Raw genomic sequence first — 57,671 nt, 5'->3', positions numbered from 1 at the left:
CTACTGCAAGGAAGCAATGTAAAATTCATCGGTACAGCAACAATAGGTTTTGACCATATAGACACAGAGTACTGCAAACAGGCAGGTATTACATGGAGAAACTGCCCGGGATGCAATGCTGGTGCCGTAGAACAATATGTTCATGCCGTATTGGAACTTTTACACAAAACCAGAGGATATAAACTGCAGGATAAATGCATAGGTATCATCGGAGTAGGCCATGTAGGATCAAGAATATTGGCGTTAGCCAATAGGCTTGGGATAAAAATCCTTCTGAATGACCCACCAAGGCATGATAATGGAGAGAAGGGATTCGTCAGCCTTAGCACAATAGCTCGCGAATGCGATATCATAACTTTCCATACGCCGCTCATTAAGGACGGCATATACAAAACTTACCATCTTGCAGATGAGTCATTTTTCAATAGCTTAAAAAAGAAACCTGTAATCATAAACACTTCAAGAGGTGAAGTGATTGAAACAGGCGCTATCCTTAATGCAATACGAAACGACAAAATAGCCGAAGCAGTTATTGACGTATGGGAAAACGAACCTGACATCAATATTGAACTACTGAATAAGGTATTCATTGGAACACCACACATAGCTGGATATTCTGCCAATGGGAAATTCAATGCCACACAAATGACATTTGAGTTTTTATGCAGTTTCTTCAACATAAATATTGATTCAAGAATAAATTTACCTGAAGAATTGGTTTCGGGAACAAACTCCAGCGACAGTGATATACTTTCAAACTATAACCCTTTAATAGATTATAAATCATTACTTACACATCCAGAAGATTTCGAAAAGATAAGAGGAAACTATAAGTTAAGGAAAGAGTAAAAAACAGAAATAATCACATATTTAAAGGATAAATCATGCACAAATACTAAATATTTGTGCAAAAAAGTGCATTTATTTCCTTGAATATTTGGTGAAAAGAAGAAATATTTATTCCTTTGCAGCAAATATTAATAATAAATCGATTTTATAAACTTTAAAAATTAGAATTATGTCTGAAATTGCATCAAAAGTACAGAAAATTATCGTTGATAAATTAGGTGTAGAAGAATCAGAAGTAGTGCCAACTGCAAGCTTTACAAATGACTTGGGTGCTGACTCTTTGGATACAGTAGAATTGATTATGGAATTTGAAAAAGAATTCGGTATCTCTATTCCAGATGATCAGGCAGAAAAGATCCAGACTGTAGGTGACGCTATCTCTTACATCGAATCAAACAAATAATCAACCTCAATTTATGGAATTAAAGAGAGTAGTAGTAACAGGTCTTGGCGCATTGACACCATTGGGTAACACAGTTCCGGAATTCTGGAACAATCTTCTCAATGGAGTGAGTGGGGCAGGACCTATTACTCACTTTGATGCTTCAAAGTTTAAAACACAGTTTGCTTGTGAAGTAAAGAACTTCAACGCAGCAGACTATATCGACCGTAAAGAAGCCCGCAAAATGGACCTTTACACTCAATATGCAGTAGCCGCAGCCAAAGAAGCCGTTAGTGATGCTGCAATTGACGTCGAAAAAGAAGATTTGAACAAAATTGGTGTAATTTTAGGTGTCGGTATCGGCGGTATCCGTACTTTTGAAGAAGAAGTAGGCGGATATGAACAAACTAAAGATACTATAGGCCCTAAATTCAGTCCATTCTTTATACCTAAAATGATTGCCGATATTGCATCAGGACAAATTTCAATCCAGTACGGCTTTCATGGACCTAACTTCACGACAACATCGGCATGTGCGTCATCATCAAACGCAATAGCAGATGCTTTCAACTATCTTCGTCTTGGCAAGGCTAACATCATCGTTACAGGTGGAGCTGAAGCTGCTATCTTCGCAGCAGGTGTAGGCGGTTTCAACGCAATGCACGCGCTTTCAACACGCAACGACGACCCAACTCGTGCATCACGTCCGTTCAGTGCAAGCCGTGACGGTTTCGTTATGGGAGAAGGCGCAGGCATATTGGTTCTTGAGGAACTTGAACATGCAAAGGCTCGTGGAGCAAAAATTTACGCAGAATTGGCAGGTGTAGGTGCATCTGGAGACGCTTATCATCTAACAGCTTCTCACCCTGAAGGTCTTGGAGCTAAACTTGTAATGATGAACGCCCTGGAAGATGCGAACATGCAGCCTGAAGATATCGACTACATCAACGTACACGGTACATCAACACCGGTAGGAGACGTTTCTGAGGTTAAAGCTATAAAAGAAGTATTCGGCGAACACGCTTATAAGCTTAACATCAGTTCTACCAAATCCATGACAGGTCACCTACTTGGCGCAACAGGCGGTGTAGAAGCAATTGTAAGCGTATTATCTGTTAAGAATGATATTGTACCTCCAACAATCAACCATGAAGAAGGAGACGATGATGAAAACATCGATTACAACCTTAACTTCACATTCAACAAGGCTCAACAGCGTACAGTACGTGCAGCATTGAGCAATACCTTTGGTTTTGGTGGCCACAATGCATGTGTAATCGTTAAAAAATACACTGAATAAACTGTGTCAATAGAAAATATTACAGATAGAATAAGACTCTTTTTCCGTAAGGAGAAAGAGCCTTATTTTCGTTTTTATAAGATATTGGGATTCTATCCTCATAATATCGAAATATACCAACAAGCGCTACTGCACAAATCTTCTTCAGTAAAGACTCAGGGCAGATTGGTCAACAACGAAAGACTTGAGTTTCTGGGAGATGCCATACTTGACGCAGTAGTAGCCGATATCGTATATAAGAAATTTGAAGGGAAAAGAGAAGGTTTCCTCACTAATACAAGGTCAAAAATTGTACAAAGGGAAACTTTGAACAATATTGCGATAAAAATCGGATTAGACAAGCTCATAAAGTATTCGTCAAAACAATCGTCGCATAACAGCTATATGAGTGGAAATGCTTTCGAAGCGCTTGTAGGAGCTATTTATTTGGACCGTGGATACAAAGCTTGCATGAAATTCATGGAAGAACGTATTATAGGCCAATACATCAACCTTGACAAAATCTCACGCAAAGAAGTCAACTTCAAATCCAAACTTATTGAATGGAGTCAAAAGAATAAATTCGAAATAGAGTTCCGACTGATCGGTCAGTCATTGGACGAAAGCCAGAACCCTGTTTTTGAGACTCAAATTTTAGTTGAAAATATTGCCGGAGGCAGTGGTAAGGGATACTCCAAAAAGGAGTCACAGCAGGAAGCAGCGCACACTACAATGACAATGATAAAAAAAGATTCTGTTTTCATTGACGCTATATTTGCAGCAAAGAATGAAAGAGAAAACGCTTATAATAACATCATCTCTGAAAAAAATATCGCACAAACAGGAACTATAGCTGAAGAAGAAGAATATAAATTCGATTCAATGGCTGAAAAATTCGATGACGAAGAAAAGATTATTTCCGAAGCAGAAGAAGCCGCTTTCAAGGAAGCTGAGGAAAAATAAAATAAGACAGGGCATATATACACATAAAAAAGCGTGAATTACTCGTTTGGTCAAAACTCGTAAATTCACGCTTTTTAATTTTATCTATGCAAATGATTGATTATTCAGCACGCAAAGTAAAACGTTTGAAATCAACTATAGTCAATTCAGGATCAGCAGCCTTAAGGACATCAGATACAGTCTTCTTAGGATCCATAATGCTTTCCTGGTTCAATAGACAAACTTCTTTCAAGAATTTGCCAAGACGACCTTTAGCAATATTTTCAATCATAGCCTGTGGCAAGTTGGCAGCCTTTTCAGCAGCAACAGTTTCTTTGATTTCTTTAGCCTTAGCTACATCTTCAGCTGTAATCCATCCCTTAGCCATGTTGCTTTCCATGTGCTCTTCGCTATCCACGTGTGCAGGGTTGATACCGGCTTTCTTCAAAGCAGCTTCAACAGCCTTCTGTACTTGTTCAGCTTTAGTTTTTTCAACAGCAACCTTTATTTCTTCTTCTTTTACAGACTCTGGTACTCCAGCTTCATCAATTGCGATTGGGTTCATAGCGGCAATCTGCATACAGATTTCGTTTGCGACCTGCTCATCACAAGCCTTGTTGAAAGAAACTATAGTACAAAGCTGGTTTTTATGCATGTGGTTGTAAACCGCTGTACAAGCACCTGTAACGAAGAAATAGCCATCCAATTCAGTCTTTTCACCAGTTACACCGCTACGTTCAACGATAGCATCACCAATTGTACCATTACCCATTGGAAGAGCCTTTATTTCATCAATGTTCTGACATTTGTTGGCGATTGCAGCATCAAGAATAGTCTGAGTCAAAGCAACGAAATCAGCGTTTTTAGCAACGAAGTCTGTTTCACACTTCAAAGCTATCATCGCAGCGTAATCACCGGTTGATTTAGCCAAAACGCAACCTTCAGAAGTCTCGCGGTCAGAACGTTTTGCAGCTACTGCCTGTCCTTTTTTACGAATAATTTCCATTGCCTTGTCGAAATCGCCTTCAGCATCGTTCAAAGCATTTTTACAGTCCATCATACCAGCTCCAGTCATTTTACGAAGCTTGGTAATATCTGCCATACTTACAGCCATAATAATTTCTTTTTATTAAGAGTTAATAATAAATATCGTTATAAAACAAAATTGAGAATTGAGAACTGAGAATCTGAGCATATATGTTCCATTCTCAATTTTCAATTCTCAATTTTATATATAATAGTTTCAAGAATTAAGCTTCATCCTCTTTGCTTACGAAAGCAGCAGCTTTAGCAGCATTTATAGCATCTTCTTCTGCTTTATCCATGCGAGCTCTTGCAGCTTTTTTCTTAGGTGCTTTAGGAGCAGCAGCTTCACCAGCAGCATCCATATCTACTTTTTCAGCTTTTCTTTCTTCCAAACCTTCAGCCATTGCAGCACAACAAGCATCAAGAATTACTTCTACTGATTTAGTTGCATCGTCGTTTGCTGGGATTACGTAATCAACATTTGAAGGATCAGAGTTTGTATCAACAATTGCAAATACAGGAATACCAAGACGATTAGCTTCACGTACAGCAATATTTTCTTTCAATACATCGATTACGAACAATGCAGATGGAAGACGAGTCAAGTCAGCGATAGAACCAAGGTTCTTTTCAAGTTTAGCACGCTGACGAGAGATTTGAAGGATTTCTCTCTTAGACAAGTTAGAATAAGTACCATCGTTAGTAAGTTTATCGATAGTAGCCATCTTCTTAACAGCCTTACGGATAGTTGGGAAGTTAGTCAACATACCACCTGGCCAACGTTCGATAACGTATGGCATATTTACAGAAGCAGCTTTCTCAGCTACTACCTGTTTAGCTTGTTTTTTAGTAGCAACAAACAGGACTTTCTTTCCTGATTTTGCAATCTGCTTCAAAGCTTCAGCAGCTTCTTCAACTTTTACAACGGTTTTGTTAAGGTCGATGATATGGATACCGTTGCGTTCCATAAAAATATAAGGAGCCATTGCTGGATTCCACTTTCTCTTTAAATGTCCGAAGTGGCAGCCTGCTTCCAATAATGTATCAAAATTTACTCTTGACATTGTTCTTTAATTTTAATCGTTTACTTTCTTTTTTGTTTGATTTTTAACCAACTGTCTGGTAGTTTCTCCGCAAACAATTGTAGGGAAAATCCTGACAGTTTAGATACTAAACGCTTTTACATTTAAGTTTTTGAGTTTCTAAGTTCTTGAGTTTAGTCTGAAGTTTCGCAAACCGATTACTAGCAATAAACTTACAAACTTAAAAACTAACAAACTCAATCGCTTAACGTTTACTGAACTGGAATCTTCTACGTGCTTTAGGACGTCCTGGTTTTTTACGTTCAACAGAACGAGAATCACGAGTCATAAATCCTTCTACACGAAGAGCTTTCTTATCTTCCGGATTGATTTTAACAAGTGCACGAGCGATAGCCAAGCGCAAAGCCTGTGACTGTCCTGTGAAACCACCACCACACAAGTTAACTTTTATATCATATTTTTCAGCCACCTGAAGAAGATTAAGAGGCTGTTTAACTACATACTGCAGAATAGTTGATGGAAAGTACTCTGCAAGGTCTCTCTTGTTAATAGTAATCTTTCCTGTACCTTCGCTGACGAAAACACGAGCAATAGCGCTTTTACGTCTGCCTAATGCATTTACTACTTCCATTCTTTATTATTTAAGTGTGTTAATATCAATAACTTTTGGAGTCTGAGCTTCATGTTTGTGTTCAGAACCTTCATAAACATACAAGTTGCCGAGCAATTTAGCTCCAAGACGATTCTTAGGAAGCATGCCTTTTACAACTTTCTTCATTAATTTTTCAGCGCCGTTAGGTTTAGCCATCAAGCGAGCCGGAGTGATTTCGCGCTGTCCACCAGGATAACCTGTATAGCTCAAATACACTTTGTCATTCCACTTATTACCTGTAAATTTAACTTTGTCTGCATTGATGATGATTACGTTATCACCGCAGTCCACATGAGGAGTAAAGTTTGGTTTGTACTTTCCTCTCAACAGTTTCGCAACTTTAGCACCGAGACGTCCTACGACCTGGTCGGTAGCATCAACTACAACCCATTCTTTAGTTGCAGTTTCTTTGTTTGCAGAAATGGTCTTGTAACTTAAAGTATCCACTCTTAAATCTTTTTTAAAATGTTAACTACTAAAAAACGAATCCATCACACTTCATCCATCCCGGACAAAGAAGAATTAAAGTGCTCTGAATCTTAAATTTATCACTATTTGATAATAATCGGCTTGCAAAGGTACAACTTTTCCCGAAACAGACAAAGTTTTTTTGTTTTTTTCTTATATAATGAACTGATACTATGTAAAAAAGGCTGCCATTACAATGAATGGCAGCCTTATCAGAAATTTTTCATAGCAATAAATTATCCATCATTTATTCCATAATGATAGACTCATCTTATAATATTTTCAGGATATTCATCTGGCATAGTTACTCTCTTCCATGTTTCATAGCACCATGAATCAATTCTGTTGCCATTAACATCTTCTTTTAGAAAGAACTTAACAACCATAATATCATCACCTTGCAATTCAAATTCCATGACATTCTTTTTACCGTCCAGCTGTGGAAGATGAATGTTTCTTTCAACTATCTCTGTATATGATTTTTCAGATGTCATTTCCCATTTACCTTCACCGATAATGATGGCTCCATTTGGCATCATTACCATATTAGTAAAACGTCCATCATCTGTTAGGATTTTAAATGAATTACTGGTTTTAAGTTCACCTGCAACATCAGGCGAATTAGAACGATAAAAACACATCTGCCATATACCATTAAGACCTAATGGGGCTTTTTCGGCTGACTGCGCCAACGCACTACCAGAAGCTATAAGCAACAATAATGCAAGAAATATAAAATTGCGCATTCTCATAACACTATATATTTAAGTTTATTAATAGGTTTCTACAAATATACAGAATAAAATATAAAATCCATAGAATAGTTCATTTTTTTTTCATAAAAATATCAGAAATAGGCAAGAACAACAAAAAAGCTGCTCGAAAATAGTTAATTCCCGAACAGCTTTAATATAATAATGAAGATGAATTTATCTAAAATCAGAATTCAGCATTTCTTGGAGTACGTGGGAAAGGTATGACATCACGTATATTAGACATACCTGTAACAAACAGCAACAGGCGTTCAAATCCCAAGCCAAATCCTGAGTGAGGACATGAACCGTATTTACGCGTGTCAAGATACCACCACATATCTTTCATTGGAATTCCCAATTCCTGAATACGTGTCAATAATTTGTCATAGTCCGCTTCACGTTCAGAACCTCCGATTATTTCACCAATCTTAGGGAACAACACATCCATTGCACGTACTGTCTTTCCGTCTTCATTCTGTTTCATATAGAAAGCCTTGATTTCCTTTGGATAGTCTGTAAGGATAACCGGTTTGTTAAAATGTTCTTCTACAAGATAACGTTCGTGCTCTGAAGCCAAGTCGGCACCCCAAAATACAGGGAACTCAAACTTATGTCCTTTTGCTACAGCATCTTCAAGAATCTTGATACCATCGGTGTAAGGCAAACGAACGAAGCTGTCTTTCAATACACTCTGCAGGCGTTCTATCAAACCCTTGTCAAACATATCGTTAAGGAACTTAACATCGTCATAGCAGTTGTCCAAAGCCCACTGTACACAATATTTGATAAATTCCTCAGCAAGGTCCATATTGTCATATATATCATTGAAAGCGACTTCCGGCTCAATCATCCAGAACTCAGCCAAGTGACGTGGAGTATTTGAATTTTCAGCACGGAAAGTAGGACCGAATGTATAGATGGCTCCTAAAGCAGTAGCTGCCAATTCTCCTTCAAGCTGTCCTGATACAGTCAGACTTGCCTGTTTCCCAAAGAAATCGTTATCATATATGATAGAGCCATTTTCGTCCTTCTTCAAATCATACAGGTTCATTGTTGTAACCTGGAACATCTGTCCGGCACCTTCACAGTCTGACGCAGTGATAAGTGGAGTATGGAAATAGAAGAATCCACGGTCATGGAAAAACTTATGAATTGCAATAGCCATATTATGACGAATACGGAACACAGCTCCGAATGTATTTGTACGTGGACGCAAATGAGCTATCTCACGAAGGAACTCCATAGAGTGACCTTTTTTCTGAAGCGGATAAGTATTGTCACATACGCCCAAAACCTCTATTTCGCGAGCCTGAATTTCAGCAGCCTGTCCTGCACCCACAGATTCTACCAATTCACCGTTTACGCTGATACATGCACCAGTAGTAATCTGCTTAAGCATTTCCTCATCGAAGTTAGCCAAATCAACAACCACCTGTACATTATTTATAGTAGAACCGTCATTCAAGGCGATAAAGTTTACCTGTTTGCTACCGCGGCGGGTACGAACCCAACCCTTTACATTGACCATACTACCGAAATCGCGTGATTTCAGCACGTCAACAATCTTTGTTCTACGAATCATTTCCATCATTTAATAATTTATATTATTCAAAAGACCCCATACGGAGCATATTCACTTCATTTTCTGTCAAGAATCTCCAGTCGCCACGACGCAATCCCTTCTTAGTAAGTCCGGCAAAATAAACTCTATCAAGTTTAATAACCTTATATCCAAGATGTTCAAATATACGACGTACGATACGGTTCTTTCCAGAGTGTATTTCTATTCCCACTTGTGACTTATCAGTATCCGATGCATAACTTACAGCATCAGCATGGATTTCTCCATCCTCCAAAGTAATACCCTGAACAATCTGATCCAAGTCTGCCTTAGTTACATTCTTGTCGCAATATACATGATAAATCTTCTTCTTAAGATATTTAGGATGAGTAAGTTTTGAAGCCATCTCACCATCGTTTGTAAGCAATAGCACGCCAGTAGTATTACGGTCAAGTCTTCCTACAGGATAAATACGCTCTTTGCACGCATTCTTTACATAATCCATTACAGTCTTACGTTCCTGAGGATCGTCCGAAGTAGTCACACAATCCTTTGGCTTGTTTAGCAGCAAATATACCTTTCTCTCGATATTCACCGGCTGATCATGGAACTTAACCTCGTCGTTACGATGTACCTTAGTACCAAGTTCAGTTACAATTTCCCCATTTACAGAAACCACTCCGGCAGTGATAAACTCATCAGCCTCACGGCGTGAGCAAATGCCGGCATTAGCCAGATACTTGTTCAGACGGATTGGCTCATTAGGATCTGTAAGAATATCCTTATATTCAATCTGCTTCTTCATGCTATATTTAGCATTCGGATTATAGTCAGTTGTACGCGGACGGAAACCGCCTTGACGATTATTTCCATAGCCTCCACCCTGCTGACGATATCCTCCCTGTTGTCCCTGACGAGGACGGAACGAGCGTTGTTCTCCACCGTCATTGTTAAATCTTGGAGTAAACTGACGCTGCTGACGATCACCGCCATTGTTATTGAAACGCGGTGAGCCGTATGAACGTTCTCCTCCTTCATTATTACCATAAGGACGATTGCCGTAAGAACGTTGTTGACGACCATAATTATTATTACCATAGCCACCACGCTGCTGGCGTTCGCCACCATTATTATTAAATCGAGGGTTGAAAGAAGAACGGTTCTGACGTTCGCCACCATCAAATCCATTGTTCGAACGACGTCCATAATTACCACCCTCATAACGATTGTTTCTGTTATAACCTTCTCTGTTGTTGTAAGATTTTCTACCATCGCGGCCAGACTGGTTTTCACCATTTTGTCTGAATTCTCTTTCTGTCATAATAATAAAATCAAAAAAATTAATACTCATACCCTCTCGGGCAAAATGTCTCTATTAAGTCTAATAATTAAATACCAGTATAATTATGTGGAGTGATAGCACGAAGTTCTTTCTTCAGTTCTTCGCTCACATCCAAAGTTTCAATGAATTTTTTTATAGAAGCCTCGTTAATAGCCTGATTTGTACGTGTCAGAGCCTTGAGAGCTTCGTAAGGATTAGGATATGCCTCACGACGAAGAATAGTCTGAATAGCCTCAGCCACTACACTCCAGCAATTGTCCAAATCCTCATAAATTTTATGCTCATTCAGCAACAGCTTGCCAAGTCCTTTAAGTGAACTCTGAATAGCAATAATAGTATGACCAAAAGGAACACCAATATTACGCAATACTGTTGAGTCAGTCAAGTCACGCTGTAATCTTGAAACAGGAAGTTTAGACGACAAATGTTCGAAGATAGCATTAGCCATGCCCAAGTTACCTTCAGCATTTTCAAAGTCGATAGGATTTACCTTATGAGGCATCGCGCTCGAACCAACCTCTCCAGCTTTAATTTTCTGCTTGAAATACTCCATAGAGATATACTGCCAGAAGTCACGGTTCATATCAATCATAATAGTATTGATACGCTTCATTGCATCGAATATTGCTCCCAAATTGTCATAATTTGAAATCTGAGTAGTATATTCCTCACGCTCCAATCCTAATTTTTCTGCAACAAACTTGTTTCCGAATGCTTTCCAGTCAAATTCAGGATAAGCCACATGATGAGCATTATAATTGCCGGTAGCTCCACCGAATTTGGCAGTAATGGCACAAGCCTTCAAGATATCCAACTGACGACGCAATCTATATACAAACACCATTATCTCTTTACCCAATCTTGTAGGAGAGGCAGGCTGTCCGTGAGTCTTTGCAAGCATAGGAATATCCTTCCATTCCTCAGCATATGCGGCAAGCTGGTCAATAAGTTTCTGTATTTGCGGATAATATTCCTTCTCCAGAGCCTCTTTTATAGACAAAGGCACAGAAGTATTATTGATATCCTGCGAAGTCAATCCGAAATGGATGAACTCTTTATATTTTTCCAATCCCCCAAGCTTGTCGAACTGTTCCTTGATGAAATATTCTACGGCTTTAACGTCATGGTTTGTTACGCTTTCGATTTCCTTGATACGCTGAGCGTCAGCTTCAGAGAAATTACGATAAATATCACGTAAAGATTCAAAACGCGCATGATCGAAACATTTCAACTGTGGCAAAGGAAGTTCACACAAAGTAATAAAATACTCTATTTCCACCTGCACACGATACTTAATCAATGCGTACTCAGAAAAATATTCAGCCAAAGCTCCCGCCTTGGTTCTATATCTGCCGTCGATAGGAGAAACAGCAGTGAGTAAGTCAAGCTCCAACATTGTTTTTCAGTTTTTCTAAATTAATGATCATTAAAACTCCGCAAAAGTAATGCTTTTTCCCGACTTAACCGTCCTAATAATGAAAAGTTTAGTAATTATTTCACAAATATTCTGTTTTTCAAACAGCCTAATACCTCAAAAATTATGGCATTGCAATTTGCATAAGCTAAAATATCATAAAAACATAATAATACGGAGAGCACAGAATGATAACCTTCAGAAATAAAGAGTAACTTTGCACCCCGAAAAGAAACAAACATAATATCATAAAAAATGGAACTACCTAATGACCCGATGATGCTTTTCAGTCTCATCAACATGAAACTAAGAGACTTCTATAGTTCGCTTGACTCCCTTTGCGACGATTTGAGCCTTAACAAAGACGAAATTGTATCACGTCTAAAAGACGCAGGCTTCGAATATAACGAGGAGCTCAACAAATTCTGGTAATTTTTATTGCGATTAATATAAGCAAACAATAAATAAACGCTTGCCAAACACTAATCACCTTCAGTGTTCAGCAAGCGTTTAAATTATACTAAAAATAAAACCAACTATTGTTCTGTCAACACATCAATATCCAGGATTCTGCTGTTTGGCTATAACAGGATTTGCATTAGTCTCACTCACCGGAATAGGGAGGATAGCTCTGAAATAAGTTCTGTCAAACTTTCTTGAATCCTCATTTAAGGCATAATGCCATCCCATATTATCCTGACTTTCATAACGTACAATTGTTTCATTATTACGCATAGCATCAAAGAAACGGTGCCCTTCGCCTACCAATTCTTTACGACGCTCTGTTAATACTTTTTCTAAAGTTATACTGTTATTGTCCACCACCTTTGCAGCACTAACATCAATAGAGCGGGCCTTTATTATTTCATTCAGATACAAAACAGCTTCATTCACTGCTCCTCCACCTAACTTCATGGCAGCTTCAGCTGCATTCAGATACACTTCCGAAAGTCTGAGTATCGGAAGATTCTGCAAGCGTGGATCAGACTGCTGTCCACTTGGAAATTTATTAATAAATACAGGTTCATCACCATATATCTTATAGAGTTCTGTAGGATTACCATTACCGTCCTTTTTATTCTTTAACGGCAAAACAACATTAATTCTCACATCATTTTTGTCGGCCTTCAGCATATCCACAAACGACTTGGTGCAGATAGCGTCAGCATATCCGTCCTCATTATACAAATAGCCAATTCCCTCACGGTCTGCCCAGTCGTCTGAACCATTATTTACAATTTCGAACAATATCTCGCCAGTATGCTTTGCATTCATCTTATCCCACGCATCAGCATATTCATCTGCAGTCCATAATTTATAAGGAGAATTCATAATCACATTCTTGGCTGTTGATAAAGCAAGCTCATTATCACCTTTATAAAGATACACACGAGTCAGTAAAGCCTCGGCGGCCCACTGGTCAATAAAACCCTGCTTCTCTCCCACCTTTACAGATTTATACAAGAATCCGGAGTTTACAGCATCTGTCAGGTCTTTTATAACCTTTTCATAAACATTAGCCACAGTCTCCCTACCCATCTGCGCATCAGTATTCAATGCAGTATCCACAAACGGTACACCAAGCGAAGCGCCATTGTCAACTGTATAAGGATTTCCGTAAATTCTCACAAGATCAAAATGTACCAAAGCTCTAACGACCTTAGCCTGAGCATAAATATCGTTTATCTGACTTTGATACTTATCAGCATCCATGATTTTTTTATTTTCCACAGCCTCAATAATTCTATTGGCACGACGTATTACGTTATACGGTACATTCCAAATTGCCGGAGCATCATCTGCTGTATATCTCATTTCATAACACGAAGAAGTACGCATTCCCTGATTTCTTGCCTGCATATCATCACCACGCACGTCACCATAATAGAACATTCTTGCAGCATAATACTCCCTATATGTTGAATTACCCTGCAAACCATCATACATCCCATACATAGCAGTCTTGGCATCATTATAGTTCGTTATAGCCTGTGCTGTAGGTATCCCATTAGCCGGAGCCTGATCCAACCAGTTGTTTACACACGATGACAATCCTAAGACTGTAACCGAAAACACAAACGACTTATATATTTTAGTTATCATATTTACTTCTCATTATTAAAATTAAAAACCTATTTCCATACCGAAAGTAACCGTTCTCAAAGCCGGAGTTTCAAAAGTGCATATACCGTTTACAGGAGTTTCCGGATCCACATACAGTTTTTTCGATTTCCATGTAAGCAGATTGTTTGCTGCAACGTAAGCTCTCATTTTGCCAAGTCCCAGTTTGCTACTCAAATTTGTAGGCATAGTGAAACCGACAGTCAAATTCTTAACTCGCAAGTGGTCTGTTGGCATCAGCAAACGAGATGAAGCTATATTCTTGTTTCCGAAAGCGAATTGCGGAAGTTTTGCATTATCGCCTGGTTTCTGCCATGTATCCTCAATTTTATAATAAGCTGGAACATTACCTACATAATTATAAGTACCACCATTCGACTGTAACCATGAAGCATTATCATAAGCATTACCGCCTATTGAGTAAGTCAAAGTCATGTTAAAGTCTATAAATTTCCAACTTACAAAGTTAGTTAGACCTCCCTGTACTTTAGGTTCAACAGCCCCTACAATAGTTTTGTTAGCTTCTGCAGAATTAGTTGTAGTCTCACGACTACCATTTCCACCATTTATATAATACATTTCCTTACCTGTTTGCGAATCTACCCCTGCATATTCGTACGCATAAATCGAATAATAAGGTTCGCCCACTCTATGGATAAGTACACCTCTTATCATTTCATTTTGTTCGCCGTCCAACTTCTGCAAAGTATTCCTGTTATGGCTAACATTAAATGTAGTAGTCCACATCCAGTCCTTTTTCTGAATATTAGTCGATTTCAGTTCCACTTCTATACCACGGTTTCTCATCTCACCAACATTCATCAAAGTATTGGCAGAGCCACTTCCATCTATGATACCCACCACACCAGATATAGCCTTATTCATAAGCAGATCCTTAGTATCACGGTTATACCACTCTATTGTCATCGACAGTTTGTTACACAATGTAATATCCAAACCTATATTTGTGGCATAATTCTTTTCCCATTTCATATTCGGATTATCCACTCTCATTTCTGCAGAACCACCGTTACCCATATAATTATATCCGAATCCAAAAACACCTAAATATCCATAATAGTCAGTAGGCTGAGTTCCGTTCACACCATACGAAGCACGTAATTTAACGTCAGTCAATACATTCCTCGCAGCCTCCATAAACGATTCGGCAGACAATCTCCACGAACCAGATACTGACCAAAAATCCCCCCAACGGCTCGCACGCGACAATCGCGAGCTCCCATCGCGTCGATAGCTGGCACTGAAATAATACTTACCGGCAAAATCATAATTCAGACGTCCTAAGAATGAAGTCATTCTATATCTGCTTGCCGAACTTGAAGCCCTTGTGTCCCCGGCATTCACTATTTCAGGCAAATACGATGGATACGAATTACCATTGGCATACACATATTCATAGCCATAATCCTCTGTCTCAAAGCCCAACAAAGCATCAAGATTATGTTTCTCAGCTATTGTCATATTATATGTAAGCTGAGTCTGAGTATTCAGCTTAGCCATATTTGTCATAACCCTTTGCATTACACCATTCGACGAGCGTCCGTCATTTGTACGCGGGTCCCACCATACGCGTTCATTGTTTTGATTGAAATCATAGCTCAATACCTCCTTCAGATTCAGATTATCCCAGATATTCCATGTAGTCCCCAGCGACCCCATAAATCTATTCACTACACTTAGGTTATAATTATAAGTCTCCGTCTGAACAGGATTCGCACCATTTAATGCAGGGAAAACAGTACTGAAAGATCCATCCTCATTATAAGGGAAAGTAGAAGGAGAAGCAGTCATTGCATAACACATTATAGGACTTGCAAAGCTTGTACCCTCATTATTTACATTCTGAGTTGAATTCGTAAACATTGCACTTGCATCCAGCGATACTCTATCCGCTTTATGATTTACATTCACCCTACCGGTAAATCTCTCATATCCGGAAACATTTGTGATACCATCCTGTTTTGTATAAGCGAAAGAAGTATAGAAACGTGTCTTTTCCGAACCGCCCTGTGCGCTGACTTCATAATTCTGATGGACACCATTTCTGAAAAGAACATCTTTCCAGTCAGTATAGCCCGACCAGGGTTCAGCAGCATATCCGTCAATTTTACTATCAGCATAAGCAACAGCCTCATCCATAGACCTACCGTTATTCAGCATATAGTTTTTAAGCCCCAAGTAAAGAATTTCCCGTCTCTCATATCCGTTAAGTATAGGACGATAATCAATAGCCATATCCGACATACCCCAGTCAGCCTTAACATTAAACTGAGTTTTTCCAGCAGAGCCACGCTTTGTAGTTATGATAATCACACCATTTGCAGCGCGCGAGCCATACAGCGATGCAGCCGCGGCATCCTTTATTACAGTCATAGACTCAATATCATTACTGTTCAAGGTAGCCAACAGGCTGTTACCAGAATTAGCGTATGAAAATTCACTTACATTACCGTTAAGCATCGGCACACCATCTATCACATAAAGAGGTTCATTACTTGCATTAATTGACCCCATACCACGGATACGCACAGAAGCCACAGCTCCAGGTTGTCCTGAAGTAGGAGTAATCTGAACGCCAGATACCGAGCCAGCCAATCTGTCTTGAACACTAATCGAAGGTACATCCTTCAATTTTTCAGTAGATACACTCGATGCAGAGCCTGTAAACGATGATTTCTTGAAATTTCCATAACCCGTCACTACCACTTCATCAAGGAGCTCAGTATCCGGACGCAACACAACATTCAAAGTTGGGGCCACTGCAATCTCTTCAGATTTCATACCAATAAACGAAACGATAAGTGTTTTTGCATTTTCAGGAACATTCGGAATATTAAAATTTCCGTCAATGTCAGTCACAGTACCTACAGTAGTACCTTTTACTAATACAGATGCACCCACAACAGGCAAACCATCCTCACTTGAAGTAACAGTACCAGTCACTTTCAAGGTTTGAGCATTCACCATACCTACCCATACGACGAGGCAGGAGATTAATAGCATCAATTTCCTTCTCATAAAATCTCTCTTGAATAAAAAAATTAATAATAGTTTAGTTTCTCCAGTTAGTCACAAAATATGTATTTTTTCTGAATATATTTTCATTCATCATGTCATAGACCCCAATTCTTAGTTTTTTGACACAACATTTGACGTTTTTCTTCTAAAAAAACATTTTAAGGCTATAAGATAGCATTTCTTTTACAAATCACACAGATTTACATCCGTATTTGTTATAAACATAAAACATTCTCTAATCAAGATTTCATTTTGAACCATTTCCGAAGAAATAATAACATTTTTAATCACTTTATTAAGTGTATTGCTTACACAAATTCAAGAAATAAGAAAGTAATAATATCAAATTATCACGACAAAATATTATATAAATGAAAGGAAAATGTATAAATACCAATGCCTAACAAAAATAAGACAATCTCATTCTTAAACTAAGTTCGATATGTAATTTTAGTTGTTTACATATAAAAAATTAGCTATGATTCGGAGTATATCCAAATCACAGCTAATTTTATAATCAATCTGAAATATTTATTCAAATTACTTGAACAACAACTTAGCAAAACGATATAGGCTTTCTCTCCACACCGGCCATGTATGCCCACCAGGAGTTTCAAAATAAGTGTATTTGATACCTATTTTATCAAAACGACCAAGCATGTTCTGACAATTCATATAAGCGATATCTTCCTTACCACCCATTGATATCCAGAACTGCTTAAAGCTTTCATTATATTTGTCCTTATCGTTACTTAACATTGTATAATACTTCTCAGTATCACCAAACATTCTGTTAGGATTGTTGCTGAACCATCCTGAGCTGAATACTCCTACATAAGAGAATATATCTGGATTTTCTATCACTGTATTCAATGTCTGTATTCCTCCCATAGACAATCCAGCCAAAGCGCGACTATCTTTCTCCTTTTTCACACGGTATGTATTCTCCACCAAAGGAATACATTCATCGAGCAACGCCCTTGTAAAATTCCTTGTATTACCATCCATCATCACTATTATCATCGGCAGAGCTTCTCCTTTTGCTATAAGATTATCCAAAATGATATCTGTAAGTCCCTGCTGAGACCATCCTCGTTCATCCTCACCACCACCATGCTGTAAGTACAACACTGGATATTCTGCATCATTCTTATCATAAGTCGGAGGAGTATATACATATATACGTCTCCATCCGTTCTCTATTTTTGAGAAATATCTTTTCATTCGGATATCACCATGAGGAACATCCGACAATGTGAAACGGTCATCACCATCAGCGTATGGTATGTCTATGCCGCTCATCATACGGCTGCAACCATAAAATGTTTCACTGCTCGGATCATTCACCGAAACACCATCTACAATCAGCGAATAATAGTGGAACCCAGGTCCCAACGAATCTGTTATACATTCCCATTCGCCATTGGCATTTTTCTTCATTTCATATTTCTTTCCCAAATCCAATTGCACTGAATTTGCTTCCGGAGCCTTAACTTTAAACATTGCACGATGGTCTGACGTAACACGCGGATACTCTGAACTACGGATAGACCACATTGAACGTTCACCCTCAAGCGACGTATTTTGAGCTAATGCAGTAAGTGTAAAACTCAAAAACAAAGATGGTAAAAATAACTTCTTCATACTAAATATGTATTGTTTGTATTATAGTTTATAATCAATAATCTCTGAAATTCCATTTCGAATTATCGCTGTTCATATCAAACTTACCCAACGACGGAGTACTGTCGCCTACAGAGACCAATACAAGTTCTTCATCACAGCCCGGTATATGTTTAGGCATAATTCTATATGTTCCGTCAATCAACTGTTCTATACGCCACAGCTGTTCTGGAGAGCCTGTAAATTCAGGGACAGTAACAACTTCCGCACCTTCAGCGGCAGACAGTGCACGGTTTGTTCCCTCAATAACTATCTTATAATATGGAGCGCCAAGATAACCTCCGGCATCAGGAACTGCTGTTATAGTCCATTTCTGGTGAGGTCGGAACATATAATCACCTATTCTCACATCAATATTTCCTTTTGGCCATGTGTCAATAACATCATCAAGAGTTTGAGGCTTCAAAGGCACTACCGGCTCTTCAACTTTCTCCCAAAAACGATATCTTGGAGCATCCATTCTGATAAAATCGACAGCCAGCTCCAATGCATATCCTCTACGCTCAGACTCAATCTCATAAGTACCTTCCTTAAATAAATCTCCTGCAACAGGCCATCCGTTACGCCATAGCAAAGGATATATAGCCAACACGCTACGACCTCCACGTTTAAAATCAGCTTCGAAATGGCAAGACATTTTTTCAACGCCTTCAGTTTCGATGTAACGTCCGAAATGACCGGCACCAGTCATACCATTTCTTGCCGCAATCACCATCTTACCACCACCTTCGAGCATTTTTCTACCCATATTGTCAACATAAGGACCGGTAACTTTACGAGATCTTCCGACAACTATATTATATGTAGAATTCGGACCGTCACAACATGTTCCATGTGTTCCCAGCAGATAATACCATCCATCACGGTACAACAAATCTGTTGCTTCACAATCTATAGCAATATTAATCGGTTCATTACCTTCAACACGTTTTCCTGTTTCAGGGTCGAGTTCAACCAGACGAATAAATCCAAAATACGTACCGTATGAAAGCCATAGACGACCATCAGTAGGGTCTAATAACAAACCGGCATCAATAGCGTCACAATCTTCGTCTTCCTCAGATGATGCAACAACTATAGGATCTGTGAACTTAAAATCAGGAGATGTAGGATCCAATGTTTTATTCCACATTGTTAGCACCTGACCACTATGACCGCCACCAAGTCCACCACCTGTAGAACTGTATGCCACCAGATATCTATCTCCTATCTTTATAGCATCAGGAGCCGCACCTCTTCCCGGACGTACAGCACCGCTGTTCCATGTCCATCCGTCTTCTGATATAAGTCCACCGCCACCTGTACCGAAAGTATAATACTTGCCATCACATTCCATAATGGTAGAAGGGTCATGGATATATGGTTCTCCAACTTGAGCTGACAGATTTGTTGATAAACCTGAAAGCATCAAAGAACAAACACCTAATAATATATTATCTTTCTTCATAATCATTTAAAACTTATTGTAATATCTTTTACTGGTTCACCGTTTTCATAAACAAAACGCAAACAGAAATCACTCATACCCGGTCCATTTATCACTGCACCTCTCACAACATTCTTACCTTTCTTTAAAGTCAGACGACGTGACATACAATCATCCTTAACCATTCTTCTGTCACCAGACAAAATGACCGCCTCTTCACCATTCAGCCACCACATGGATGCAGAATTGGAGCCAACAGCCATCCTGACATTTTCAATATCCTCAGCACATTCAATGACGGTTACTGCCCAGAATATTACACCATAGACCTGCTTGTCAAGGTTAGAGGCGAAGCGAAACAACTTGACATTGAAAAGCTTGCTGTCAAGAGCATGCCATTTCAATTTCTGGTCTCCTACCTTAACTTTATCTCCGTCAGAAGGTATTTTTGTAAACTGTGTAGGAAAATATTCGGTAGCAAAGACCTCACGGATATAGCTGTCTGTAAAAACAGTATTGCTTCTGTTTGGTTTGTTTATCGGTTCAAGAAGCAACCAGCGACGAATAAAGCCGTCCGAATCTGGAGTCATCACACCTTTTGATGGTGGAGAAAAATAATTCGAAAAGTCTGTTGAAGAAATATCGCTCTGACTATAAATATTTGGAACAATACTCAACAAACATGAAAACAGAAAAATCTTAAATTTATTATAATTCATTACCTTTTATTTTAAAAAAACGCTATACAATTCATAGTTTGTAATTCACAAAAAAGGATGTGTCCATCAAAACACATCCTTTTTATATAATTATTCACCAATTATTTACCGCTTGGATTCTGAATTAAATTAGGATTAATTGATGTAGCAGCAAAAGGATAAGCGAAATATTCATGTTTACCTTTTACAAATCCAGTAGTACCTTTATTCGGATTAGAATATTCTACGTATAAACGATGTTTAGACTCACCTTTAGTAAAGAATGCGTCATAAGTTGTTGGAATATTTTTACCATTGTTCACAACGCCATCAGTGTCACCCCATCTTACCATATCCGGGAATCTTACACCTTCGAGCCACATTTCATAGCTCTTCTCATTCTTAACTTCATCCAATGTAAGTTCTGTAGATATATGAGCCGAACCAGCACGTCTTTGGATTTGTTGCAGATACTGAAGACCGTCAGGATCATTAGTATGAGCACAAGCTTCAGCATACATCAAAAGAACTTCTGCATAACGGAAAATTGTCAGGTTCTTGAATCCGTACCATCCTTTTTCATTATCCTCAGCCCAAGGAACAAACTTATTGGCAAAATAGCCTGCGAAACCATAAAGGCCTGATGGGTCTTTAATACCAATCTGATCTGATGTTTCAAGCTGTTCACGTGTTAGGTTCTTACCTTTTGTTCCGTTCCATTCCATTTCATAAAGAAATTCATCGCCTGTCAAGAAAGTTGCTTTACGACGAGGTGAATCACCGTCGTTAGCCAACATACGTTCTGCAAAATCCGCACGGATTGAATGTCCTCCCCATCCGGCTGTGCCGATAAATGACGGCATTGAAGCTAATTTATCAGTACGCCAGTTCCAGAACTGTATCCACATCCAAGAAGTACGCTGAATCTTATTATCCCAATCGCCAACGTTAGCATTTTCAAGTGCGTTTGCCTGGAAAATCATTTCTTCACATAAGTCACCAGATGTATGGAAAAGATTTGCCCAACGTTCTGTAGGAACAAGTTCATATTTCTGCGAATTGATAACTTGTTTAAGATTAGTCTTTGCATTTTCATAATCTCCCATAAACAAGCGAGCTTTACCGGCAAGCGTATAAGCAAAACCTTTTGTAACTTTTGAAGCGCCAACTTTGTCTGTAGGACTTGTACGTTCTTCCAAATCATTTACAGCTGCTTCAGCCTCTTCAGCACACCATTTCAAAAGAGCATCATGACCGCCTTCATAATTAGCTGGTTTAGCATCAGCAGGAAGAATATGGTCAACCAACGGTGGACAATCCCAACCAATAGCAAGCATAAAATGAGACCAAGCACGAAGAACACGAGCTTCTGCACATACACGTTTCTTTACGTCCGAATTTGGTTCAATATTATCAAGGACAAGATTAGCATCATAAATAACTCCATACAGACCCCAATAAGCATTTTTGATTACTTCGTTTTGTGAATCATAACGGAATTCGTTGATTTGTGCACCAAAATCATTATCACCATACATATTACCAGCCGCAAGCATATCATCACCTGGTTCGTTAAACAATACCGGCAAGGCAACATAAATACCCTCATTACCAGCTATATTCATAACAAACGACTGGTAAAGATTATTCAATGCATTTTGTGCATCTTCGTCTGTCTGATAAAAACTTTCAAACGGAATTACTCCTTTCTGTTCAATATTCAGACGGTCAGCACAGCCACTGAAAAGAAACGCAACACCTAAAAGTGGATATATAATTTTTTTCATAATGTACATCATTTATTATTTTTTCAAAAAGAATATTTCATTTAAAATGAGAAGCTTGCTCCGAATGAACATTTCTTCATAGTAGGATAAGTTCCTATATCAAAACCGGCACCACCATTCTTTGATGTTGTGGCTGTTTCAGGGTCCATTCCAGGGTACTTAGAGAATGTGAAGAAGTCATCCAAAGATACAAAGAAACGAAGATCTTTTATTGCTACTTTCTTAGTAATACTTCTTGGCAAAGTATAACCTAACTGCAACTGTTTAATCTTGAAATATGCTCCATTGAACATTGACGCGCTTGAGCTCCAGAAATAACGGTCATGAGCGACATTTTCTACAGCAGGCATTGAAGCATCCTTGTTTTCAGGAGTCCATGCATTATCCATATAATATTTCAAAGAGTTACGCATCGGAGTATCCGCACGATACAAAATGTTGAATATCTTATTTCCCGCAACACCTGTACCAAAAGCGGTAAAGTCAATACCTTTGTACTGAAGATTAAGTGTTATACCATAAGTAAACTTAGGAATTGCACTACCTATGTCTGTCATATCTTCCTCACTCAGTTCTGAAGAAGAAACAATCTCACCTTCATGATTTCGGAATAAAGCGGCACCGGTCTCTCTGTCAACACCTGCATAATCGTATGCGCGGAAATACCATATAGGATGTCCCTCTTCAAAGGCTGTACATACCATATTGTTAGTACCGTCAACACCACCTGTATTACTTGTAATACGTGTGATATCATCGTATAGATAAGTAACTTTATTGCTTAATGTAGAGAAATTTGCGTTGATATCATAACTGAAATCACCTATATTATCTCTCCAAGCGACTTCAAACTCAAAACCTTTGTTATTGATTTCTCCGGCATTAACAGTAGTTGTACCAGTATAAACTTCAGGTGTAGGATTTATAGCAACCAAAAGGTCTTTTGTATCCTTATTATAGTAATCCAAACTTACAGTCAAACGATCATTCAAGAAGCGCATATCAAGACCTAAGTCAAGCTGCTCAGATGTTTCCCATCTCAGATTTGGATTAGCAAGTCCATTTGGATATGATCCATACACTTGATCCGGATTATCACCATACTGATACCATGAACCGTTATAATTGATAGGAGAAGTATATGGATAATTTGTCAGCACGCTGATATTACCGTTTCGTCCCCATGATGCACGGAACTTCAAGAATGAAAGAGCATCTGTATTAATATTGTCTTTAATGAAGCTTTCATTACTGATTGTCCATCCTACAGCAAGAGAAGGGAATTTACCCCAACGTTTGTCTGCAGGAAGCTTAGATGTATCAAATGCATCAGCACGATAGTTGAATTGAAGGCTGTATCTGTTGTCGTAAGTATAGAGCAAACGTCCGAAATATGAAAGACTGGCTGTTTCTCCTGGTAAGTTACCAATACTCTTGGTTGTTGTTGAAGCAGAGTTCACATAGTTCAAGTAATGGAAATTAGGAGCATCTCCCGCCAAGATTTTACTACCTCCTGTTCCTGTAGCAGATGCAGTAACATCATCAGTATGATATTCTGTGAATGACATACCAATCATGGCGCCAATATTATGTTTTTCAAAGATTGTCTTATTATAATTGGCAAAATTTTCCCACTGATAATAATAGTTATTATAAGCTGAAGCAGAAATAGAATAATCAGTAGCTTTTGCCTGACCATTCATATAATACGGTTCAGAATAATCGTGATTGTTTGTCTGGGCAATGCGGTATGAGAAACGGGATGTCATTACAAATCCGTCAAAAGGAGTAAGATCCAAATAAGCTGTTCCACGAACTGTAAGACCGGCACTTGTAGCATTACAACGATCAAGCTGTAGTAATGGGTTACCATTATCATCCATTTGGAACTTAGAAGTTGCATAATACTTACCGTTAGGAGCAACTTTTATCAAATCAGGATTCTGTGCGTACTGTTCTTTCATATCCGTTGTAAAATCATCTACACTATCCCAATATACTGGAGTCAGCGGGTCAAGAAGAAGTGCAGGGGCAAGCATTGAGCCATAAGCTCCCTGATGTGTAATATTACGTGTCTTCCATCTTTCAATAGAAGTGTTGGTTCCAACCTTGATCCATTTATACAGCTTGTAATCAGCATTAATTTGACCGGTTAGACGACTGTAAGTATCTTTTTTGCCACGTACGATACCATCATTGTTGATATAATTCAAAGAAGTAAAGAAACTTCCTTTATCATTACCATCCTGGAAAGTAATGGAGTGTTGAGTTGCCCAACTGTTTCCAAATACTTCATTAATCCAATCTGTTTCAGCAGGATTATCATAATCAACTCCGTAAGCTTCGCAAAGAGTTTTCATATCATATCCGGACATTTCCTTATATTTAATCCAATCTTTTGCGCCAAAGATTTCAGGAGTTTTTGCCAAGCTTTGATTTATGGCCTTAAATGAGTATGTAACCTTTGGGCGTGAGCTTGAACCTGTTTTAGTAGTAATAAGAACAACACCATTACCAGCCTGAGCACCATAAATAGCTGCTGAAGCCGCATCTTTAAGGACTTCCATAGATTCAATCATTGAAGGGTCCAAATATTGAATATTATCAACTTTCAAACCATCAACAATCAACAGCGGGCCAAGTTGGTCAGAGTTTGAAGAATAACCACGAATACGGATTGCGGCACCAGCACCAGGGGCTCCTGACGTATTCAAAATCTGCACACCTGCAGCTTTACCTTGAAGTGCCGCACCGGCATCAACAGTAGCAAGATTTTTAATATCATCAGCACCTACGGAAGCGATAGCACCGGTTACGTCACTCTTTTTCTGAACGCCATAACCTACAACTACAACTTCTTCAAGCACTTCAGTATCTTCTTCCATACGAATATTTATCACTTCACGCCCATTGACTTTAATACGCTGGGTCTTATAGCCAATAAAAGAGACAACAAGTGTAGCATCATTGTTTTGTACCTGAATTGAGTAGTTTCCATCCAAGTCCGTCGTACAACCATTCGATGTACCGTCTTCCAAAATAGCCACACCAATCATTGGTTCAGAATTGTCGCCTGAGACAACACTACCTTTTACAAGGGTCTGTGCATTTGCAGCCGCAAAAAAGAACGCCACAAAAGACAACAACATCAAAATTCTTGTTTTCATAAGCATTATTCTGTAAATTAACAAATAAGGTTTGATTTATTAGATTTTTAGATTAAGGGACATACAATATAATAATGTATTGTATTTTTTCATTAGTAAGATTAACCTTTATTCAAAGATTATTAATAACTTAATTTATCATCCTGTGTCAGTCATATTATCCATAAGCATTCTAATTTTAAGATTACACATTAATTAACTCGGTTTTTCATTTTCACAAAATTAGGGAAAATAAAGATTTATACAATATAATAACAATACAAAAATTATCAGCTACGTTACATTCTACAACACAAATGTAACAACTATTGCCATGCATGTTACATAAAGTTTAATTAATTATAAAAACAAGAAAACTATTAACAAATTATCTCATTAAAAGCACATCATTATTTTTCAGAAAAAACACATAAAAAAACATATAATAATCAATAAGCATAATTACCCACAAAATAGAATCATTTACTGATACTTCTTTACCTTTTATTTTCTTACGAATTATAATTTAACGAAGCTAAACTTAAAATACATTATCAAAACAATAATACTTCAAAAGATTATAAATAATCATCATCATATTATAGCCTATTAAAAGATTGACCTTCACAATAAATTTATTACTTTTGCGAATAAATAAATTTTCAGTGTTTACAAAATGGCACAAAACTCACGTCAAATACAATCGCAGGCACAACAGCAGGTACAGACTCTTTCACCACAACAGGTGTTACTGGTAAAACTACTGGAATTACCTACAGTGGAATTGGAAGAACGCGTACATGCAGAAATTCTGGACAATCCGGCTTTGGAAGAAGGAAGAGATCCTTCTGAAATTGATGAGGACCAGGCAAACGAATATCCAACTGACCCTGATGCCGACCCTGAGACGAACTATAATGAAGATGTCTCATTAGGCGACTACCGTACAGAAGACGACATACCAGACTACAAACTACAGGAAAACAATCGTTCAATGGGTGAGACACCTGAAGAAATTCCTTTGTCGGACAACGTATCTTTCTACGAAACTCTAAAGGAGCAGCTTGACATGCAGGAGCTGAATGAAGAGCAGAAGATACTTGGAGAGTACATCATCGGTTCACTGGACGATGACGGACTGTTAAGGAAGACCACAGAAGCTTTAATGGACGAACTGGCTATTTATCAGGGAATATACACCACTGAAGAGGAACTGGAACATATTATATCGGTAATACAGGATTTCGATCCTGCAGGTATAGGAGCCAGAAATCTTCAGGAATGTCTTCTAATTCAGATTAAAAGGAAAGAGGATTCTCCACTGAAGAAAATTGAGTACGACATTATAGACCAGTACTGCGACGAATTCACAAAAAAAAATAAGGACAAGATTATACAAAAGCTTGATATAACGGAAGATGAATACAATGCAGCCGTGGCCGAACTTGTTAAATTAAATCCGCGTCCAGGAAGTTCAATGGGTGAGGCTATGGGTAAAAACCTGCATCATATAATACCTGACTTTATTGTAGAAACAGAAGATGACGGTAACATAATATTGAGTCTCAACAACAGGAATGTCCCGGAGCTGAGACTTAGCCGTACTTTCACCGACATGTTGGAAGAACAGACTAAGAATAAGGCCAACCAGTCGAAAGAAGCCAAGGACGCATTCATGTTCCTTAAACAGAAAGTTGATGCAGCACAAGGTTTTATCAACGCCATAAAACAAAGACAAAACACGATGCTTAGCACAATGCAGGCTATAATAGACCTGCAACGTCCGTTCTTTACGGAAGGAGATGAAACTTTATTGAAGCCAATGATACTTAAGGATGTGGCTGAAAGGGCAAAACTGGACATATCTACAGTATCAAGGGTAAGCAACAGCAAGTATGTACAGACAAATTTCGGAATTTTCCCGCTTAAATACTTTTTCAATGATGGTTACACTACCGAGAATGGTGAAGAACTGTCAGTTAGAGAAATAAAACGGATACTGAAGGAAATGGTTGACAACGAAGACAGGCAAAAACCACTTACTGACGACGAACTTGCCGACGCATTGAAAGATAAGGGCTACCCTATAGCACGCCGTACAGTAGCAAAATACCGTACACAGTTGAATATTCCAGTAGCAAGACTAAGAAGATAGAAAAAAAATGGAAGTAAACAATATTCCCAACGAACTGACATACCACGAACCGGTACGCCTTACAGAAGAGGAAAGAAGAAATCCACTCTATATAGTATCATATATAGTTTCGGCTATATTTTCTCCTTTCATGGTTCCTTTTGTGGCATTTCTGATGATATTTCTATTTACATATCTCAGCGTAATGCCACTCTCGTATAAAATATCCATCCTTGGACTGGTATATTGTTTCACCATACTGTTCCCTATGTTGGGAATATATATTTTCCAGAAAATCAATGGTTGGGGAATCAGAGAACTTGGTCACAGAGAAAACAGATTTGTTCCATACGGGCTCACAATACTTAGCTACGTTGGCGGTCTGATTACAATGTACAGAATACATACGCCAAGATACATGAGTGGTATTATATTAGCCGTGCTTATATGTATGGTACTATGTACGATAGTAAATCTCAAGCTGAAGATAAGCACACATGCGGCAAGCAGCGGACTGATGGTCGGTGGACTGATTTCATACAGTTTTCTTTTTCAGTTTAATCCTGTATGGTGGCTTGCCGGTTTTATTCTGCTTGCAGGAATGCTGTGTACAGCCCGTATTATAATGCGTCAACATACATTAACGGAGGTTTTCGGAGGATTTGTCCTCGGATTATTTTGCGGTGTCACGGGAATTTTGTTTATTTGAAAAGATAATATTTAACCTTGTAAATTTTAAAACCATGAATTTTCCAACAAATGTAAAGTACACAAACGAACACGAATGGATTCGTTTAGAGGGCGATGAGGCATACGTAGGTATAACGGACTATGCACAGACACAACTTGGTGACATCGTTTTCGTTGATGTTACGACAGAAGGCGAAACTCTCGAAAAAGGAGATACATTCGGCAGTATAGAAGTTGTAAAGACTGTTTCAGATTTATTCTTACCTGTAGGAGGAGAAATCCTCGAAGTTAACCAGGCTCTTGAAGATAATCCGGAACTCGTAAACAAGGACCCTTACGGTGAAGGATGGATAATTAAAATCAAACCGACTGATGTTTCTGAATTTGACGATTTACTCGACGCGGAAGCATACAAACAATTGGTAAATGAATAAAACAATATCTAAACGGCATTTAAACAGCATTTAAATGCCGTTTAGACATTATCAGAAATATACTGATGTGATGCGGAAAGACCAAAAACAAACAAATATTAACTATAAGTAAAAAAGAATGAAACCAATAGTAAGTATCATTATGGGTAGCACATCCGACCTTCCGGTTATGGAAAAGGCTGCCAAACTGCTTGACGAGATGCAGGTTCCTTTCGAAATCAACGCTCTTTCAGCCCACCGCACCCCTGCAGAAGTTGAGGCATTTGCAAAAGGTGCCGCCGAGAGAGGATTGAAAGTCATAATCGCTGCTGCCGGTATGGCTGCAGCACTGCCAGGAGTAATAGCCGCAAACACTACACTTCCTGTAATCGGAGTTCCTATCAAGGGGTCAGTACTCGACGGTGTTGATGCACTGTACTCTATAATACAGATGCCTCCAGGCATACCTGTAGCTACAGTTGCCATCAACGGAGCCATGAACGCAGCAATATTAGCCGTACAGATGATCGCACTGTCCGACGAAGAACTTGCAAAGAAATTCGCCGCATATAAGGAAGGGCTCAAAAACAAAATCGTTAAAGCCAACGAAGAACTGAAAGAAGTTAAATACGCTTACAAGACTAATTAAATGGATTACTTCAACTATTCACGCCGTAAGGCAAACGAAGTATATGTTGGCGCCACTCCTATGGGTGGCGCTAATCCTATACGCATACAGAGCATGACCAACACCGTCACAATGGATACGGAAGCATGCGTAGAACAGGCGAAACGTATCATTGATGCCGGTGGTGAATACGTACGTCTGACAACTCAAGGTGTACGTGAAGCCGAAAATCTGAAAAACATCAATATCGGACTGCGCTCGCAAGGATATGACACGCCACTCGTAGCCGATGTACACTTCAATCCAAACGTTGCTGATGTGGCAGCGCTTTATGCCGAGAAAGTACGCATAAATCCGGGAAACTATGTTGATCCTGCCCGCACATTCAAAAGTCTGGAATATACAGACGAGGAATATGCTCAGGAGATACAGAAAATACGCGAACGCTTTGTGAGATTCCTGAATATCTGCAAGGAGAATCACACAGCAATACGCATCGGAGTGAACCACGGTTCTTTGTCGGACCGTATCATGTCACGCTATGGCGATACTCCTGCCGGCATGGTGGAATCATGTATGGAATTCCTGCGTATCTGCGTAGAAGAGGATTTCACCGATGTAGTCATCTCCATAAAAGCCTCGAACACTGTCGTAATGGTGAAAACAGTAAGATTGCTTGCTGAGCAGATGGAAAAAGAGGGTATGGCATTTCCGTTACATCTCGGTGTCACAGAAGCCGGCGATGGTGAAGACGGACGCATCAAGTCGGCATTAGGCATAGGCGCACTACTTGCCGACGGTCTGGGAGATACAATTCGTGTTTCATTGAGCGAAGCCCCTGAAGCCGAAATACCTGTGGCACGAAAATTAGTGGATTATATCCTGAAACGCGAAAATCATCCATATATTCCCGGAGCTGAAGCCGATGATTTCTGTTATACAAATCCTTCACGACGCAAGACCCAGGCAGTAAGAAATATTGGAGGCGACAATCTTCCTGTAGTACTTTCCGCACGCCTGAACGGCAATATGGAAGTAAGCGAACAGTTTAAACCTGACTATATATACTGCGGACAGACATTGCCTGAAAACAGAAGAAAAGATATCGGTTATATAATAGACGCGAATGTATGGAATGGAGAAGAAGGTACTTATCCGGCATTCAGCACCCAGCAGATTATTGGTCTGCATCAGATAAAATCGGACATAAAATTTCTGTTTACCACATACATGGGACTTAACGAAGAAGTCACAGCATGTCTGCGTCTGCATCCGGAAGTTGTATTGATAGCGCAGAGTAACCATCCAAACCGTCTTGGCGAATATCGTGGTCTGGCTCATCAGCTTACAAGACAGGGGCTAAACAATCCTGTCATCTTCTTCCAGATATACCAAGAGAGCTCTATTGAGGACTTGCAGATTAAATCTGCCGCCGACATGGGCGCGTTAATCTTCGATGGCCTGACAGACGGCATCCTGCTATATAACAATTCTACGGCAATAGCCGATACAAAACTGGACGAAACAGCTTTCGGTATTCTGCAGGCAGGCAGAGTACGCACATCGAAGACAGAATATATTTCTTGTCCAGGTTGCGGAAGAACGCTCTACGACCTTGAATCAACCATAGCACGTATCAAAGCCGCGACTTCACATCTGAAAGGACTTAAGATAGGTATCATGGGATGTATAGTAAACGGTCCCGGCGAAATGGCCGATGCCGATTATGGTTATGTAGGTGCCGGTAGAGGCAAAATCAGTCTTTACAAACGTAAGGAATGCATAGAAAAGAACATTCCGGAAGAACAGGCTGTAGAAAAACTTATAGAACTGATTAAGGCTAACGGAGATTTTCACGAATAACATATTATATCGCCATATTACAGAATGGGAAGTGGATAAGAAAGTCCTCTTCCCTTTTTTTATTTTAACGACATACAAAAATCACTTTAAATCATTTGTGTAACATAAACGAAAGCATTTGTAACATCATAATTCAAAAGATAGTGAGAAACTTCTTTTCTTTGTAAACGTTTATGACACCGATAACAATTAATGAAAATATAAAACCTGAAAATTATGAATCGAAAAACATCAATCGCCCTAACAGCAGGATTAATATCATCAATGTTCAGTTTATACGGACAAAATCCCATAATACAAACTTGTTACACCCCCGACCCCGCACCTTATGTGCATGGCGACACTCTTTATCTCTTTACTGACCACGATGAAGACGATGCGCAATATTTCAAGATGAAGGACTGGTTACTTTTCACCACTACCGATATGGTGAACTGGACATTCCGTGGAGTTCCGATGTCAACAGCGACATTCAAATGGGCAAAACAGGGAGACAACGCCTGGGCCGCACAGGCAATAGAAAGAGACGGGAAATGGTACTGGTACGTAGCAGCTGAAGATACCACAAAACATTTGCACGGAATAGGCGTAGGTGTTGCCGACCGTCCTGAAGGTCCATACAAGGATGCGATAGGCAAACCTCTTGTACCTGGTGATTTCGGATTTATTGATCCTTCTGTATTTATTGACGATGACGGACAGGCATATCTGTTTTGGGGTAACAACGGATTATGGTATGCCAAGTTAGGCCGTGACATGATATCTCTGGAAAGCGAAATTATGAAGGTTGACACAGACAGTGAGTCAGCCTTCGGGCCACACGTATTAAAGCATGACTGGCAGCTTAACAAAGACATTATGAAAACCGGATACGAAGAAGGTCCCTGGGTATATAAGCGTGGAGACACATATTATATAGAATATGCTGCCGGAGGAGTGCCGGAACACATGGCATATTCTACAGCCAAAAGCATAAACGGTCCGTGGACATATCGTGGACGAGTAATGGACGAGGCGCACGGCAGCTTCACAATTCATGGAGGTTCTGTAGAATTCAAAGGACGTAACTTCATGTTCTACCATAATGGCGCGCTTCCTAATGGTGGAGGTTTCCGCCGTTCGTCATGTGTAGAGGAATTTACTTTTAATGCCGATGGAAGTATCCCACACATTCCGTTCACAAAAGAAGGTGTCAAGAAACCGGTTATGAACCTTAATCCTTACGAACGCGTTGAAGCAGAAACCATGGCCAACAGCTACGGACTCAAAACAGACAGACAAGCTGGTAAAGACCACTGGCTTACACGTATTTACAACGGTTCATGGCAGACTTTGCGCAGCGTAGATTTCGGTAACGGAGCAAACTCAATAACAGTTTGCGTACGCGGCAAGTCAGGCGGAACAATGGAATTCAGAGTCGGCGACAAAGTAATAGCCACAATCAACGTTTCGTCAAACAAAGAATGGCATAACATATCGGCCCCTGTTGAAAAAATCAATGGAGTCCACGATCTGACAATACTATATAGGGGAGACGATGAAGAACTGTTTGAGTTCGACTGGTGGAAAATGAACAAATAAGTTATGTAATAGTTATATTTTTAATGCCATACTTAATCAGGGATGAGAATCCCCAATTAAAGTATGGCATTTTTTATGTTCTAAAATCAAAAGACATTATTTACAGCACAATCAGGCTGAACGAATAAGCAGGCAATTCATATTCGAAGTCAGGAGACACTACAATATCCTTTGTCTGAGGCAGAGCCTTTGTATCATCATAATCACCAGTCAGAAGATGAAGCTTGGCGTTAAGCGACGTTTGTTCTCCGAAAATACTTTCCGCGTTAGCAATATCCAGTTTCCCTTTTACCGGATGATTCAGAAGGTTGACCATCTTGATATATACCTTTCCGGTTTTTGAGTCACGGACAGTACTTACGGCAAGTCTTTCGCGCACGCCTTTACGTCCCTCGTTTACTGTCAACGAGCTGTTTATATATTCGTCGCCACAATAGTTACTGCAAAGTTTCTGTACATAATAGCCAACGGTGAGTTTAATCTCATTATTGTTGAAATATATCATGTCAGGACTCCAGTTTATATGTCCTTCCTTTGCAAGAAGCGGTGCATACGAACTCATTTCAACTATATCTCCGTTGCGCTCCATATTGCAGATATGCATTGCCTCACAAAGCGCGGTCTCTATATTGTTAGGCCGTCCGGGAGCATGAGCCGCATATTCACCCAAATATACTTTCGAGCCATTACGGTCATATTGGTCATAATAATTCTGATGGTAAATAAACCATCCCGGACTCTGATAATAATGCTCGTCAATCATATCGATATCATTATCCTTTGCCAGACGCCAGCCAGCTTCGTAGTCGCTACCTTCACACCACGGACCGGCAGTTCCACATACTATGATATCAGGATATTTCTCTTTCACGGCCTTTATTATCATCAGATAGCGTTCCGCAAAAGTATTCGAAACAAGGTCCTCGTTACCGATTCCGATATATTTAAGATTGAAAGGCGCCGGATGTCCCTGCTCAGCGCGTCGTCTGCCCCATTCCGTAGTCTTGGCGTCACCGTTGGCCCATTCTATAAGGTCTAACACATCCTGTACGTATTCAGGCATTTTCTCCATAGGGATACCCCCCTGCTGTCCTGCGCCACAATCGCTTGAATTCTGACAGCTCACACCGGCCGCCAATACAGGAAGAGGCTCACAACCTATATCTTCACAGAATTGGAAATATTCATAATATCCCAATCCTTTAGTCTGATGATAGTTCCATATATTGCGTTGCGGCATGCGGCTCTCCAACGGGCCTATAGTCTCTTTCCAATAATAAATGTTATGCAATCCGTCGCCATGAGCCACACATCCACCAGGAAAACGCATAAACTTAGGTTTCAAATCAGCCAGCACCTGGGCCAAGTCTGCACGCATTCCGTTCTCACGTCCTTTGAATGTATTTTCCGGAAAAAGTGATATCATGTCAATAGCCACCTTCCCTTCGGATTTAGGAATTATCCTGATAACAGCCTTGTCGGCATCTGCTTCGGCCTTGAAAGTTACTTTCAGCTTTTTCCATTCTTTATTCGAAGAAGAAACTTTTGTGCTTGCAACTACTTTCCCATCCTGTTCAAGTGCTACATCAAACTTACCGGCATTGCCTTCAATCTGACGTACAAACATCGAGAATATATATTTCTCACCTTTACGGACTGGTATTCCGTCGAATCCTTCGTTAACCAATGAAAACTCTACCGGCTTTTTAATATCGAGCAAGGCATAATGAGGGTTATTCTTATGAATCGGATTATTTTCTTCTATACTCCATTCTCCGCCATTACCCTGCGCCTTCCATGCATATTGTGAGTTCCAGTCTTTTTTGGCACCTTTAGTGTCGGCAAGAGAATATTCAAAATCTCTGTTCTGCACCAATTCCGCATACAGGCCACCATCGGCGGCATAGCTTATATCTTCAAAAAATATACCTATAAGCTTGTCGCTGATCTTTTTAGTTTCATCAAGATTTATTGAAATTTGTGCTTCGAGAGGTTTCAAATCCTTAAAACGCATCTCATTGTCACAGGCGAGTTCGGCATTGAGAGATTCACGATAGCGCGCGGCTTCCATAGCTGTAACTACGGTATTTATTTCGGCGTAAGCCACCTTAGTAATTTGTCCACGCATTTTTCTGCCATCAATAACGACATCCCTACTTGCGCTATCCACATAGTCTGAACTTACTTTAGCCGGTTTACTGAAATTATAGAAATCGGCCGATTCTGTAATGTAATAATCACCTTCTTTAGTTTTGAAAAGCACTTGATACATTTTTCTATTTGCATCATACTTAAGTACAGGCTCCAGACAACTGCTCACCCCTTCCATATAAGGATAATCCTGCGGCTGCCACAACACAAGGTCTCGGCTTACTGCCACAGCAAACTGGTTGGAATAATCGTTTACCTGAAACACACATCGCCACAGTCCGTCCTGTGTCCTTATAAGATAAGGGTTATACATTTTCTTTTCGCCACCCCATGTACCAAAATCGCTCTTTATGAAAGCATGTTCAGGACCTATCGGAGACCAATATTTTTGGTCGGCACTCCACGCCATGTTCAATCCGCTACCCGGATGAACATTATAAGAAAATAAGTACACGGAATCAGGCACGGCTGTCAGTGCTGATGCAGAAACGGCAAATCCCAGTCCAAGCATAGCCATGCCAAATCTTTTCTTTGTCTTTTGTTGTTTCATTGTCTTTTAGATGAAATAAGGGTTTATATATGTTATAAGTTATTACTTTAAATATATAGAAGCAAATTCTCTTTAATTACTTACGCAAAAATAGGACGAAATCCAATATAGATGATAAAAGTACAAATACGACAACGAGTCATTTAAATATTATACACAAATATACAAAAGGAACAAAGATATACAATAACTACAGACATTTTTTACTTGTCAAATATGCTTTTAAGTATGTTTTTGGCATGTACATATACCCATTATTCTTTACTAAAAGAAAAATCAAACAACCAACATAACCAACTGGATTACAGTATATTACAGTACTCATTCAAGAACATCGGCTTGTGAGGGGAAAAAGACCATGAAACTTCAATAAAAACATGACCGCGTTTAAGTTTAAGGACGGGCATGTTTTAAACCAAATGACCCCGTGTCTTTCCTATGATTTTTTGATGTTTGAACTCGGCAATGGCGATAATACTGCACAAAAAATACAATAAGGTATAGTTTCAATCAGTGTGACACGGACGTGTCACCGTATTATTTCATAAGCTTTTCGGCCAAGGATGCAAGCTTCATACTGTTGGAGCCTTTAATAAGTATCATATATCCCTTTGGCATATCGCCGGACAATGCAGCATATACTTCGTCGGCATTATTGAAATGTTCATAAGAATTTTCTGTTTTGCCAAACTCAGAACCTACAAGTATCACCCTGTCAAAGCCGCAGGTAGTCAGCATATCGGCAATTTTCTGATGTTCCTCAACACTGGCCTCACCAAGCTCTTTCATATCGCCAAGTATCACCATCTTGTGGACAGCCTCAATCATGCGGAAATTATCCAAGGCAGCAGCCATGCTTGTGGGATTGGCATTGTATGCGTCTATCACAAAACGGTTTCCACCTGCCTCCACAAGTTGGGATCGGTTATTGTGAGGCTCGTATGATGAAAGCGCATGGCAGACAGCATCGTCAGCGACACCGAAATATTTTCCTATTGCCACCGCCGCCAGTGCATTGTCAACATTATACGAACCTATAAGATGAGTCCGCACTTCGTGCGTAATTCCTTCTGATTTCCATCCGAAAGCGAGGAACGGAGAACATGAAAGGACCTTGCCCGATACATAAAGGTCATCAGCCGAACCATAACGGACACATTCCAACCCTCCTGCAATGGAATTAAGATATGGATTTTCGTTTTGTATAAAAATCTTTCCTCCTTTGGCACGCAGATAGTCATACAACTCGCCCTTTGTGCGTATAACCCCTTCAAATGAGCCGAAGCCCTCAAGATGGGCCTTACCAACATTGGTTATTATACCATAATCAGGACATGCAATATTTACAAGCGTCTTTATTTCGCCCGGGTGGTTTGCCCCCATCTCGACTACAGCCATTTCGTGTTCGGCAGTGAGTTTAAGCAGTGTAAGAGGCACTCCGATATGATTGTTCAAATTGCCTTGAGTGTAAAGCACATTGTATTTTTCTTTAAGAACGGCAGCTATAAGTTCCTTTGTAGTAGTCTTACCGTTTGTTCCTGTTATGCCTATCATCTTTGTGCCAAGAACACGGCGATGCCATGATGCCAGTTCCTGCAACGCTTTAAGACAGTCATCAACAAGCAGAATACGTCCTTCAGGATCATTTGCATATTCAGCCTCATCAACAACCGCATAGCGACAACCGTTTGCTATGGCTTGCGAGGCAAATGTGTTACCGTTGAAACTGGCTCCTTTTAAAGCTATGAACATTGAACCTTCAGGACAGTCACGAGTGTCGGTAGTAACCTTTCCACACTCAAGAAAGTATTTATACAATAATGAGGTTTCCATTTTAAATTACTATTTTATACGTGGCACAAAGATAAATGAAAAATCAATCGTAAATCAATAAAAAATAAATTATTGTATGTACATTTGCATCATCATTACGCAAGCATCGAAATGAAATACAAAATAGCAAAATATATCAATGTGAACGGCAATCTGATGGATTTGGATAGTCCTAAAGTAATGGGAATACTGAACATTACTCCAGACTCCTTTTACGCAGGAAGCAGAAAACAAACTGAAGAAGACATTCTGCTGAGAGCCAGACAGATTATTGACGAGGGAGGCGAAATAATAGATATAGGAGCTTATTCGTCAAGGCCTGACGCCGATCATATCTCAACAGAGGAAGAAGCCTCAAGACTGAAAAAAGCCCTTACATTATTAAATAGAGAGATGCCCGAAGCTGTGATTTCAGTAGATACATTCCGCGCGGACATAGCAAAGATGTGTGTGGAAGAACACGGAGCGGCAATCATCAACGATATATCGGCCGGCAGCATGGACGACAGAATGATGCGGACTGTGGCAGAACTGAGAGTGCCATACATAATGATGCACATGAAAGGCACACCGCAGGACATGCAGAAAAACCCTGAATACGACAATGTGGTGAAAGAGGTGATGTATTACTTCTCCGAAAAGGTACAGAGGATGCGCGACCTCGGCGCAAAGGATATAATCATAGACCCGGGATTCGGTTTCGGAAAGACACTGGAACATAACTATACACTTATGGATAAGCTGGAGGAGTTTCAGATATTCAATCTTCCGATACTGGTAGGTATATCCAGAAAATCAATGATATACCGTCTTCTTGGCAACACCCCTGATGATGCGTTGAATGGAACTACAGTTCTTAACACCATATCTCTGATGAAAGGCGCAAACATACTGAGGGTTCACGACGTGAAGGAGGCATGCGAAGCGGTGAAGATATATTGTAAGTTGATGAGTTTGTAAGTTGATAAGTTTGTAAGTTTGTTTATGCTATCATCAACCAACTCAAGAACTTTAAAGCTTAAGAACTCAAAAACTCAATAACTTAAAAACTTAAAAACTCAATTATCAAAATGCCATTCGATTTTAGCATAATAAGCCTGAAAGACATACTGGACATATTGCTGGTTGCCTTTATACTTTATAAAACATACAAGGTTATGAAATCATCGGGTTCGATAAACATTTTTATCGGAATACTGGTGTTCATAATAATCTGGATTATCGTCTCACAGGTATTGCAGATGCGCTTGTTAGGATCAATATTCGACAAGTTGGTAAGCGTGGGAGTAATCGCGCTGATAGTGTTGTTTCAGGATGAGATAAGGCAGTTCCTACTGACACTCGGCTCAAGATACCGTTCGAACAGTCTGTTCAGATTCCTAAAAGGAAAGAAATACAATGACAGCAACAAGAACGACATTATGCCTATAGTAATGGCTTGTCTGAGCATGGGTAAAGGTAAAGTAGGAGCATTAATAGTACTGGAAAAGGATGTGCCGCTCGACAATATTGTAATGACCGGCGACGTGATAGACGCAAACATCAATCAGCGTCTGATAGAAAATATTTTCTTCAAGAACAGTCCGCTTCACGACGGAGCAATGATAATAAGCGGGAAAAGAATCAAGGCCGCGGGATGCATCCTGCCGGTGTCGCACAATCTGAATATTCCTAAAGAACTGGGACTAAGACACCGTGCCGCACTCGGCGTTTCGCAGGAAACAGATGCTCTGGCTATTATCGTATCGGAAGAGACCGGCGGTATCTCAATAGCCTATAAAGGGGAATTTTATCTGAAACTGAACGCCGAGGAACTGGAAAGAATGCTTACTAACGAGTATATCAATCAAGCATAAGGCTGATATGCGGTTCCAAATTACGGAAAAGCCATGAGGGCATGTCGCAGATATGGATTTTCTGATATACGGAATCATTGAAATAATTTTTTTGCACCATCTTTCTGCATGAGCCGCCCGAAATATGATATAAACCATTGTTCTCCGGAATGACATTGTCGCCATAGACTTCCAACAGATATTCGCCTTCTATTTTTCCGGATATCTGCTTCAACATTTCGTAAGCGTTAATAACACGCGCCATACCGCATGGAGACAGATGTTCCACGCGCGACACTCCATAATGTAGCGAGACAAAACGGATAATGGCCGCTTCTGACTGTTTATCGACAGACAAAAGTTCTTTTACAATTACACTGCCATCTGAATTTATTAGCAGTACGACACCACACAATTTTCCGTCGGCGTCGGATGCGCACCATACTTCTCCTCCTGAAAGATAAAGGTCGGACAGAACAATTTCCATGTCATCAACCGGATGCAGGATACTCACTGTATATGTTGATAACTGTTGATTAATAAAGTTGCAGACCTCTTCAAGTTCATAGTTTGACCGACGTAACTCACTGAATGCCAAATCACATTTAAAGTTATCAACATTTTCACATATACCTGTTAATAACTTTTCTTTCTGTTGAAAACTTACCACGTAACCGAATCTGGAATAATATCCTATAAGACCTTCGTTGGCAGGTATCAAAACTGACATGTATTTGCCATCGGCATACATCTTCAGATGGGCCTCATCAAGAAGTCGCGACATCAATCCTGCGGAACGGAAATCAGGATGAGTACATGCTCCGGATATGTATGCAACAGGGATTACAGACTCCATGAAACGCATAGGATAAGGCACACGCTGAAGCGCTGAAACCACCCTACCACTTTCGACAATGGCACTGTTGATCTCGTCAGAATATCTCGTTCTGAAATAAAGTTCGACGAAATCATCCGAATCGTCAGGGAAACAGAGTTTCCACAACTCCTTTACCTGTTCTCTCATTTCAGTTCGAGTTTAAATTTCTCAAGCAGCAAATGTGGCTGATATGACAGCTTGGCCTTTCTCAGTCCTTCAAGCCCAAGGTCTTCTTCCCTGTTAATATAAATATACTGTTCGGGGATTATTTTGGCAAACTCATTGTTAATCATGGCGTAAGCACCTTCATAATCAGTATCAGCCTTTTCTACACAAGTATCAAAAGTCTCGATATTAACCGGAGCACCGTATGTGAAACCAACTATCCTTCCACCCACCATAAGAACTCCTCCAATGATATCAAGTTCCTCAAAACGTTCCAAAGCTGAATTCATGGATTTACGTTCGTTCTGCAAAGCCTCATCCTCACTGCAATTATTTGCCTTACACCAGATTGACTCCAACTTTATACACTCCGTCACCAAATCGCGCGTCATAGGCTTGAACTCATAATCAGGATACGTATTACGGAACTTGTTTATATGATTACGCTTAGGCTGAAATTTCTTGCCTACAAGAGTAGAAAGCTCCGAACGGAGATAGAGATAGTCCGCATAGTCGCGGTCGGAAGTAAACATGAACATTCCAGGAAAAAGAGTTTCGAGTTCATCACAACTTTCCTTGCATACACCGTACATCCGGAAAGGTATTCCTTTTGCCTTGGCATCAGCCATAAGCTCTTCCATTACAGGCCTAATGTCACCTTCACCTACCGGCAACATGTAGGATAGATCACCATCAACATAAAACCGGAACGCGAGGAAACCTCCGTATTCGGCAATCTCGGTAAGATAAAGGAAACGCCAACTGTAGAGATTGGCAAATGTCAAATCGCAGTTACGGCGTTTGCTCCGGAGAGTGTATTTCTGCACTGTCTGTTTATCTTCTATATCAAGACGTCTGAAGTTCATTATTTAAGAAGTTAGAGGAGTTAGGGAAGTTAGAGAAGTTAAGGAAGTCATTTCAATATAATCCTATCAGATGTAATATATAAGGTGAAAGCAATGCCGTGAGGATTCCGTTAAGAGTAAGTCCGAGACTGGCATACGCTCCGTATTTACCGCTCACCTCCATAGCGCGTGATGTACCTACGGCGTGTGTGGCCGTTCCCATGGAAAGTCCCTGGGCTATCGGGCTGTGTACACGTCCCACCTGCAAGACCTTGAAACCGAAAATAGCTCCGAACAGTCCGACAACAATCACTACAGCAGCTGTCAACGAAGGTATTCCGCCTACAGCAGACGAAACTTCCATAGCTATAGGGGTAGTGACAGACTTAGGCGCGAGAGACATTATGACTTCGGGAGTAGCTCCCAACCATTTTGCAACTACAGTAACCGAAATTAATCCAACTATGCAACCTGCCAACTGCGACAATATGATAGGAAGCAACTGTTTCTTTATCATACGGAGCTGCAGGTAAAGGGGAACCCCCAACGCAACTACTGCCGGACGCAACCAGAACTCTACCAGAGAACCGGCATCCTGATATTTTTCATACGAAACACCGCTTAGCTTAAGAAAGCAAATCAGCATTGCAACTGCAAGGAGGATAGGATTAAGCAATACCCATCCTGTTTTCTTCTGCAACAGTTTGGAAATGAAAAAGAAACCGAAAGTTATAGCCAGAAGAAAAAACTTATTTTCTAAAAAATCCATATTTGCGAACTATTTGATGAACCCAACCCGTTACTACCAACACTAAAACCGTACTTACCAAAGTGGCTATCACTATAGGCCAGAACTGAGCCTGAATGATATCGAAATACAACATCAGAGCCACTCCCGAAGGAACGAAGAAAAATCCCAGATTTGCCACAAGGAAATCGGACAAGCCCTGAACCCATTCAAGCTTGACCCATCCGAGGTACAAAAACAACGTAAGAAGCAACATGCCTATAATACTGGAAGGCAATTTAACACCGGTCAGGTAAACTATCAGTTCACCTAAGGCCATACATCCGAAAAGGATTGAACATTGACGAATCATACTTTAAATATTCTATTGAAAACCGGTACAAATTTATGTATTAACACATAAAAGAAGATATTACTTCACCGAAAAAGATGTTTATGTCCTTAAACATATATAAAAAGACTATTTTCGACAAAAAAAGTTGGTATTTTGCAAACTACATATTACAATAATGCGTATTTTTGCATCGGAATAAGAAAAAATCGTTAACGCAAACAAGACATTAGGTAATTACATTTATAAAAACATAAATCAACATGGATTTAATTAGTCAAATCGTTGAACGCGCTAAAGCCAACAAACAGCGCATTGTTCTTCCTGAAGGAACAGAAGAACGTACATTGAAAGCTGCCAATCAAATATTGACAGATGGTGTTGCTGACCTTATTCTTTTAGGTAACCCTGAAGAAATAATGAAACTGGCTCAGGAATGGGGATTGGGAAACATTAACAAAGCCACAATCATTGACCCTGAAAACCACGAGAAGAAAGAAGCATACGCTGAACTGCTTTTTGAACTCCGTAAGAAAAAAGGTATGACACTGGAACAGGCACAGGAACTTGTAAAGAATCCTCTTTACCTTGGATGCCTTATCATCAAAGCAGGAGATGCTGACGGACAGCTTGCAGGTGCCCGCAACACTACAGGTGATGTTCTTCGTCCTGCACTTCAGATTATCAAGACAGCTCCGGGCATTACATGTGTATCAGGAGCCATGTTGATGCTTACACACGCACCTGAATGTGGTGACAACGGTGTGTTGGTTATGGGTGACGTTGCCGTTACTCCGGTGCCAGACGCCAACCAGCTTGCACAAATTGCAGTATGTACAGCACAGACAGCCCAGGCTGTCGCTGGTATTGACCCACGCGTTGCCATGTTGAGTTTCTCTACTAAGGGTTCTGCTAAGCACGAAGTTGTTGACAAAGTAACAGACGCGCTTAAGATAGCTAAGGAACTGGCTCCTGAACTGAAAATAGACGGTGAACTTCAGGCAGACGCAGCTCTTGTTCCACGCGTAGGAGCAAGCAAAGCTCCTGGTTCAGAAATTGCAGGTAAGGCAAACGTACTGATCGTTCCTTGTCTGGAAGTAGGTAACATATCATACAAACTTGTTGAACGTCTCGGACACGCTACAGCCATCGGCCCAATCCTGCAAGGTATAGCACGCCCTGTAAACGATTTGTCACGTGGTTGCTGCATCGACGACGTTTACAAGATGATTGCAATTACTGCAAATCAGGCAATAGCGGCAAAATCTCAGAACTAATCAAAACTTTCAATCATCCATAAGCACAAAGGCTATAAAAACACCTTTGTGCTTAACTAACTTTTTTACGTAATCAATTATGAAAATATTAGTATTAAACTGCGGTAGCTCTTCAATAAAATATAAACTGTTCGAAATGACTTCAAAAGAAGTCCTTGCACAGGGAGGAATAGAAAAACTTGGTCAGGAAGATTCTTTCCTTAAAGTAACATTGCCAAATGGTGAAAAGAAAATCTTGAACAAATATATCCCGGAACACACTGCAGGAATAAAATTCATCTTCGAAACTATCACTGACAATGAAATTGGAGTGTTGAAAGACTTGCACGAAATCAATGCAGTAGGTCATCGTGTAGTACATGGAGGTACAAAATTCAACAAATCTGTATTGATTAATGATGACGTTATCGAAACTATCAAAGAGTGCAGCGAACTGAGCCCTCTGCATAACCCTGCAAACCTTAAGGGTATTGATGCCGTAAAGAGCCTTTTACCTGAAGTTCCACAGATAGCCGTATTCGATACAGCATTCCATCAGACAATGCCTGAACACGCTTATTTATATCCAATACCTAACGAATATTACGAAAAATATGGTATCCGCCGTTATGGTTTCCACGGAACATCTCACCGCTACGTATCAAAACGTGTATGCGAATTCCTAAACATACCGGTAGAAGGCTCAAAAATCATAACCTGCCACGTAGGTAACGGTGGTTCGATTGCGGCTGTAAAAGACGGAGTATGTATTGACACTACAATGGGACTTACTCCATTGGAAGGTCTTATGATGGGAACACGCTGCGGTGATATAGACGCAGGTGCGGTATTATACATGATGAAGAAAGAAAACCTTACACCAGACCAGATGTCGGACATTCTGAACAAGAAGAGCGGTGTTCTCGGAATGTTCGGTCACAGCGATATGCGTGAACTGGAAGCTGCATCGGCAAACAATGACCCTGTAGCAAAACGTACGGAAGACGTTTATTTCTACCGTATCAAAAAATATATCGGCGCATACGCTGCTGCTATGGGTGGTGTTGACGTTGTATTGTTCACAGGTGGTGTTGGTGAGAACCAGGCTACAGCCCGTGCAGGTGCTTGCAAAGGATTGGAATTCTTAGGTATTAAACTTGATCCAGAACGTAACAAGGTACGTAGTAAAGAAGCTATCATCTCTACAGACGATTCTAAGGTAAAAGTTGTAGTTATACCTACAGACGAAGAATTAATGATTGCTTCGGATACAATGGATATCTTAAACAACAAATAAGATATTAGGAATATCCTAAAAAAGTAAAAATCCGGATTGTGTTCACACGACATCAGCACCAAGCTGAAATAAACGGACAAATTCCTAACTGACAATATGCCTATATCGCGTTACGGCACGTAAAAATTACAACAAAAAAATGGTGTATTTCTGCGGAATACACCATTTTTTGTTGTTTATCAGTTAATATCAAAGTTGCGTCTCACCTTCAATAAACTGCTCCAGGAACATGTTTTCCCCGTCGAATACGGCATAGGAAAACTCTGTTATCCAGTCGCCCAGTATCATCATTCTTGATGTCCTTGAAAGCATCATATCAAACAAGATATGTCTATGGCCGTAAATAAAGAAATTAATGTCAGGATGAGTCTTAAGGTAGTTCTTAGTAAACAGGACTAAAGGTTCCTTGTCTTCACCCATGTATTCAGGTTCTTTCCCGTCAATACGCTTCATGCGGCTATGCTTTGCCCACTCCAGACCAAAATCTATACTCCATCGAGGATGGAGCATGGAAAACAACCGTTGCAAGGTTTTACTGTGGAAAATCATACGGAGAAACTTGAATTTCCTGTCATCGTCGCCTAATCCGTCACCGTGGGCCATAAAAAATTCCTTTCCATAAATCTCGCAAGTCAACGGGGTACGATGAATAATCATGCCACATTCCTTCTCCAGATAATCGTCACACCAAATATCATGGTTGCCAATGAAGAAATGTACTTCCACCCCCTTGTCGGTGAGTTCAGATACCTTACCAAGAAAACGTGTATATCCTTTAGGTACTACTGTCTTAAACTCATACCAAAAGTCGAACATATCGCCCAACATGTACACTGCGGCAGCCTTGTCCTTTATACTGTCCAGGAAATTGACCAGTCTTCTTTCCTGCGTACGAGCATGAGGTATAGCCCGAGAGCCCAAATGAGCATCGGAAATGAAATAAATGTTTTTCATCTCATTCATAGTTATACCTTTATTTTAATCGGTTATTATTATAGATTACATGAAACCCAATTCCAGTTTGGCTTCCTCTGTCATCATATCTTTATCCCATTCAGGTTCGAAAACCAGATTAACCTGCGCTGATGTCACTCCATCGACAGATTCAATTTTCTGTCGTACATCTTCCATGATGAAATCTGCCGCTGGACAGTTTGGCGCTGTAAGAGTCATATCCAAAGTCAGTTCACCATTATCCTGGAGGTCAATCTTGTATATAAGCCCCAAATCATAAACATTTACCGGTATTTCAGGGTCATATACAGTTTTCAACATATCTATTATCCTCTCTTCTATTTTGAGTTTTTCTTCGCTATTCATATATTCAAATTAAGTAATATTTAATGCTGCAAAGATAGTGAAAGGAGCGTGGAGAGTCAAGCGAAAAAGATAGTTTTTCAGATTGAACTATACCTGGCACATCCTATCTTATCTATATTCTTCCTTCATCTGCATAACTGTAATAAGCGCCATCTGTCACTATCACATGGTCAAGCATACGGATATTCATTACCTTTGCCGCCTGAAACAATGCCTGAGTAAGTCTGTCGTCGTCAGTACTTGGACGAATATTTCCCGAAGGATGGTTATGACTTAATATCATCGACGTGGCACGTTTGAGGAGTGCCTCACGCAAAATCACCCGAACATCGACCTGCGTAGAAGCAAGACCTCCCTGGCTTATACGGGTGACATCTATCACCTTTGATGCCTGATTAAGAAACATCACCCAGCATTCCTCTATCGGCAAATCACACATTATCGGATGAAAATAGCTGTAAATATCTTCCGAAGAACGTATAGGCTTCCTTTCTTCAAGTCTCTCATCCTTACGGCGTTTACCCAACTCAGATGCAGCCAGGATTGTTATGGCCTTGGCCTGACCTATACCCTTAAACTTACATAAATCGCTTACAGAGCATTTGCCCAATGCACTAAGGCTGTTATTGTATTTGTCAAGAACCTTGCGCATAAGCTCTACAGCCGACTCTTCTGTATTACCGGAACCTATCAGGATAGCCAGCAACTCCGCATTCGAAAGCGACGACGCTCCATGCATCATCATTTTCTCGCGAGGACGGTCTTCCTCTGCCCATTGGTTTATTGATAGTCTGTCTGTCATTTATAGAAAGTTTTATCAAATGCTGAAAACGAATCTTTACCTTTCACACAGCGCCTCCACCACGCTATCAGGAATCCACTTCCATATCCGGTTAGTTGAATAAACGATGAGAGTATGGAAAGAGTAGCGATTTTCAAGCTTTTATTCCGGACAGCAGAATCAACCAATATCAATAATGAGAAAAGCAATAACGGCAATACACCTATTGCAGTAAGCCATTTACCCCAAGAATGCAATAAATCATGGCTGACAGGATCGGGAGTATATGACGCCAATGAGAAAAAGTAAACACCCGACAAAATCAACAGAATCAATATAACTACTCCTATAGTAAATACAGCAGGCAACAGATGAACAATTTTAAGTGATTCAGGATATTTTTTATACAGATTTATACGGGCTATCCCTGAGTTATGTACCTGCTTGAAGAATTTCCTCATATCTGTTCTACGCTTATGCCAAACCCATGCTTCCGGGAATAGGCGACATGAATATCCGCCCTTGAAAATTCGTATGCTGAAATCTATATCCTCACCGAAACGCATATCAGAGAACCCTCCCAATGCCTTATATACATCAGCACGAATTCCCATATTGAAACTGCGGGGGTAAAATTTATCCATCTTCTTTTTCCCGCCACGAATTCCGCCTGTGGTGAAAAACGATGTCATAGAATAGTTTATTGCTTTTTGAGTATCCGAAAAAGATTCATGGGCACGATCAGGGCCGCCAAAAGCATCGGCTGGTTCATTTCTCAGCTCCTCTTCTATTGCCATAAAATAACCTGGTGGAAGAATACAATCAGAATCGAGTATGACCAGATACTCACCATGGCTTCTTTCGGCACCATAGTTTCTTGACTGCCCGGGTCCAGAATTGGGCTTTGAATAATATCTGATGTCCATAGATGCAGCATATTTGTCAACCACATCCTTACACGGCACAGCAGAACCATCCTCTACCACAACAACCTCAAAGTCGGTATATGTCTGCTTTATAAGGCTCTGTAACAGTTCATCAACTTCGTCCGGACGATTATATACAGGTACTATAACTGAATATCGCATGTTTAAAAAAATGAGTTATTTGCAAACTTACGGAAAAGTTTTACAAAATCAATGAGTCATTTCATTTTTATATCCCGATAATATGGTTATAGTCTTACCAAATAAAAAAAAGCCCAAGTATAAGAAAATTATAATTTCTAATACTTGAGCTCAATAATATTTTTATCAAAAGACAAGAATTACTTCTGACGGATAAATATATTTATCGGAGTACCGCATAATTTCCAACGTTCCCTCATCTTATTCTCAAGGAAACGCTTGTACGGTTCCTTAACATACTGAGGCAAATTGGCGAAGAACACAAACGATGGGACCTGAGTATTCGGCAACTGCGTAATATATTTTATCTTAATATATTTACCTTTGTTTGATGGTGGCGGATAAGCCTCAATCAATGGTAGCAATTCTTCATTAAGTCGTGCTGTAGGTATTCTTGTAGTTCTTGACATATAAACTTCCTTGGCTGCCTCCAATACTTTCAGGATACGCTGCTTAGTCAATGCAGATGCAAAAATAATCGGGAAGTCAGTGAAAGGAGCAAATCTGTTACGGATTGCATCTTCATAGTTCTTCATAACCTTGACAGACTTTTCTTCTACTAAGTCCCATTTGTTTACAACCACCACAAGACCTTTCTGATTGCGCTGTATCAGACTGAAAATATTCAAGTCCTGTCCTTCAATACCTCTTGTAGCATCAAGCATCAGAATACATACGTCAGAACTCTCGATAGAACGTATCGAACGAACTACAGAATAATATTCAAGGTCTTCACTGATTTTGTTCTTCTTTCTTATTCCGGCAGTATCAACAAGATAAAAGTCAAAACCAAACTTGTCATATCTTGTATATATTGAGTCGCGCGTAGTACCTGCTATTTCAGTCACTATATTTCTATCCTCTCCAATAAAAGCATTTACTATTGAAGACTTACCGGCATTCGGTCTGCCTACAATGGCAAATCGAGGGATATCCTCATCATAAGTCTCGTCAGCTTCTTTCTTGAACTTTGAAACAATAAGGTCAAGCAAATCACCGGTTCCGCTTCCACTTATTGCAGAAATACAGTAAGGATCGCCCAAGCCTAATGAATAAAACTCGGCTGCATTGTATTGCAAATCGTTGTTATCAGTCTTATTGGCAACAACAATAATCGGCTTCTTTGCACGTCTAAGAATGTCGGATACTTCCATATCCAAATCTGTAACGCCATTCATTATATCAACGACAAACAAAATAACGTCTGCCTCATCTACAGCCAATAGAACCTGTTTACGGATTTCTTCTTCGAAAATATCATCAGAATTTACAACCCAACCACCTGTATCAACAATGGAAAATTCCTTTCCTAACCATTCGGACTTTCCATACTGACGGTCACGGGTTGTTCCTGCCTGTTCATTTACAATTGCCTGACGCGTTTTTGTCAGACGGTTAAATAATGTTGACTTTCCTACATTCGGACGTCCAACAATAGCTACTAAATTACCCATAATTATAATTATTTACGGCTATCTCAGCCGGTGATTAATCTAATTGATAACCAAAATTTCTCAATTCCTTATCGGAGCTTCTCCAGTCCTTGTCCACTTTTACGAAAGTCTCCAGATAAATTGACTTTCCGAAGAACTGCTCAAGGGTTTTTCTTGCTTCTGTTGCAACTTTTTTAAGAGCTCTTCCCTGTCGGCCGATAATAATTCCTTTCTGAGAATCACGCTCCACATAAATCACGGCATTTATGTGTATGCTTTTTGGGTCTTCCTTGAATGACTCAACTACAACTTCAACCGAATACGGAATTTCTTTATCATAATAAAGTAGAATCTTCTCTCTGATAATCTCTGTAACGAAGAAACGAGCAGGCTTGTCTGTCCACTGGTCTTTACCAAAATAAGGAGGAGAATCAGGCAAAAGGTCCTTTATTCGTTTCATCACGACATCAACATTAAACTTGGCCATAGCTGATATGGGAATTATTTCAGCATTTGGCAACATCTCATGCCATTCTTCAACAAGTTTAACTAAGAGATCCTGGTTTATGAGGTCTATCTTGTTAATCAGCAATAAAACCGGAACATTCATATTACGAACCTTTTCCATAAACTCAGTGTTCTTATCCGGTTTTTCTACTGTATCTGTAACATATAGTAAAATATCTGCATCAATCAATGCCGATTGAGAAAAGTTAAGCATTGATTCTTGAAGTTTATAATTAGGCTTCAAGACCCCAGGAGTATCCGAAAATACAATCTGCATATCATCAGTATTAAGTATTCCCATAATACGATGACGTGTAGTCTGCGCTTTGAATGTTGCAATAGAAATTCTTTCTCCTACCAGCAAATTCATCAATGTAGATTTTCCCACATTAGGGTTTCCTACTATGTTTACAAATCCGGCTTTATGCATATTATAATTTACCTCAGGAATACAAAAAAACGCATCTGACAGGGATGCGTCTTTTTGTATATTTGTTAATGAATTTATCTCAAATATTACTTATTTCCGTCATAACCCCACTTAACATAAGCAGCACCCCAAGTAAATCCGGCACCAAATGCAGTGAAGATTAAGTTGTCGCCTTTCTTAAGCTGCTTTTCATATTCCCATAAGCATAACGGCAAAGTACCTGCGCTTGTATTACCAAAATGTTGTATGTTAAGCATTACTTTTTCAATAGGAACATTGAGTCTTGAAGCTACAGCATCAATAATTCTCAAATTAGCCTGATGAGGAACTATCCAATCGATATTATCCTTATCCAAGCCATTACGCATTGCAATCTGCTCTGTAACATCCGACATATTTGAAACAGCATACTTGAACACTGTTCTACCTTCCTGATACAAATAATGCATCTTATTGTCAATTGTAAAATAAGAAGGAGGACATACAGAACCACCAGCTTTCATGTGAAGGAATGGAAGACCTTTTCCGTCAGTACGCAAAATTGAGTCCATAATACCGTAATCTTCGGTTGTAGCTTCAACCAGACATGCAGCAGCGCCATCGCCAAAGATAGGACATGTAGCACGGTCAGAGTAATTGACCATTGATGACATTTTATCTGCTCCTACGATAATTATTTTTTTATGACGTCCTGACTGTATCATACTTGCCGCTGTCTCCATAGCATACAAGAAACCACTACAAGCAGCCTGCAAATCGAAAGCGTATGCATTCTTGAGACCCAATTTATCGCACAATATAGATGCTGTAGAAGGGAAATGATAGTCAGGTGTAGTTGTTGCAACTATAACACAATCTATAGAATCGGGATCGGAGCTCGTTTTCTGCATAAGCTGTTTCGCAGCTTTACGCGCCATATATGATGTACCCAAACCTTCCTCATTAAGAATTCGTCTTTCTTTTACACCAATACGGGTCATTATCCACTCGTCGTTGGTATCGACCATTCTTGATAATTCTTCGTTTGTAAGTACATACTCAGGTACATACCCTCCTACTCCTGTTATTACCGCATTTATTTTTTCCATTATTTCAAATTTTAGTTTGAATCCTAAAAATAAAGCCGAAGAGCCGAAGGCCCTCCGGCTTTATTTCCTCAAGAACATAAACTGTTCACGATAAAGCTCTGCACTAATTAAAGAGCAGCTTCTTTTTCAATTGCTAATTTACCTCTGTAGTAACCACAAGCTCCACAAACTGTGTGATACACATGCCATTCACCGCAGTTAGGGCAAATAGCTAAAGTAGGAGCAACTGCTTTATCATGAGTTCTTCTCTTAGCAGTTCTCGTTTTTGATTGTCTTCTTTTAGGATGTGCCATTTTACTAAAACTTTATTTAATTATTATTTAATATTTTCTTTAATGCGTTCCAACGGGGGTCAATTTCTTCAGTTTCACTTTCATCACTTCCTTCTTCTGCCGAACAGGAGCTACCCTCATCGTTACTGTCATATCTCATGAAATCATTCAATTTCTCTTGCATCTGTTCATTGCACTCACCTTCTTCATGCACAATTCTATATGGAAGACTGAGATATGCGAATTCATATATATACCAGGCTACATTTATTTTACCTTCGACCTCAGGTACAACAACGATATCCTCGTCATCGGAAAATTCTTCTCCAAATTTTACGTTTAATACATTGTCAGTATCAACATCCACTTCAACTTCATCAAGACATCGGTCGCATATACATATAACAACTCCCTGGATATGAAAGTTCAATTTAAATGCCCCAATCCCTTTTTTAACTGTCAAAGAGACTTCCAAATTGCCTTTTTCTATTCCAGTAGCCTCAATCAATTTAAAAAATTCGTCACCAACATTATAATTATAAGTAGCTGATGAGTCTCTCAAATTTTTTAAATCTATATCATATTGCTCTATTCTTTCCAAGTCTCAACACCATATAAATCGGGCGACAAAGTTACAAATAATAATTCATTATTTCTAATTTTTCTACTTTTTATTTTGTCAAAAAAATATTTTTGACGAAATAGATTACCTGACTTTACAATGTAGCACACTAATTTTATTTATAGGATCTATTCACCAATTACATCTTAAATATTTAAAACAAATATTCTATCTTTGTACTGTATTTCCTCAAAAGCAGATTTCATGAACAAATTATCACAAGAAACGTTACAGTTTATCCAAAGCCATCGTAACGATGATATACGCCAACTTGCACTCAAAATAAAAAGAAACAGCAATATTGATTCAGAAGAGGCAATCATTCAAATTGCCGGATGGCAAATAGCAAAGAAAAAAATTCCATCCTGGGCCTCGAACAACGATATACTATATCCAAAGCATCTTTCGATGGAACAATGTTCATCAGAGGTTACTGCAATATACAAATCAAAATTATTAAAGGGAAATACATTTGTCGATTTAACTGCAGGATTGGGAGTTGACTGTTACTTCATATCAAGAAATTTCAATCATGCTGATTACGTTGAAAGGAATCCAGACCTATGCAGCACAGCCAAACATAATTTCAATATACTTGGAGCCGACAATATTTATATTCATAATAACGACGGCATAGAGTATCTGAAAAACATGCGACCTGTAGATTGCATATTTCTCGATCCTGCAAGAAGAAACGAACATGGTGGAAAAACTGTAGCTATTACTGACTGTGAACCTGATATTACACAAATAGAAGAACTTCTGGTAGAAAAAGGCAAGACAGTAATGGTTAAACTATCACCCATGTTAGACATACACTCAGCCCTAACAGAATTAAAATATATTGATAGTCTGCATATAATATCTGTTAATAATGAATGTAAGGAGCTTATCTTAGTTCTCACCAAAGATTCGTTTTCCGGAATAAATTCATACGATAATATAAAAATAAATTGCGAGCAAATAGTAAATTCACAGCCATCCCAACATTTAGAATTTACATTCAGTGAAGAAAAGATTGCAGATACTAAATACTCAGAAAAGGTTGGCAATTACCTATACGAACCAGGAGCAGCGATATTGAAAGCTGGTGCATTTAAGCTACTGTCCTCAAGATATGAAGTAGAAAAACTACATATAAACAGCCATCTTTATACTTCAAACGAATTAAAGGATTTCCCTGGCAGGAGATTTAAAGTCGTAGAGACTTCAACATTCAATAAAAAAGAACTCAAGACCTTCATAAAAGGCCTTGAGAACGCTAATATCACGATAAGGAACTTTCCTTCAACCGTAGCTGAACTTAGGAAAAAATTAAAGCTTAAAGAAGGTGGTGACTTCTATATATTCGCTACCACTCTGAATAACGGAGAAAAAGTCCTTATTAAATGCAAAAGCATAAAATCACTTAATCCCTAAAAGGAACTCATCAATGGCACGTTTCAAACTTTCCTTAGGTAAGGCTCCCTGAGCAACCTGAGGATCGCCTTTCATAGGAATAAATAGCAAAGTAGGAATACTTTGAATTCCAAAAGCCGCAGAAAGTTCTCTTTCCTTGTCTGTGTCAATCTTGTAAATTACAATCTTACCGGCATATTCATTTGCCAATTCTTCAAGAATAGGGGCAACGACCTTACAGGGGCCACACCACGTCGCATAGAAATCCACAATAGCAGGTTTGTCGCCTTCATAAACCCATTTATCAGGATTTTTTTCATAATTATAAATTTTCTCCAAAAATTCTTTTTTCGAAAGATGCTTAACATTTGTTTCTGTAGCATCTGAGGTTAAACTTCCTGCATACACAGCAGTAATAAAGAAAAAAGTAATAAATGAGAGTAATATTTTTTTCATAAGCAAAAGTCCTAAGATAAATAAAAACAAACGAAGGCCTTGCCAACAATATGAGGACAAAGTCTTCGTCACAAATAAAAAATCTATAAAATATATAGATTAATATTCTTCCTCGTTGAAGAAAAAGTCTTCCTTACTTGGATAATCCGGCCAAATATCCTCAATACTTTCATAAATATCACCTTCGTCCTCCATTTCCTGAAGATTTTCAATTACTTCAAGAGGAGCTCCGGAACGCATTGCGTAATCAATCAACTCATCTTTTGTTGCCGGCCATGGAGCATCTTCCAATTTTGAGGCCAATTCTAATGTCCAATACATAGTATATTTATTTTTAAAAGTTTTACTTTTATTATTTGAGCCACAAAAGTATAACAAAAAAATTCATTTACAAGTCTTATCCCAATAAATTTCATCTTCTGAAGACAAATGATTCAATTTTCTGGATAACACGAACAAATAGTCAGAAAGTCTGTTTACAAAACGTTTACAATTCACGTCTATTTCTATATTATAATGTTCTTCAAGGTCAAGAATTCTCCTTTCAGCTCTTCTACATACAGTCCTGCATAAATGACATACAGAAGACTGATATGCTCCACCGGGAAGAATAAATCCTTTCAACGTCGGAAGTGATGCATCAATAATATCTATTGCATTTTCCAACTTTCCAATATCGTCGTCTTCAATATATGAAACTATTCCTGTTTCACTCTGAGATTGTTCAGTCGCAAGATAAGCTCCTAAAGTAAACAATTTATGCTGAACGAACCGTAAAAGTTTCTTTTCATCATCAGTTTCTATAAGAGAGATAAGCATACCAAGACACGAATTTAGTTCATCTACAGTTCCGTATGCCTCTATGCGACAGTGTGTTTTCTTGACTCTAACTCCTCCTACGAGAGAAGTGGTGCCATTATCACCTGTCTTTGTGTAAATAAGACTCTTTTTCATGGTATATCAATTTTGATTATCAAATATAAAACCAACAGCTATCTGTTATGTTTCACTAAGTAATTTTATATTACAGAAAATTAACGATACGATTTTCCTTTACACGTTTTTTATCAAAAAAAACGATACCAATATCATATAAGTCGAATGTAACCCTTGTCCTTTTATCATCAACAACACTCTTCCACCAGGATTTCTTTTCCTCATCCGAGTATGGATAAGAAATTATCAGGCAATCCTCATCAGATATATAATCAATGATTTCCTCATATACTTCACGATACTCGCCAATATGGGCTATATGAAACAATGTTGGAGGTTTATGTGATTTCAGTATTTCCTTTATTTCATCTCTACTGACACCCGTTATGTGATGGATATTTTTTTTTGTTATGAACAGACGTTCAACCTGTGAATCAAATTCATCGTCAGACAAAGTATAAATACTCATATTAGAATTTGCTTCACACATATACCTTGTTGTCATTCCTGAACCTGTGCCAAACTCAATGACCGTTTCTGGACGCAAATAGTTAACTAAACGGAAAAACAGCTTATCTACTTTTTCTCTGTGACCAGGCAAATGGGCTACCAGTCTGCGAAGATGATGCAATTGAGAATATGCATAAAAAGGCAGTTTCTCATATATTACAAAAGTTATCAAGAAAAAGTCTGATGGAGAATGTACACCATACCCACAACGTTTTCTAAATCTTCTACACCAATTCCAACCTCTTAAAATTGTCTTATTCATCTGGCTTAATAATTGTTATATCAATGTTGCTATACCAGGCATCTATTAATTAAATTGACACAAAAATAATAATACACGATAAGAATAACAAACAAAAATATAGTTAATAGTTTCAGCTTTATTTAATTGGTTCAATTATCCTCTCTTTCCCAAAGATAAAACGCGAAATACCCAAATAATCTGTCAATGCTCCTATCAAGAGACATCCGCAGACAGTAACTATTAGAGTAACCAATATAAATAATAATCCTGAAGAATCAAATGAAAGGATTCCAGCCAATTGCTTTACCAGAATAGTAAACAAAGGAGAAAATAAAAGCAAGACCAAAGTATGCCTTCCTATGTAATTAAAAAATGACGATATAAAATGTGGCAACACTTTATATATTGCCAAAAGTGAGCATATTGACAGATAAGTTATCAATACACCTCCAATTGTAAATCTGTCAAGGTTATTAGGATTTACCGTCAATATGACGAAACCTATTACTGCCATCCATGAAGATTTAAAAAATGAAAGAAAATCTACAGAAGATTGTTTCACACTTACACCTATGAAAAAATAAAAGACACTCGAAAGAGAGATTAACTCGCAATAAACAGACAGAAATCCTAATACGATTGAAGAGACCACTATCCGTGATGTTATATTCCTTTGTTTTTTAAAGCCTAAAAATGACAGATAATACACTATAGAACATATAACCAAAGAATGCAAATACCAATATGGACCAATAGGTTTGACAAACAGTTTGTTTATAAACACATCGAATGTCAAATTATTTATATGTTCTCTAATTGGTAATACAGATGCCATAATGACATATCCGCTCTCCATAATAATATATGGAACAATAAGCCAGAGTACCGACCTAAGAAAGGCCGAAAAAGGCTTGTCTATATGCATAACATATCCTGAAATAATAAAGAAAGCAGGAATATGAAAAGTATATACCACCTGTTTTAAATATGGATATGTATCACCTATATATGCCAGATGAAAGGTGATCATCAGCAATATAAAGATACACTTGAGAAAATCAAGTTCGTCTATTCTTTTAGCCATAACACAAGATAATAAAGAATTTACTCATTAAAATCCATTTTATATACATTGGTTTCCTTTCTGAGGAAACCAGATGAAATATAAAGCCTGTTTGCAGCAATTCGAACAGGTTTTGAGGTAAGCATCAATGTCGATTTACCTGAAGCGGATACTATTTTTTTTGCTTCATCAACAAGCATCCTACCTAATGACAAACCTCTGTATTGATTATCCACAACTACATCCTCAAGCCAAAACTTTCTTCCTGTAGGAGAAATATAATTCCCTAAAGTAAACATACCTACTATCTCATTATTAAGAAATATAAGATATAAAGAGTTGCTGTCCGAATTAATTATTTCAGATAATTCATTTTCGGTAATTGGATGAAAATTAGAAACGAGTTGACAAAGAAGTCTATTAACTCCATCAACAATATATTGATTTGATTCTTTTACATTAATAATTGCAGGTGTATTCATATCGGTGTAAATTTATGATTTACAAAGGTACATTTTTATCAATATAATAGTACTTATAAACAACGAAAAAGCCCCGAAGCATCGCTTCAGGGCTCTCCTCTATAAAACGGCGACTACCTACTCTCCCACTTGTACGCAGTACCATCGGCGTGACGAAGCTTAACTTCTCTGTTCGGAATGGGAAGAGGTGGA

51 protein-coding genes, 1 rRNA gene and 1 pseudogene (1 of these 53 running past the window's edge) are annotated in these 57,671 nt (G+C 39.1%); 16 read left to right on the top strand and 37 right to left on the bottom strand.

Features of this window, described 5'->3' with window-relative positions:
- The 4 genes and pseudogenes from pdxB to rnc all read left to right on the top strand — a co-directional run.
- A protein-coding gene (gene pdxB, locus H6A27_RS00265; protein ID WP_204507273.1) for a 4-phosphoerythronate dehydrogenase PdxB crosses the window boundary here: on the top strand, nucleotides 1–849 show its 3' portion. 159 nt of this gene lie to the left of the window's left edge; the window shows 849 of its 1,008 coding nt (coding positions 160–1,008); its start codon lies beyond the left edge, outside the window; it ends in the stop codon at nucleotides 847–849.
- Nucleotides 850–1,018: 169 nt separating this feature from the next.
- The gene (locus H6A27_RS00260; protein WP_154043091.1) at nucleotides 1,019–1,252 is read left to right on the top strand and encodes an acyl carrier protein; all 234 of its coding nucleotides are present in this window, start codon (nucleotides 1,019–1,021) and stop codon (nucleotides 1,250–1,252) included.
- Between the two features lie 13 nt (nucleotides 1,253–1,265).
- Nucleotides 1,266–2,531, top strand: coding sequence for a beta-ketoacyl-ACP synthase II (gene fabF, locus H6A27_RS00255; RefSeq protein WP_204404149.1), 1,266 nt, complete (start codon nucleotides 1,266–1,268; stop codon nucleotides 2,529–2,531).
- Between the two features lie 9 nt (nucleotides 2,532–2,540).
- Nucleotides 2,541–3,267: pseudogene (gene rnc, locus H6A27_RS00250) on the top strand (ribonuclease III); the annotation flags it as partial.
- Between the two features lie 306 nt (nucleotides 3,268–3,573).
- Here rnc and tsf read toward each other — a convergent pair.
- The 8 genes from tsf to purB all read right to left on the bottom strand — a co-directional run bounded on the left by tsf (nucleotide 3,574) and on the right by purB (nucleotide 11,692).
- On the bottom strand, nucleotides 3,574–4,566 hold the full coding sequence (gene tsf / locus H6A27_RS00245) for a translation elongation factor Ts (protein WP_204404147.1): 993 nt from the start codon (nucleotides 4,564–4,566) through the stop codon (nucleotides 3,574–3,576).
- A 136-nt stretch (nucleotides 4,567–4,702) separates the two neighbouring features.
- Nucleotides 4,703–5,542, bottom strand: a complete 840-nt coding sequence (gene rpsB, locus H6A27_RS00240) for a 30S ribosomal protein S2 (RefSeq protein ID WP_204404145.1) — start codon at nucleotides 5,540–5,542, stop codon at nucleotides 4,703–4,705.
- A 223-nt stretch (nucleotides 5,543–5,765) separates the two neighbouring features.
- Nucleotides 5,766–6,152, bottom strand: coding sequence for a 30S ribosomal protein S9 (rpsI, locus tag H6A27_RS00235; RefSeq protein ID WP_204507272.1), 387 nt, complete (start codon nucleotides 6,150–6,152; stop codon nucleotides 5,766–5,768).
- Nucleotides 6,153–6,158: 6 nt separating this feature from the next.
- Nucleotides 6,159–6,620 carry a 50S ribosomal protein L13 gene (gene rplM / locus H6A27_RS00230; RefSeq protein ID WP_204404141.1) on the bottom strand — a complete coding sequence of 154 codons (462 nt, stop codon included), beginning with the start codon at nucleotides 6,618–6,620 and terminating at the stop codon, nucleotides 6,159–6,161.
- Between the two features lie 287 nt (nucleotides 6,621–6,907).
- Nucleotides 6,908–7,393, bottom strand: a complete 486-nt coding sequence (locus H6A27_RS00225; protein WP_204404139.1) for a DUF4488 domain-containing protein — start codon at nucleotides 7,391–7,393, stop codon at nucleotides 6,908–6,910.
- 187 nt (nucleotides 7,394–7,580) lie between these two features.
- Entirely contained in the window at nucleotides 7,581–8,984 is a 1,404-nt protein-coding gene (gene asnS, locus H6A27_RS00220) for an asparagine--tRNA ligase (protein ID WP_204404157.1), read from the bottom strand.
- Nucleotides 8,985–9,000: 16 nt separating this feature from the next.
- The gene (locus tag H6A27_RS00215) at nucleotides 9,001–10,281 is read right to left on the bottom strand and encodes a pseudouridine synthase (protein WP_420867831.1); all 1,281 of its coding nucleotides are present in this window, start codon (nucleotides 10,279–10,281) and stop codon (nucleotides 9,001–9,003) included.
- Between the two features lie 64 nt (nucleotides 10,282–10,345).
- A complete protein-coding gene (gene purB / locus H6A27_RS00210) occupies nucleotides 10,346–11,692 on the bottom strand; it encodes an adenylosuccinate lyase (RefSeq protein ID WP_204507341.1) in 1,347 nt (448 codons plus the stop codon).
- Nucleotides 11,693–11,968: 276 nt separating this feature from the next.
- Here purB and H6A27_RS00205 point away from each other — a divergent pair, with 276 nt between their 5' ends.
- Entirely contained in the window at nucleotides 11,969–12,145 is a 177-nt protein-coding gene (locus H6A27_RS00205; protein ID WP_204404134.1) for a DUF4250 domain-containing protein, read from the top strand.
- A gap of 123 nt (nucleotides 12,146–12,268) precedes the next feature.
- Here the strand turns inward: H6A27_RS00205 and H6A27_RS00200 are convergent, their stop codons facing one another.
- From H6A27_RS00200 to H6A27_RS00170, 7 genes are all read right to left on the bottom strand, one after another.
- Nucleotides 12,269–13,816, bottom strand: a complete 1,548-nt coding sequence (locus H6A27_RS00200; RefSeq protein WP_204507270.1) for a RagB/SusD family nutrient uptake outer membrane protein — start codon at nucleotides 13,814–13,816, stop codon at nucleotides 12,269–12,271.
- 21 nt (nucleotides 13,817–13,837) lie between these two features.
- Nucleotides 13,838–16,873 carry a SusC/RagA family TonB-linked outer membrane protein gene (locus H6A27_RS00195; protein ID WP_239469508.1) on the bottom strand — a complete coding sequence of 1,012 codons (3,036 nt, stop codon included), beginning with the start codon at nucleotides 16,871–16,873 and terminating at the stop codon, nucleotides 13,838–13,840.
- A gap of 540 nt (nucleotides 16,874–17,413) precedes the next feature.
- The gene (locus H6A27_RS00190) at nucleotides 17,414–18,517 is read right to left on the bottom strand and encodes an alpha/beta hydrolase-fold protein (RefSeq protein ID WP_204404130.1); all 1,104 of its coding nucleotides are present in this window, start codon (nucleotides 18,515–18,517) and stop codon (nucleotides 17,414–17,416) included.
- 34 nt (nucleotides 18,518–18,551) lie between these two features.
- Nucleotides 18,552–20,003 carry a family 43 glycosylhydrolase gene (locus tag H6A27_RS00185; protein ID WP_394800062.1) on the bottom strand — a complete coding sequence of 484 codons (1,452 nt, stop codon included), beginning with the start codon at nucleotides 20,001–20,003 and terminating at the stop codon, nucleotides 18,552–18,554.
- A 2-nt stretch (nucleotides 20,004–20,005) separates the two neighbouring features.
- Complete coding sequence (locus H6A27_RS00180; protein ID WP_204507269.1) at nucleotides 20,006–20,701, bottom strand: acetylxylan esterase; 696 nt, start codon at nucleotides 20,699–20,701, stop codon at nucleotides 20,006–20,008.
- Between the two features lie 101 nt (nucleotides 20,702–20,802).
- Nucleotides 20,803–22,467, bottom strand: a complete 1,665-nt coding sequence (locus tag H6A27_RS00175) for a RagB/SusD family nutrient uptake outer membrane protein (protein WP_204507268.1) — start codon at nucleotides 22,465–22,467, stop codon at nucleotides 20,803–20,805.
- Between the two features lie 41 nt (nucleotides 22,468–22,508).
- The gene (locus H6A27_RS00170; protein WP_239469507.1) at nucleotides 22,509–25,634 is read right to left on the bottom strand and encodes a SusC/RagA family TonB-linked outer membrane protein; all 3,126 of its coding nucleotides are present in this window, start codon (nucleotides 25,632–25,634) and stop codon (nucleotides 22,509–22,511) included.
- Between the two features lie 655 nt (nucleotides 25,635–26,289).
- Here H6A27_RS00170 and rpoN point away from each other — a divergent pair.
- The 6 genes from rpoN to H6A27_RS00140 all read left to right on the top strand — a co-directional run bounded on the left by rpoN (nucleotide 26,290) and on the right by H6A27_RS00140 (nucleotide 32,922).
- A complete protein-coding gene (gene rpoN / locus H6A27_RS00165) occupies nucleotides 26,290–27,768 on the top strand; it encodes an RNA polymerase factor sigma-54 (protein WP_204507266.1) in 1,479 nt (492 codons plus the stop codon).
- A gap of 7 nt (nucleotides 27,769–27,775) precedes the next feature.
- Complete coding sequence (locus H6A27_RS00160) at nucleotides 27,776–28,456, top strand: phosphatase PAP2 family protein (protein ID WP_204404118.1); 681 nt, start codon at nucleotides 27,776–27,778, stop codon at nucleotides 28,454–28,456.
- A 34-nt stretch (nucleotides 28,457–28,490) separates the two neighbouring features.
- Nucleotides 28,491–28,871, top strand: a complete 381-nt coding sequence (gene gcvH / locus H6A27_RS00155; RefSeq protein ID WP_204404116.1) for a glycine cleavage system protein GcvH — start codon at nucleotides 28,491–28,493, stop codon at nucleotides 28,869–28,871.
- A gap of 118 nt (nucleotides 28,872–28,989) precedes the next feature.
- Nucleotides 28,990–29,499, top strand: coding sequence for a 5-(carboxyamino)imidazole ribonucleotide mutase (purE, locus tag H6A27_RS00150; protein ID WP_204404114.1), 510 nt, complete (start codon nucleotides 28,990–28,992; stop codon nucleotides 29,497–29,499).
- On the top strand, nucleotides 29,500–31,341 hold the full coding sequence (locus H6A27_RS00145) for a 4-hydroxy-3-methylbut-2-en-1-yl diphosphate synthase (RefSeq protein WP_204507265.1): 1,842 nt from the start codon (nucleotides 29,500–29,502) through the stop codon (nucleotides 31,339–31,341). It abuts the gene before it with no gap.
- A 216-nt stretch (nucleotides 31,342–31,557) separates the two neighbouring features.
- On the top strand, nucleotides 31,558–32,922 hold the full coding sequence (locus H6A27_RS00140; protein WP_204507264.1) for a glycoside hydrolase family 43 protein: 1,365 nt from the start codon (nucleotides 31,558–31,560) through the stop codon (nucleotides 32,920–32,922).
- 100 nt (nucleotides 32,923–33,022) lie between these two features.
- Here the strand turns inward: H6A27_RS00140 and H6A27_RS00135 are convergent, their stop codons facing one another.
- Complete coding sequence (locus tag H6A27_RS00135; RefSeq protein WP_204507263.1) at nucleotides 33,023–35,623, bottom strand: alpha-L-arabinofuranosidase C-terminal domain-containing protein; 2,601 nt, start codon at nucleotides 35,621–35,623, stop codon at nucleotides 33,023–33,025.
- Between the two features lie 537 nt (nucleotides 35,624–36,160).
- The gene (locus H6A27_RS00130; RefSeq protein ID WP_204507262.1) at nucleotides 36,161–37,456 is read right to left on the bottom strand and encodes a UDP-N-acetylmuramoyl-tripeptide--D-alanyl-D-alanine ligase; all 1,296 of its coding nucleotides are present in this window, start codon (nucleotides 37,454–37,456) and stop codon (nucleotides 36,161–36,163) included.
- A 111-nt stretch (nucleotides 37,457–37,567) separates the two neighbouring features.
- Here H6A27_RS00130 and folP point away from each other — a divergent pair, with 111 nt between their 5' ends.
- Both folP and cdaA read left to right on the top strand, forming a co-directional pair.
- Entirely contained in the window at nucleotides 37,568–38,416 is an 849-nt protein-coding gene (gene folP / locus H6A27_RS00125) for a dihydropteroate synthase (RefSeq protein ID WP_204507261.1), read from the top strand.
- Nucleotides 38,417–38,526: 110 nt separating this feature from the next.
- Complete coding sequence (gene cdaA / locus H6A27_RS00120; RefSeq protein ID WP_204404103.1) at nucleotides 38,527–39,312, top strand: diadenylate cyclase CdaA; 786 nt, start codon at nucleotides 38,527–38,529, stop codon at nucleotides 39,310–39,312.
- On the opposite strand, the gene H6A27_RS00115 is transcribed toward cdaA, so the two are convergent.
- From H6A27_RS00115 to H6A27_RS00100, 4 genes are read right to left on the bottom strand one after another with little or no spacing between them, the layout of a single operon-like run.
- The gene (locus H6A27_RS00115; RefSeq protein WP_204507260.1) at nucleotides 39,299–40,315 is read right to left on the bottom strand and encodes a GNAT family N-acetyltransferase; all 1,017 of its coding nucleotides are present in this window, start codon (nucleotides 40,313–40,315) and stop codon (nucleotides 39,299–39,301) included. The genes cdaA and H6A27_RS00115 overlap by 14 nt on opposite strands.
- A complete protein-coding gene (locus H6A27_RS00110) occupies nucleotides 40,312–41,202 on the bottom strand; it encodes a phosphatidylglycerol lysyltransferase domain-containing protein (protein ID WP_204507339.1) in 891 nt (296 codons plus the stop codon). Before H6A27_RS00110 ends, H6A27_RS00115 begins: the two co-directional genes overlap by 4 nt.
- Before the next feature lie 49 nt (nucleotides 41,203–41,251).
- A complete protein-coding gene (locus tag H6A27_RS00105; protein WP_204507259.1) occupies nucleotides 41,252–41,947 on the bottom strand; it encodes an LrgB family protein in 696 nt (231 codons plus the stop codon).
- On the bottom strand, nucleotides 41,928–42,278 hold the full coding sequence (locus H6A27_RS00100; RefSeq protein WP_204507258.1) for a CidA/LrgA family protein: 351 nt from the start codon (nucleotides 42,276–42,278) through the stop codon (nucleotides 41,928–41,930). The genes H6A27_RS00105 and H6A27_RS00100 overlap by 20 nt, the downstream gene beginning before the upstream one ends.
- Before the next feature lie 242 nt (nucleotides 42,279–42,520).
- Between H6A27_RS00100 and pta the strand changes: the two genes are divergently transcribed.
- Together pta and H6A27_RS00090 are read left to right on the top strand one after the other, a co-directional pair.
- Nucleotides 42,521–43,534 carry a phosphate acetyltransferase gene (gene pta, locus H6A27_RS00095; RefSeq protein ID WP_204507257.1) on the top strand — a complete coding sequence of 338 codons (1,014 nt, stop codon included), beginning with the start codon at nucleotides 42,521–42,523 and terminating at the stop codon, nucleotides 43,532–43,534.
- Between the two features lie 79 nt (nucleotides 43,535–43,613).
- Nucleotides 43,614–44,810 (top strand): acetate kinase, encoded by a 1,197-nt coding sequence (locus tag H6A27_RS00090; RefSeq protein WP_204507256.1) that lies wholly within the window; start codon nucleotides 43,614–43,616, stop codon nucleotides 44,808–44,810.
- Between the two features lie 189 nt (nucleotides 44,811–44,999).
- On the opposite strand, the gene H6A27_RS00085 is transcribed toward H6A27_RS00090, so the two are convergent.
- The 9 genes from H6A27_RS00085 to H6A27_RS00045 all read right to left on the bottom strand — a co-directional run bounded on the left by H6A27_RS00085 (nucleotide 45,000) and on the right by H6A27_RS00045 (nucleotide 52,369).
- Nucleotides 45,000–45,764, bottom strand: coding sequence for a UDP-2,3-diacylglucosamine diphosphatase (locus tag H6A27_RS00085; protein ID WP_204507338.1), 765 nt, complete (start codon nucleotides 45,762–45,764; stop codon nucleotides 45,000–45,002).
- 45 nt (nucleotides 45,765–45,809) lie between these two features.
- Nucleotides 45,810–46,130, bottom strand: a complete 321-nt coding sequence (locus tag H6A27_RS00080; RefSeq protein WP_204404089.1) for a metal-sulfur cluster assembly factor — start codon at nucleotides 46,128–46,130, stop codon at nucleotides 45,810–45,812.
- A gap of 112 nt (nucleotides 46,131–46,242) precedes the next feature.
- Nucleotides 46,243–46,932 carry a RadC family protein gene (gene radC / locus H6A27_RS00075; protein WP_204404087.1) on the bottom strand — a complete coding sequence of 230 codons (690 nt, stop codon included), beginning with the start codon at nucleotides 46,930–46,932 and terminating at the stop codon, nucleotides 46,243–46,245.
- A complete protein-coding gene (locus H6A27_RS00070; protein ID WP_204507255.1) occupies nucleotides 46,929–47,999 on the bottom strand; it encodes a glycosyltransferase family 2 protein in 1,071 nt (356 codons plus the stop codon). Before H6A27_RS00070 ends, radC begins: the two co-directional genes overlap by 4 nt.
- 179 nt (nucleotides 48,000–48,178) lie before the next feature.
- Complete coding sequence (der, locus tag H6A27_RS00065; RefSeq protein ID WP_204404083.1) at nucleotides 48,179–49,492, bottom strand: ribosome biogenesis GTPase Der; 1,314 nt, start codon at nucleotides 49,490–49,492, stop codon at nucleotides 48,179–48,181.
- Between the two features lie 34 nt (nucleotides 49,493–49,526).
- The gene (gene era, locus H6A27_RS00060; protein ID WP_204404081.1) at nucleotides 49,527–50,408 is read right to left on the bottom strand and encodes a GTPase Era; all 882 of its coding nucleotides are present in this window, start codon (nucleotides 50,406–50,408) and stop codon (nucleotides 49,527–49,529) included.
- An 86-nt stretch (nucleotides 50,409–50,494) separates the two neighbouring features.
- Nucleotides 50,495–51,496, bottom strand: coding sequence for a beta-ketoacyl-ACP synthase III (locus tag H6A27_RS00055; RefSeq protein ID WP_204404079.1), 1,002 nt, complete (start codon nucleotides 51,494–51,496; stop codon nucleotides 50,495–50,497).
- 107 nt (nucleotides 51,497–51,603) lie between these two features.
- Nucleotides 51,604–51,789: a 50S ribosomal protein L32 gene (rpmF, locus tag H6A27_RS00050; RefSeq protein ID WP_007559879.1), complete on the bottom strand. Its 186-nt coding sequence runs from the start codon at nucleotides 51,787–51,789 to the stop codon at nucleotides 51,604–51,606.
- A gap of 16 nt (nucleotides 51,790–51,805) precedes the next feature.
- Nucleotides 51,806–52,369, bottom strand: coding sequence for a YceD family protein (locus H6A27_RS00045; protein WP_204404077.1), 564 nt, complete (start codon nucleotides 52,367–52,369; stop codon nucleotides 51,806–51,808).
- A gap of 225 nt (nucleotides 52,370–52,594) precedes the next feature.
- On the opposite strand from H6A27_RS00045, the gene H6A27_RS00040 reads away from it, so the two are divergent.
- The gene (locus H6A27_RS00040; RefSeq protein ID WP_204507254.1) at nucleotides 52,595–53,809 is read left to right on the top strand and encodes a THUMP-like domain-containing protein; all 1,215 of its coding nucleotides are present in this window, start codon (nucleotides 52,595–52,597) and stop codon (nucleotides 53,807–53,809) included.
- Here the strand turns inward: H6A27_RS00040 and trxA are convergent.
- The 7 genes from trxA to rrf form a co-directional block, all read right to left on the bottom strand.
- A complete protein-coding gene (gene trxA / locus H6A27_RS00035) occupies nucleotides 53,795–54,244 on the bottom strand; it encodes a thioredoxin (RefSeq protein WP_204507253.1) in 450 nt (149 codons plus the stop codon). The two genes, H6A27_RS00040 and trxA, sit on opposite strands and share 15 nt — an antisense overlap.
- A gap of 99 nt (nucleotides 54,245–54,343) precedes the next feature.
- Nucleotides 54,344–54,565, bottom strand: coding sequence for a DUF2795 domain-containing protein (locus tag H6A27_RS00030; RefSeq protein ID WP_072531153.1), 222 nt, complete (start codon nucleotides 54,563–54,565; stop codon nucleotides 54,344–54,346).
- A gap of 63 nt (nucleotides 54,566–54,628) precedes the next feature.
- On the bottom strand, nucleotides 54,629–55,198 hold the full coding sequence (locus H6A27_RS00025; protein WP_204404071.1) for a cob(I)yrinic acid a,c-diamide adenosyltransferase: 570 nt from the start codon (nucleotides 55,196–55,198) through the stop codon (nucleotides 54,629–54,631).
- 70 nt (nucleotides 55,199–55,268) lie between these two features.
- Nucleotides 55,269–55,952, bottom strand: coding sequence for a hypothetical protein (locus tag H6A27_RS00020; RefSeq protein WP_204507252.1), 684 nt, complete (start codon nucleotides 55,950–55,952; stop codon nucleotides 55,269–55,271).
- A gap of 118 nt (nucleotides 55,953–56,070) precedes the next feature.
- On the bottom strand, nucleotides 56,071–57,018 hold the full coding sequence (locus tag H6A27_RS00015) for an acyltransferase family protein (RefSeq protein ID WP_204507251.1): 948 nt from the start codon (nucleotides 57,016–57,018) through the stop codon (nucleotides 56,071–56,073).
- A gap of 20 nt (nucleotides 57,019–57,038) precedes the next feature.
- Nucleotides 57,039–57,479, bottom strand: a complete 441-nt coding sequence (locus tag H6A27_RS00010) for a GNAT family N-acetyltransferase (RefSeq protein WP_204507250.1) — start codon at nucleotides 57,477–57,479, stop codon at nucleotides 57,039–57,041.
- 104 nt (nucleotides 57,480–57,583) lie between these two features.
- A 5S ribosomal RNA gene (rrf, locus tag H6A27_RS00005) occupies nucleotides 57,584–57,671 on the bottom strand; the annotation flags it as partial.

This window comes from Bacteroides caecigallinarum (assembly GCF_016902295.1).
GTDB classification, from domain to species: domain Bacteria; phylum Bacteroidota; class Bacteroidia; order Bacteroidales; family Bacteroidaceae; genus Phocaeicola; species Phocaeicola caecigallinarum_A.
The sequence above is the reverse complement of the archived record's forward strand: the minus strand, read 5'-3'. Positions and strand labels throughout refer to the sequence as shown.

Coding starts and splice junctions, on each gene's coding strand:
- H6A27_RS00260 (WP_154043091.1), top strand. CDS start 1,019: ATGTCTGAAATTGCATCAAAAGTACAGAAAATTATCGTTGATAAATTA.
- fabF (WP_204404149.1), top strand. CDS start 1,266: ATGGAATTAAAGAGAGTAGTAGTAACAGGTCTTGGCGCATTGACACCA.
- tsf (WP_204404147.1), bottom strand. CDS start 4,566: ATGGCTGTAAGTATGGCAGATATTACCAAGCTTCGTAAAATGACTGGA.
- rpsB (WP_204404145.1), bottom strand. CDS start 5,542: ATGTCAAGAGTAAATTTTGATACATTATTGGAAGCAGGCTGCCACTTC.
- rpsI (WP_204507272.1), bottom strand. CDS start 6,152: ATGGAAGTAGTAAATGCATTAGGCAGACGTAAAAGCGCTATTGCTCGT.
- H6A27_RS00225 (WP_204404139.1), bottom strand. CDS start 7,393: ATGAGAATGCGCAATTTTATATTTCTTGCATTATTGTTGCTTATAGCT.
- asnS (WP_204404157.1), bottom strand. CDS start 8,984: ATGGAAATGATTCGTAGAACAAAGATTGTTGACGTGCTGAAATCACGC.
- H6A27_RS00205 (WP_204404134.1), top strand. CDS start 11,969: ATGGAACTACCTAATGACCCGATGATGCTTTTCAGTCTCATCAACATG.
- H6A27_RS00200 (WP_204507270.1), bottom strand. CDS start 13,816: ATGATAACTAAAATATATAAGTCGTTTGTGTTTTCGGTTACAGTCTTA.
- H6A27_RS00195 (WP_239469508.1), bottom strand. CDS start 16,873: ATGAGAAGGAAATTGATGCTATTAATCTCCTGCCTCGTCGTATGGGTA.
- H6A27_RS00190 (WP_204404130.1), bottom strand. CDS start 18,517: ATGAAGAAGTTATTTTTACCATCTTTGTTTTTGAGTTTTACACTTACT.
- H6A27_RS00185 (WP_394800062.1), bottom strand. CDS start 20,003: ATGAAGAAAGATAATATATTATTAGGTGTTTGTTCTTTGATGCTTTCA.
- H6A27_RS00180 (WP_204507269.1), bottom strand. CDS start 20,701: ATGAATTATAATAAATTTAAGATTTTTCTGTTTTCATGTTTGTTGAGT.
- H6A27_RS00175 (WP_204507268.1), bottom strand. CDS start 22,467: ATGAAAAAAATTATATATCCACTTTTAGGTGTTGCGTTTCTTTTCAGT.
- H6A27_RS00170 (WP_239469507.1), bottom strand. CDS start 25,634: ATGAAAACAAGAATTTTGATGTTGTTGTCTTTTGTGGCGTTCTTTTTT.
- rpoN (WP_204507266.1), top strand. CDS start 26,290: ATGGCACAAAACTCACGTCAAATACAATCGCAGGCACAACAGCAGGTA.
- H6A27_RS00160 (WP_204404118.1), top strand. CDS start 27,776: ATGGAAGTAAACAATATTCCCAACGAACTGACATACCACGAACCGGTA.
- gcvH (WP_204404116.1), top strand. CDS start 28,491: ATGAATTTTCCAACAAATGTAAAGTACACAAACGAACACGAATGGATT.
- purE (WP_204404114.1), top strand. CDS start 28,990: ATGAAACCAATAGTAAGTATCATTATGGGTAGCACATCCGACCTTCCG.
- H6A27_RS00145 (WP_204507265.1), top strand. CDS start 29,500: ATGGATTACTTCAACTATTCACGCCGTAAGGCAAACGAAGTATATGTT.
- H6A27_RS00140 (WP_204507264.1), top strand. CDS start 31,558: ATGAATCGAAAAACATCAATCGCCCTAACAGCAGGATTAATATCATCA.
- H6A27_RS00135 (WP_204507263.1), bottom strand. CDS start 35,623: ATGAAACAACAAAAGACAAAGAAAAGATTTGGCATGGCTATGCTTGGA.
- H6A27_RS00130 (WP_204507262.1), bottom strand. CDS start 37,456: ATGGAAACCTCATTATTGTATAAATACTTTCTTGAGTGTGGAAAGGTT.
- folP (WP_204507261.1), top strand. CDS start 37,568: ATGAAATACAAAATAGCAAAATATATCAATGTGAACGGCAATCTGATG.
- cdaA (WP_204404103.1), top strand. CDS start 38,527: ATGCCATTCGATTTTAGCATAATAAGCCTGAAAGACATACTGGACATA.
- H6A27_RS00115 (WP_204507260.1), bottom strand. CDS start 40,315: ATGAGAGAACAGGTAAAGGAGTTGTGGAAACTCTGTTTCCCTGACGAT.
- H6A27_RS00105 (WP_204507259.1), bottom strand. CDS start 41,947: ATGGATTTTTTAGAAAATAAGTTTTTTCTTCTGGCTATAACTTTCGGT.
- H6A27_RS00100 (WP_204507258.1), bottom strand. CDS start 42,278: ATGATTCGTCAATGTTCAATCCTTTTCGGATGTATGGCCTTAGGTGAA.
- pta (WP_204507257.1), top strand. CDS start 42,521: ATGGATTTAATTAGTCAAATCGTTGAACGCGCTAAAGCCAACAAACAG.
- H6A27_RS00090 (WP_204507256.1), top strand. CDS start 43,614: ATGAAAATATTAGTATTAAACTGCGGTAGCTCTTCAATAAAATATAAA.
- H6A27_RS00085 (WP_204507338.1), bottom strand. CDS start 45,764: ATGAAAAACATTTATTTCATTTCCGATGCTCATTTGGGCTCTCGGGCT.
- H6A27_RS00080 (WP_204404089.1), bottom strand. CDS start 46,130: ATGAATAGCGAAGAAAAACTCAAAATAGAAGAGAGGATAATAGATATG.
- radC (WP_204404087.1), bottom strand. CDS start 46,932: ATGACAGACAGACTATCAATAAACCAATGGGCAGAGGAAGACCGTCCT.
- H6A27_RS00070 (WP_204507255.1), bottom strand. CDS start 47,999: ATGCGATATTCAGTTATAGTACCTGTATATAATCGTCCGGACGAAGTT.
- der (WP_204404083.1), bottom strand. CDS start 49,492: ATGGGTAATTTAGTAGCTATTGTTGGACGTCCGAATGTAGGAAAGTCA.
- era (WP_204404081.1), bottom strand. CDS start 50,408: ATGCATAAAGCCGGATTTGTAAACATAGTAGGAAACCCTAATGTGGGA.
- H6A27_RS00055 (WP_204404079.1), bottom strand. CDS start 51,496: ATGGAAAAAATAAATGCGGTAATAACAGGAGTAGGAGGGTATGTACCT.
- rpmF (WP_007559879.1), bottom strand. CDS start 51,789: ATGGCACATCCTAAAAGAAGACAATCAAAAACGAGAACTGCTAAGAGA.
- H6A27_RS00040 (WP_204507254.1), top strand. CDS start 52,595: ATGAACAAATTATCACAAGAAACGTTACAGTTTATCCAAAGCCATCGT.
- trxA (WP_204507253.1), bottom strand. CDS start 54,244: ATGAAAAAAATATTACTCTCATTTATTACTTTTTTCTTTATTACTGCT.
- H6A27_RS00030 (WP_072531153.1), bottom strand. CDS start 54,565: ATGTATTGGACATTAGAATTGGCCTCAAAATTGGAAGATGCTCCATGG.
- H6A27_RS00025 (WP_204404071.1), bottom strand. CDS start 55,198: ATGAAAAAGAGTCTTATTTACACAAAGACAGGTGATAATGGCACCACT.
- H6A27_RS00020 (WP_204507252.1), bottom strand. CDS start 55,952: ATGAATAAGACAATTTTAAGAGGTTGGAATTGGTGTAGAAGATTTAGA.
- H6A27_RS00015 (WP_204507251.1), bottom strand. CDS start 57,018: ATGGCTAAAAGAATAGACGAACTTGATTTTCTCAAGTGTATCTTTATA.
- H6A27_RS00010 (WP_204507250.1), bottom strand. CDS start 57,479: ATGAATACACCTGCAATTATTAATGTAAAAGAATCAAATCAATATATT.